At 64.2% G+C, this 57,671-nt stretch carries 48 protein-coding genes and 2 pseudogenes (2 of these 50 cut by a window edge); 18 read left to right on the top strand and 32 right to left on the bottom strand.

Features of this window, described 5'->3' with window-relative positions; all coding sequences use genetic code 11:
• The 7 genes in view from LB535_RS09415 to LB535_RS09385 are tightly spaced (at most 60 nt apart) and all read right to left on the bottom strand, a layout consistent with a single transcriptional unit that may run on beyond the window.
• Positions 1 to 943: the 5' portion of an ABC transporter ATP-binding protein gene (locus LB535_RS09415; protein ID WP_224631971.1), read on the bottom strand. Its footprint begins 47 nt before the window's first position; 943 of the gene's 990 nt are visible here — the first part of the coding sequence; the start codon lies at positions 941 to 943; its stop codon lies off the left edge, out of view.
• Positions 944 to 951: 8 nt separating this feature from the next.
• On the bottom strand, positions 952 to 1,911 hold the full coding sequence (locus tag LB535_RS09410; protein WP_224631970.1) for an ABC transporter ATP-binding protein: 960 nt from the start codon (positions 1,909 to 1,911) through the stop codon (positions 952 to 954).
• Complete coding sequence (locus LB535_RS09405; protein ID WP_095765266.1) at positions 1,908 to 2,879, bottom strand: ABC transporter permease; 972 nt, start codon at positions 2,877 to 2,879, stop codon at positions 1,908 to 1,910. The genes LB535_RS09410 and LB535_RS09405 overlap by 4 nt, the downstream gene beginning before the upstream one ends.
• Positions 2,879 to 3,874 (bottom strand): ABC transporter permease, encoded by a 996-nt coding sequence (locus LB535_RS09400; protein ID WP_224532057.1) that lies wholly within the window; start codon positions 3,872 to 3,874, stop codon positions 2,879 to 2,881. The genes LB535_RS09405 and LB535_RS09400 overlap by 1 nt, the downstream gene beginning before the upstream one ends.
• 60 nt (positions 3,875 to 3,934) lie before the next feature.
• Complete coding sequence (locus LB535_RS09395; RefSeq protein WP_224631969.1) at positions 3,935 to 5,596, bottom strand: ABC transporter substrate-binding protein; 1,662 nt, start codon at positions 5,594 to 5,596, stop codon at positions 3,935 to 3,937.
• A gap of 4 nt (positions 5,597 to 5,600) precedes the next feature.
• A complete protein-coding gene (locus tag LB535_RS09390) occupies positions 5,601 to 6,518 on the bottom strand; it encodes a proline iminopeptidase-family hydrolase (RefSeq protein WP_224631968.1) in 918 nt (305 codons plus the stop codon).
• A 38-nt stretch (positions 6,519 to 6,556) separates the two neighbouring features.
• A complete protein-coding gene (locus LB535_RS09385; RefSeq protein ID WP_224631967.1) occupies positions 6,557 to 8,071 on the bottom strand; it encodes a leucyl aminopeptidase in 1,515 nt (504 codons plus the stop codon).
• 260 nt (positions 8,072 to 8,331) lie between these two features.
• Here LB535_RS09385 and LB535_RS09380 point away from each other — a divergent pair, with 260 nt between their 5' ends.
• Entirely contained in the window at positions 8,332 to 9,228 is an 897-nt protein-coding gene (locus tag LB535_RS09380) for a LysR substrate-binding domain-containing protein (protein ID WP_095765261.1), read from the top strand.
• A 78-nt stretch (positions 9,229 to 9,306) separates the two neighbouring features.
• On the opposite strand, the gene LB535_RS09375 is transcribed toward LB535_RS09380, so the two are convergent.
• The 3 genes from LB535_RS09375 to LB535_RS09365 all read right to left on the bottom strand — a co-directional run bounded on the left by LB535_RS09375 (position 9,307) and on the right by LB535_RS09365 (position 12,198).
• Positions 9,307 to 9,573 carry a hypothetical protein gene (locus tag LB535_RS09375; RefSeq protein ID WP_040982305.1) on the bottom strand — a complete coding sequence of 89 codons (267 nt, stop codon included), beginning with the start codon at positions 9,571 to 9,573 and terminating at the stop codon, positions 9,307 to 9,309.
• 372 nt (positions 9,574 to 9,945) lie between these two features.
• Complete coding sequence (locus tag LB535_RS09370; RefSeq protein ID WP_224631966.1) at positions 9,946 to 11,154, bottom strand: MFS transporter; 1,209 nt, start codon at positions 11,152 to 11,154, stop codon at positions 9,946 to 9,948.
• A gap of 60 nt (positions 11,155 to 11,214) precedes the next feature.
• Complete coding sequence (locus LB535_RS09365; protein WP_095765259.1) at positions 11,215 to 12,198, bottom strand: AraC family transcriptional regulator; 984 nt, start codon at positions 12,196 to 12,198, stop codon at positions 11,215 to 11,217.
• Between the two features lie 140 nt (positions 12,199 to 12,338).
• Between LB535_RS09365 and LB535_RS09360 the strand changes: the two genes are divergently transcribed.
• Positions 12,339 to 14,174: a monovalent cation:proton antiporter-2 (CPA2) family protein gene (locus LB535_RS09360; protein ID WP_224631965.1), complete on the top strand. Its 1,836-nt coding sequence runs from the start codon at positions 12,339 to 12,341 to the stop codon at positions 14,172 to 14,174.
• Positions 14,175 to 14,183: 9 nt separating this feature from the next.
• A complete protein-coding gene (locus LB535_RS09355) occupies positions 14,184 to 14,732 on the top strand; it encodes a DUF924 family protein (protein ID WP_224631964.1) in 549 nt (182 codons plus the stop codon).
• Between the two features lie 13 nt (positions 14,733 to 14,745).
• Here LB535_RS09355 and folK read toward each other — a convergent pair whose 3' ends face one another.
• The 3 genes from folK to folP are packed head-to-tail and all read right to left on the bottom strand — an operon-like array spanning position 14,746 to position 16,458.
• Positions 14,746 to 15,258: a 2-amino-4-hydroxy-6-hydroxymethyldihydropteridine diphosphokinase gene (gene folK / locus LB535_RS09350; protein ID WP_224631963.1), complete on the bottom strand. Its 513-nt coding sequence runs from the start codon at positions 15,256 to 15,258 to the stop codon at positions 14,746 to 14,748.
• Positions 15,242 to 15,601, bottom strand: coding sequence for a dihydroneopterin aldolase (gene folB, locus LB535_RS09345; RefSeq protein ID WP_095765255.1), 360 nt, complete (start codon positions 15,599 to 15,601; stop codon positions 15,242 to 15,244). The genes folK and folB overlap by 17 nt, the downstream gene beginning before the upstream one ends.
• 2 nt (positions 15,602 to 15,603) lie before the next feature.
• Positions 15,604 to 16,458, bottom strand: a complete 855-nt coding sequence (gene folP / locus LB535_RS09340; protein WP_224532040.1) for a dihydropteroate synthase — start codon at positions 16,456 to 16,458, stop codon at positions 15,604 to 15,606.
• Positions 16,459 to 16,542: 84 nt separating this feature from the next.
• Here folP and LB535_RS09335 point away from each other — a divergent pair, with 84 nt between their 5' ends.
• Both LB535_RS09335 and LB535_RS09330 read left to right on the top strand, forming a co-directional pair.
• Positions 16,543 to 17,163, top strand: coding sequence for a DUF922 domain-containing Zn-dependent protease (locus LB535_RS09335; protein WP_224631962.1), 621 nt, complete (start codon positions 16,543 to 16,545; stop codon positions 17,161 to 17,163).
• Between the two features lie 209 nt (positions 17,164 to 17,372).
• Entirely contained in the window at positions 17,373 to 18,857 is a 1,485-nt protein-coding gene (locus LB535_RS09330; RefSeq protein ID WP_224631961.1) for an MDR family MFS transporter, read from the top strand.
• Positions 18,858 to 19,007: 150 nt separating this feature from the next.
• Here the strand turns inward: LB535_RS09330 and LB535_RS09325 are convergent, their stop codons facing one another.
• The 3 genes from LB535_RS09325 to LB535_RS09315 form a co-directional block, all read right to left on the bottom strand.
• Positions 19,008 to 20,039 carry an NAD(P)/FAD-dependent oxidoreductase gene (locus LB535_RS09325; RefSeq protein WP_224631960.1) on the bottom strand — a complete coding sequence of 344 codons (1,032 nt, stop codon included), beginning with the start codon at positions 20,037 to 20,039 and terminating at the stop codon, positions 19,008 to 19,010.
• Positions 20,040 to 20,332: 293 nt separating this feature from the next.
• Positions 20,333 to 20,653 carry a 2Fe-2S iron-sulfur cluster-binding protein gene (locus LB535_RS09320; RefSeq protein ID WP_095765250.1) on the bottom strand — a complete coding sequence of 107 codons (321 nt, stop codon included), beginning with the start codon at positions 20,651 to 20,653 and terminating at the stop codon, positions 20,333 to 20,335.
• A gap of 101 nt (positions 20,654 to 20,754) precedes the next feature.
• Positions 20,755 to 21,123 (bottom strand): Hpt domain-containing protein, encoded by a 369-nt coding sequence (locus LB535_RS09315; RefSeq protein ID WP_140542794.1) that lies wholly within the window; start codon positions 21,121 to 21,123, stop codon positions 20,755 to 20,757.
• 300 nt (positions 21,124 to 21,423) lie between these two features.
• Here LB535_RS09315 and LB535_RS09310 point away from each other — a divergent pair, with 300 nt between their 5' ends.
• Entirely contained in the window at positions 21,424 to 27,537 is a 6,114-nt protein-coding gene (locus tag LB535_RS09310) for a kinesin (protein WP_224631959.1), read from the top strand.
• A gap of 100 nt (positions 27,538 to 27,637) precedes the next feature.
• Here LB535_RS09310 and LB535_RS09305 read toward each other — a convergent pair whose 3' ends face one another.
• From LB535_RS09305 to LB535_RS09290, 4 genes are read right to left on the bottom strand one after another with little or no spacing between them, the layout of a single operon-like run.
• Positions 27,638 to 28,291, bottom strand: a complete 654-nt coding sequence (locus tag LB535_RS09305; RefSeq protein ID WP_224532044.1) for an ABC-type transport auxiliary lipoprotein family protein — start codon at positions 28,289 to 28,291, stop codon at positions 27,638 to 27,640.
• A gap of 36 nt (positions 28,292 to 28,327) precedes the next feature.
• Positions 28,328 to 29,701, bottom strand: a complete 1,374-nt coding sequence (locus tag LB535_RS09300; RefSeq protein WP_224631958.1) for an MCE family protein — start codon at positions 29,699 to 29,701, stop codon at positions 28,328 to 28,330.
• A gap of 14 nt (positions 29,702 to 29,715) precedes the next feature.
• A complete protein-coding gene (locus LB535_RS09295) occupies positions 29,716 to 30,528 on the bottom strand; it encodes an ABC transporter ATP-binding protein (RefSeq protein WP_140694926.1) in 813 nt (270 codons plus the stop codon).
• Between the two features lies 1 nt (position 30,529).
• A complete protein-coding gene (locus LB535_RS09290; RefSeq protein WP_224532047.1) occupies positions 30,530 to 31,714 on the bottom strand; it encodes an ABC transporter permease in 1,185 nt (394 codons plus the stop codon).
• Positions 31,715 to 31,791: 77 nt separating this feature from the next.
• On the opposite strand from LB535_RS09290, the gene dgcA reads away from it, so the two are divergent.
• Positions 31,792 to 32,775: an N-acetyl-D-Glu racemase DgcA gene (gene dgcA / locus LB535_RS09285; protein ID WP_224631957.1), complete on the top strand. Its 984-nt coding sequence runs from the start codon at positions 31,792 to 31,794 to the stop codon at positions 32,773 to 32,775.
• Here dgcA and LB535_RS09280 read toward each other — a convergent pair.
• The gene (locus LB535_RS09280; RefSeq protein WP_224631956.1) at positions 32,746 to 33,960 is read right to left on the bottom strand and encodes an MFS transporter; all 1,215 of its coding nucleotides are present in this window, start codon (positions 33,958 to 33,960) and stop codon (positions 32,746 to 32,748) included. The genes dgcA and LB535_RS09280 overlap by 30 nt on opposite strands.
• A 185-nt stretch (positions 33,961 to 34,145) precedes the next feature.
• Positions 34,146 to 34,976 (bottom strand): UDP-2,3-diacylglucosamine diphosphatase, encoded by an 831-nt coding sequence (locus tag LB535_RS09275; protein WP_224631955.1) that lies wholly within the window; start codon positions 34,974 to 34,976, stop codon positions 34,146 to 34,148.
• A 121-nt stretch (positions 34,977 to 35,097) separates the two neighbouring features.
• Here LB535_RS09275 and LB535_RS09270 point away from each other — a divergent pair, with 121 nt between their 5' ends.
• From LB535_RS09270 to LB535_RS09260, 3 genes are all read left to right on the top strand, one after another.
• A complete protein-coding gene (locus tag LB535_RS09270; protein WP_224631954.1) occupies positions 35,098 to 35,877 on the top strand; it encodes an SDR family oxidoreductase in 780 nt (259 codons plus the stop codon).
• 162 nt (positions 35,878 to 36,039) lie between these two features.
• The gene (locus LB535_RS09265) at positions 36,040 to 38,364 is read left to right on the top strand and encodes an NADP-dependent malic enzyme (protein ID WP_224631953.1); all 2,325 of its coding nucleotides are present in this window, start codon (positions 36,040 to 36,042) and stop codon (positions 38,362 to 38,364) included.
• Positions 38,365 to 38,564: 200 nt separating this feature from the next.
• Entirely contained in the window at positions 38,565 to 39,788 is a 1,224-nt protein-coding gene (locus LB535_RS09260; protein WP_411969550.1) for a DUF2865 domain-containing protein, read from the top strand.
• On the opposite strand, the gene gltX is transcribed toward LB535_RS09260, so the two are convergent.
• Positions 39,706 to 41,079, bottom strand: a complete 1,374-nt coding sequence (gltX, locus tag LB535_RS09255; RefSeq protein WP_224631952.1) for a glutamate--tRNA ligase — start codon at positions 41,077 to 41,079, stop codon at positions 39,706 to 39,708. The genes LB535_RS09260 and gltX overlap by 83 nt on opposite strands.
• Positions 41,080 to 41,791: 712 nt before the next feature.
• On the opposite strand from gltX, the gene LB535_RS09250 reads away from it, so the two are divergent.
• From LB535_RS09250 to LB535_RS09235, 4 genes are all read left to right on the top strand, one after another.
• Positions 41,792 to 45,568 (top strand): vitamin B12-dependent ribonucleotide reductase, encoded by a 3,777-nt coding sequence (locus LB535_RS09250; protein ID WP_224631951.1) that lies wholly within the window; start codon positions 41,792 to 41,794, stop codon positions 45,566 to 45,568.
• Positions 45,569 to 45,576: 8 nt separating this feature from the next.
• Positions 45,577 to 45,777, top strand: coding sequence for a type II toxin-antitoxin system HicA family toxin (locus tag LB535_RS09245; protein WP_127863793.1), 201 nt, complete (start codon positions 45,577 to 45,579; stop codon positions 45,775 to 45,777).
• Between the two features lie 4 nt (positions 45,778 to 45,781).
• Positions 45,782 to 45,988: a type II toxin-antitoxin system HicB family antitoxin gene (locus tag LB535_RS09240; protein WP_013532022.1), complete on the top strand. Its 207-nt coding sequence runs from the start codon at positions 45,782 to 45,784 to the stop codon at positions 45,986 to 45,988.
• Positions 45,989 to 46,049: 61 nt separating this feature from the next.
• Positions 46,050 to 46,421 carry a VOC family protein gene (locus LB535_RS09235; protein ID WP_224631950.1) on the top strand — a complete coding sequence of 124 codons (372 nt, stop codon included), beginning with the start codon at positions 46,050 to 46,052 and terminating at the stop codon, positions 46,419 to 46,421.
• 401 nt (positions 46,422 to 46,822) lie between these two features.
• Here LB535_RS09235 and LB535_RS09230 read toward each other — a convergent pair whose 3' ends face one another.
• The 5 genes and pseudogenes from LB535_RS09230 to LB535_RS09215 form a co-directional block, all read right to left on the bottom strand.
• Positions 46,823 to 47,305, bottom strand: coding sequence for a DUF2314 domain-containing protein (locus LB535_RS09230; protein ID WP_095765235.1), 483 nt, complete (start codon positions 47,303 to 47,305; stop codon positions 46,823 to 46,825).
• A gap of 332 nt (positions 47,306 to 47,637) precedes the next feature.
• A pseudogene (locus LB535_RS09225) lies at positions 47,638 to 48,498 on the bottom strand (GH25 family lysozyme); the annotation flags it as partial.
• A gap of 140 nt (positions 48,499 to 48,638) precedes the next feature.
• Positions 48,639 to 48,777, bottom strand: a pseudogene (locus tag LB535_RS29045) (muramidase); the annotation flags it as partial.
• A gap of 152 nt (positions 48,778 to 48,929) precedes the next feature.
• Positions 48,930 to 49,715, bottom strand: a complete 786-nt coding sequence (locus LB535_RS09220; RefSeq protein ID WP_224631948.1) for a phosphodiester glycosidase family protein — start codon at positions 49,713 to 49,715, stop codon at positions 48,930 to 48,932.
• Between the two features lie 48 nt (positions 49,716 to 49,763).
• Positions 49,764 to 50,636 carry an undecaprenyl-diphosphate phosphatase gene (locus LB535_RS09215; RefSeq protein WP_224631947.1) on the bottom strand — a complete coding sequence of 291 codons (873 nt, stop codon included), beginning with the start codon at positions 50,634 to 50,636 and terminating at the stop codon, positions 49,764 to 49,766.
• 205 nt (positions 50,637 to 50,841) lie between these two features.
• Here LB535_RS09215 and LB535_RS09210 point away from each other — a divergent pair, with 205 nt between their 5' ends.
• Positions 50,842 to 51,771, top strand: coding sequence for a hypothetical protein (locus LB535_RS09210; protein WP_224631946.1), 930 nt, complete (start codon positions 50,842 to 50,844; stop codon positions 51,769 to 51,771).
• 20 nt (positions 51,772 to 51,791) lie between these two features.
• On the opposite strand, the gene LB535_RS09205 is transcribed toward LB535_RS09210, so the two are convergent.
• The 4 genes from LB535_RS09205 to LB535_RS09190 all read right to left on the bottom strand — a co-directional run bounded on the left by LB535_RS09205 (position 51,792) and on the right by LB535_RS09190 (position 54,132).
• Positions 51,792 to 52,004 (bottom strand): hypothetical protein, encoded by a 213-nt coding sequence (locus LB535_RS09205; protein ID WP_095765230.1) that lies wholly within the window; start codon positions 52,002 to 52,004, stop codon positions 51,792 to 51,794.
• A gap of 275 nt (positions 52,005 to 52,279) precedes the next feature.
• The gene (locus LB535_RS09200) at positions 52,280 to 52,675 is read right to left on the bottom strand and encodes a GFA family protein (RefSeq protein ID WP_095765229.1); all 396 of its coding nucleotides are present in this window, start codon (positions 52,673 to 52,675) and stop codon (positions 52,280 to 52,282) included.
• A gap of 137 nt (positions 52,676 to 52,812) precedes the next feature.
• Positions 52,813 to 53,760: an alpha/beta fold hydrolase gene (locus LB535_RS09195; protein ID WP_224631945.1), complete on the bottom strand. Its 948-nt coding sequence runs from the start codon at positions 53,758 to 53,760 to the stop codon at positions 52,813 to 52,815.
• Positions 53,761 to 53,883: 123 nt separating this feature from the next.
• A complete protein-coding gene (locus LB535_RS09190; protein WP_042644583.1) occupies positions 53,884 to 54,132 on the bottom strand; it encodes a ParB N-terminal domain-containing protein in 249 nt (82 codons plus the stop codon).
• A gap of 146 nt (positions 54,133 to 54,278) precedes the next feature.
• On the opposite strand from LB535_RS09190, the gene LB535_RS09185 reads away from it, so the two are divergent.
• The 3 genes from LB535_RS09185 to LB535_RS09175 all read left to right on the top strand — a co-directional run.
• Complete coding sequence (locus tag LB535_RS09185; RefSeq protein WP_224631944.1) at positions 54,279 to 55,919, top strand: N,N-dimethylformamidase beta subunit family domain-containing protein; 1,641 nt, start codon at positions 54,279 to 54,281, stop codon at positions 55,917 to 55,919.
• Between the two features lies 1 nt (position 55,920).
• A complete protein-coding gene (locus LB535_RS09180) occupies positions 55,921 to 57,303 on the top strand; it encodes an aspartate aminotransferase family protein (RefSeq protein WP_224631943.1) in 1,383 nt (460 codons plus the stop codon).
• Positions 57,304 to 57,525: 222 nt separating this feature from the next.
• Positions 57,526 to 57,671 carry the 5' end (the start) of a GNAT family N-acetyltransferase gene (locus LB535_RS09175; RefSeq protein WP_224631942.1) on the top strand. It continues 358 nt past the right edge of the window, so the window shows 146 of its 504 coding nt (coding positions 1-146); the start codon lies at positions 57,526 to 57,528; its stop codon lies off the right edge, out of view.

Here is a 57,671-nt window from a genome sequence, read left to right as displayed (position 1 = left end):
ATTCTTTCAGTTCCGGCCGCTCGGAACGGCACCGGTCCGCCGCGATCGGGCATCGCGGATGGAAGCGGCATCCGGACGGAGGCTTTAGCGGGCTCGGCACGTCGCCGGTGAGGATGATGCGCTTGCGCGCGCCCGCAGGCGTCGTCTCGACGATGGGAACCGCCGAGATCAACGCCTGGCTGTAGGGATGGGCGGGTTTCGCAAAGACCTCTTCCGCCGGGCCCTCCTCGACGATCGAGCCCAGATACATGACCGCGATGCGGGTCGAGACCTGGCGCACCACGGAGAGATCGTGGGCGATGAAGATATAGGTGAGCTTCAGCTTCTCCTGCAGATCGGCGAGCAGATTGACGATCTGGGCCTGCACCGACACGTCGAGCGCGGAGACCGGCTCGTCCAGCACGACAAGGTCGGGGTTCAACGCGATCGCCCGCGCGATGCCGACGCGCTGGCGCTGCCCGCCGGAGAACTCGTGCGGATAGCGCATCATATGGTCCGGCAACAGCCCGACCAGCTCGAACAGCTCCGCCACCCGCGCGGTGATCTCACGCGCCGAAACCTTGCCATGGATACGCAGCGGCTCGGCGACGAGATCGCCGACGCGCCGGCGCGGATTGAGCGAAGCCGAGGGATCCTGGAAGACCATTTGCAAGCGCCGCCGCAGCGGCCTGAGCTCGGACAGCGATTTCGAGGTGATGTCGTCGCCTTCGAACAGAAGCTTGCCGTCGGTGATGTCGTAGAGCCGAACCAGGCAGCGCGCCAGCGTGGACTTGCCGCATCCGGATTCGCCGACAAGGCCGACAGTCTCGCCGCGCCGCACGCTCAGCGAGACGTTGTCCACCGCATGGACCGTCCGCCTGCCTTCGGCGGAAAAGCGAGTGCCGATCCAAAAGCGTTTTGTCAGCGAACGCGTCTCGATGATCGGCCGATCTGCATCTGTCATCGCTTCGCTCATGCCTGCGCCACCCGAAAGCACGCGGCGGCATGCGCGCTCGCGCCGAGATCCGGCTTGCCGGCCTCGCAGGGCTCGTAGCGGACCGGACAGCGCGGGCCGAAGGCGCAGCCTTCCGGCAGCCGCAGCAAGGAAGGCGGCGAGCCGGGGATCGCCGGCAGGCGGCGCGGTTTGTCGCCGGTCAGCGGCGGGATCGAGCCGAGCAGCGCGCGCGTATAAGGATGTCGCGGATCGGAAAACAGCTCAGTGCGGGTGCCACGCTCGACAACGCGGCCGGCATACATGACCATCACCCGGTCGGCGAGCTCGGAGACCACGCCCATGTCATGCGTGATGAAGACCACCGCCGACTTGTGCTTCGCCCGCAATCTGCGCACGAGGTCGAGAATGCCGGCCTGCACGGTGACGTCGAGCGCGGTGGTCGGCTCGTCGGCCACCAGCAGCGCCGGATCGCAGGACAAGGCCATCGCGATCACCGCGCGCTGCCGCATGCCGCCGGAAAGCTGGTGCGGATAGCGCGACATCGCCTCGTGCGGGTTGGGGAAATTCACCTCCGCCAACAGCTCTTCGACGCGCTCCATCGCCTTGGACTTGCTGACACCACGATGCGCCCGGATCTGCTCGGCGATCTGCCAGCCGATCGTGTAGACCGGCGTGAGCGCCGTCATCGGGTCCTGGAAGATCATCGCGATCTCGTTGCCGCGCAGGCGCCTCAGCTCGCGCGGCGGCAGTCCCACCAGTTCGCGACCCTTGTAGCGGATCGAACCTTCGATGGTGGCGTTCGGGTCGGTAATGAGCCCCATCACGGCGAGCAGCGACACCGTCTTGCCGGAGCCGGATTCGCCGACGACGCCGAGGATCTCGCTTTCCTCGAGATCGAAGGAAATGCCGTCGATGGCCCGTACCGGCCCGTCATGGGTGCGGAAGGACACTTTGAGATCGCGCACCGACAATATCATGATGCCCTCAGGCGCGGATCGAGAAGGATGTAGACGAAATCGACGACCGCGTTGGCGATCACCACGAACATGGACGCATACATGACCGTCGCCATGATCATCGGCAGATCGAGATTCTGCAGCGCGTCATAGGTGAGCTTGCCGATGCCATGCAGGCCGAACACGACTTCGGTCAGCAAGGCCGAGCCGCCCACCAGCGCGCCGAAGTCGAGGCCGAACAGGGTGACGAAGGCGATGAGCGAGGTGCGCAGCGCATGGCGAAACAGGATGCGGGTCTCCGACAGGCCCTTGGCCCGGGCGGTGCGGATATAATCTTCCTGCATGGATTCGATGATGGCCGCGCGCAGCACGCGCCCGTAAATGCCGATATAGAGGATGGCCAGCGTGATCCATGGGATGACCAGCGTCAGGAACCAGCCCTTGGGATCGTCGGAAAAATTCTTATAGCCAAGCGGCGGCACCCAGGAGAATGCCCAGCTGTCGTGATAGCGGCTCTGGGTCATCAGGTTCATCACCTCGCCCAGCCAGTAGACCGGCATGGAAATGCCGAGCAGGCCCAGCGCCATCAAAAGCTTGTCCAGCCAGCTGTCTCGGGTGGCCGCGGCGACGATGCCGATGATGATGGAGACGACCACCCACAGGACCGCGGCGCCGAACACCAGCGAAAGCGTGACGGGGATGGAATCCATGACGGCAGGCACGACCTTCCAGCCGCGGTTGACGAAGGAGGTCAGGTCGCCGGTGACGAAGATCTTCTCCATCATGCGCGTGTATTGCACGTAGAGCGGCTGGTCGAAGCCGAAGCTGTGGCGAACCGCGGCCAGCACTTCCGGCGAAGCGTTGCGGCCGGCGATGCGCGCGGCGGGATCGGCGCCGGGCGTGGCGAAGAAGATCAGGAAGACGATGACCGAGATGCCGAACATCACGAACAGCATCTGACCGAAACGGCGAAGGATCGCATAAAACATCAGTCGCGCCCCAGCCGGACCTTGGAGCGCGGGTCGAGCGCATCGCGCAGGCCGTCGCCGAAGACGTTGAGCGCCATGACGGAAACGGCGATCGCCAGACCGGGCACCAGCGCCACCAGTGGCCTTGTGTAGAGCAGCGCCTGCCCGTCCTGGATGATGGTGCCCCAGCTCGCGGCCGGCGGCTGCACGCCGATCGACAGGAACGACAGCGCCGATTCCGTCAGCATGTTCAGCGCCATCATCAGCGGCACGAACACGATGAGGGTGGTGGTGATGTTGGGCAGGATGTCGCGCCATAGGATGCGCCAGCCCGGCACGCCCAGATTGATCGCGGCGAACACGAACTCGCTGTGGCGCAGCGCCAGGACCTGGCCGCGTATCGGCCGCGCCACATAGGGTATATAGACGATGCCTATGATGATGATGGGCAGCCATAGACTGCCAGATTGGATCTCGATCGGTCCGATCGCGATGCCTTGCGCGATGGTGACGATGGAAAGCGAGATCGCCAGCAGATAGATCGGAAACGCCCAGAGCACGTCGAGCAAGCGCGACAGCACCGTGTCGGTGATGCCGCCGAAATAGCCCGCGATCAGTCCTGCCATCGTGCCGACGATCAGCGTGAAGATGGTGGCTGCACCGGAGATCAAAAGCGAGTTCAGGCCGCCATAGAGCAACCTTGCCATGACGTCGCGCCCCTGGCTGTCGGCGCCTAGGAAATAATTGCCGAGCCGCCAGGTCGGACCGATCGGCGTGTAGCCAAGCCCCAGTCCCTCGGTCGACTGTTCCATCACCGGAACGTCGGCGCCGTCGATCTGGATGACGGCGTCGAGCGTCGAGGCGAACGGGTCCGTGCCCGCCCATTTTGCATAAAGCGGCGCGCTGAAACAGGCGAGAACGATGATGAGGAACACAGCCAGGGACGCCATGGCGGCCCTGTCCGTTGCCAGCCTCGCAAACGCGACGGCCCAAGGCCCTCGCGTCTTGCGCGGCATGGCGGCGACTTGGCTGGACACGATATGTGATTCCGCGATTCGTTACTGGACCCAGGCCCCTTACTGCACCCAGGACTGGGTGATAATCCAGTTGAACTGCGGGTTGAACTTGAAATTGCCGATGCGCTTGCTGACGAAATCAAGCCGCTTCGGCGTGAACAGCCCGACCGCCGGCGCCTTGTCGGTGACCTGCTTGTCGATCGCCGCCCACAATTTGTCGGCCGCCTTCTGATCGGTCACGCCGAGGTCCAGCGCCTTCTGCATCTGGGCGTCGATATCCTTGTCGCAGAAGCCGGAAATGTTGATCGAGGCGTCCGAACCTTCGCGATAGGAAGCGCAGCTGAACAGGATGTTCAGGAAGTCCGACGCCGCCGGATAGTCCTTGTACCATTGGGTGACGGACATCTGCACTTTGTTGTTGGTGTTCTGGATATAGGTGAACTGCAGGTTGGACGAGATCGGCTTGACGTCGGCGACGTAGCCGATGTTGGTCAGCACGCTCTGCAGATAGACCCCGATCGACCGCGAGATGGCGGTGTCCTCGACAATGATGGTCACCTTCTGGCCCTTGGTGCCCGATTGCTCGACGAGTTGCTTGGCCTTCTCGACATCAGGAGCCGACCATTTGGCGCCAGGGTTCTTGGTGAAGGGGCAATAGTCCTCATGTCCGGGGAAATCCGGCGGCAGGACCTGGCAGACCGGCGAAGCCAGCACCTTGCCGCCGAACAGTTTGACCAGCGTGTTGCGATCGACCGCATAAGCGACGGCCTGGCGGGCCTTTTCATTGTCGAATGGCGCCATGCGGGTGTTAAGCGGTGCGTACCACCAGGCCGAAAGCGGCGAGATGTGCAGCTGGTCCATGGACTTGCTGCCGAGCTCGCCGAGGCGGTCGCTGGGCAGCGCGTCGAACATCCAGTCGGCTTCGCCATTCTGGATCGCCGTCACGGCCGCCTCTTCCGACAGGCCGAAATCATACTGCACGACGTCCGGATAGCCGTCCGGCTGGGCTTCCTCGCTCCACTGCTTGAAATTGGGGTTGCGGGAAACCGTCATGCCCTTGTTCGGATCGAAGGCCGAGATCATGTACGGGCCGGTGCTGGGGATCGGCTTGGAGCCCATATCCTCCGCCGGCGTGTCCGCGGGCAGGATCACAGCATGCGGCAAGGCGAGCTTGTAGAGGATCTCGGCGTCCGGCTTGGTGAGATTGAGGGTGATCGTGCCGGCCGCCTCGTCGGCGACGACGCCGCCTTCCAGCGTGCAGCTCTTGGTGTCGGCCAGGCATTTGTCGGCGCCGACGATGCCGGCATAGAAGGTGCCCGACGTCGGCCCGGAAATCTTGAAGATGCGCTGGAAGGAGGCGACGACGTCCTTCACGCCAAGATCCTGGCCGTTGGAGAACTTGATGCCCTTGCGCAGCTTGAAGGTGAAGGTCTTGCCGTCATTGCTGACCGTGGGCAGCGCCTCGGCCAGGTCGGGAACGATGGAAAAGCCGTCGACGCCCTCGGCTTTGCGGAAGGCGACTAGGCCGTCATAGATCGGCTGGTACATCTGCCAGCCCTGGTCCGTGTAGTTGATGTGCGGATCGAGCGTTCCGGCCGCCGATCGGGCGAGAAGGCGAATGGTGCCGCCGCGGTGCTCCTTGAGATATTCGGCCTGTGCCGGAGCGAGCCACGAGCCGGCCAGCAATGCGGCGGCCGACGCCGCCAAAAGCAGTTTCTTCATGTCGTCATTCCCCTTTTCTGTTGTCGTTGTCGTCCAGGAAGTCTCCCACCACACGCATGCAGAGTTCCTGCTCCTCGACATGCGGCATGTGGCTGGAATGCTCGAATATCTGCCAGCGCGATCCCTTGATGCCGTCCTTGAAGGGCTGCACGGTCGCGGGTGTGGCTTCGTCGTGCCGGCCGGAGATGAGGAGTGTCGGAACCTCGATGGCCGGCAGGCGGTCGATGACGCTCCAGCTCTTCAGCGTGCCGATAACGTGGAATTCGTTCGGGCCGTTCATCACATTGTAGACGGTCGGATTGCGCACGATCTGGGCGAAGGTTTCCGTCACCTCGGGCGGGAACGGCACGACCCGGCAGACATGCCGTTCGTAGAACCGCATCGTCGCTTCCTGGTAGGCCGGATCGTCCGTCGTGCCGGCCTGCTCGTGCTTCGTCAGCGTCTCCTGCACGTCCCTGGGCAGGTCGGCGCGCAGCCGGTTGGCCTCCTCGACCCAAAGCTTCATGGATGCCGGCGAGTTGGCGATGGTCAGCGACTTCAGGCCCTTCGGCCTGGTCACGCCATATTCGGCGCCCAGCATGCCGCCCCAGCTTTGACCCAGCACATGGAAGCCGCCACGGATGCCGAGATGGTCGACGAGGTTTTCCAGCTCGTCGATGAAGAGTTGGGGCGTCCAGAAGTCGGCGCCCTTTTCCGGCAGCAAGGTGGAATTGCCGCAGCCCAACTGATCGTAGTGGATGACGGCGCGGCCGCCTCGGGCAAGAAGCTTATAGGCATTGACGTAATTATGGGCAGCACCCGGCCCGCCATGCAGGATCACGACTGGGGCCTTGCCGGCATCGAGCGCGCCGCTGACCCGGTACCAGGTTTCATAGGCGCCGAACCCGGCTCGCCCTTCCTTGCTGACGATCTCGGACGGCATCCCGGCTCCCTGCGTGGTTGAAGACATCTCGCTGTCGCCTAGTTCGCTACCCGGCCGGACTGCACCCACTCTTCCAGCATCTGCACGCCGAAGGCCGTGGCGCCTTCCCGGCCCAACGGCCGATCCTTGTCGGCCATTTCCTTGCCGGCTATGTCGAGATGCACCCAAGGGCGGTCTTCGGTGAAATTGCGCAGGAAGGCCGCGGCATAGGGCGCGTCGCCATCTTCCATGTCCTTGGCGTGGTGACGGATGTCGGCGAAGGGCGATTGCAGCCCCTCGTCATAGGCCCGGTCGAGCGGCAGTTGCCAGAACCGCTCGCCGACCTTTTCCCCCGCCGCGATCATGCGCGAGGCGATGGTGTCGTCGGTACTGAAAAGTCCGGCGAAGACCGAGCCGAGGCCCCGCATCACCGAATAGGTCAGCGTCGCCAGATCGACGATCACCGAGGGATTGAAGCGCGAAGCGGTATAATAGAGGCAGTCGGCCAGGATCAGCCGGCCTTCCGCATCCGTGTCGAACACTTCCACGGTCTGGCCCGACGCCGTCGTGATGATGTCGCGCGGCTTGAGCGCGGTGCCGGACGGCATGTTCTCGGCAATGCCGAGCACGCCGACGGCATGCACCGGGCTGCCTTGCCGGGCGAGCGCGATCAGCAGGCCGACCACGGCGGCGGCACCGCCCATGTCGGCCTTCATGTCGAACATCTGCTCGCCGCGCTTTATGCATAGACCACCAGAATCGAAGCAGACGCCCTTGCCGACGAAGGCCAGCGGCTGCGCGGGAGCGCCCTTGCCGCGATAGCGCAGGACGCAGACGCGCGGCGGTCGCGCCGAGCCGGAGCCGACGGCCAGGATTGCGTTCATGCCGAGTTCCTTCAGCCGTGCCGCATCGAGGATCTCGACATCGATGCCGGCCTCGCGCAGCGGCTCCAGGTGGTCGTGGAAATTGTCTGGGTGGAGATGGTTCGGCGGCAGGTTGACCAGCGTACGCGCATATTCGACGCCGTCCGCGATGGCATTGACCCGTGTCAGCGCCGCCTTCAGCTCCGGACCGGCCGCGCCGATCAATTGCACCCGCAAAGTGCGGTCGGCGCCTGCTCCCTGACGCCGGTTGCGCATGTCGAAACGATAGCGCCGCAGCCGCATGCCGAGCGCGACCCGCGCCAGTATTTCCGCTGCGGGCAGGTCGACACCTGCGAGCGGGTCCAGCATCAGGGTGGCCGCGCATTCGCCCTTGCCTTCCAGATGCGCTGCAAGCAGACCGCCGGCGCGCGCCAGCGAAAGCGGGGTTACGGCCTCGGCCTTGCCCAAGGCCAGCACCACCACGCGGCGGGTCGACATCGCCTTCGGCGCGATGACATCGACGCAAGCGCCGGACTCCTCAAGCGCGGCCGGCTCGGAACACGCTCGGGACAAGATCCCGTCCATTTCAGCATCGAGCGCCGCTGCCCGGAGCCCAAAACCGTTTTGAGCGGTTTGCAGGATCACGACGACCGAGGTTTCCGCGGAAATCTCCTCCGCCGCTTCAAAGACCGGCGCCGGCGACTGAGGCATAGAAGCTCATTCTCCCATTCTGGGGCGCCCCGCCGAGGCTCAGCTGGCGTCATACGCAAAGCTTCGCCGGTCCCCGGCGGAAGCCGGTCATACCGGTTTCCGCCGCTGGTGGAATGGCATCGGAGTGCCCAAACAATCGTTTTCGGATGGCGACTTGGTCGCTCTTGCCTTTTGGGTATCCCCGAACCGGCCAAGCGATCAAACGCCAATTTTGCCCAAGTCGATTGACAAAAACTCAACTGACATTTCATGATCGGCCAATGGCCCTGCCCTCACTCAATGGCATGCGCGCTTTCGAGGCCGCCGCGCGTCTCGGCAGCATCAAGGATGCAGCGGAAGAGTTGCATTTGACGCCCTCGGCCGTCAGCCGCCACATCCGCGCGCTCGAGAAGAACCTTGGCCAGGAGCTGTTCGAACGCGGCTTTCGCCAGATCACACCGACCATCAGGGGCTCATATTATGCGCGCGGCCTCTCCGAAGCATTCGAGGCTATCTGGCGCGCCACCGACGATGTCAGCTTCGTCCATGGTCACGGCAGGACCCAGCGGGTCAGGGTTCTCTGCGTGCCGGCGGTTTTGAACCTTTGGCTGGCGGACCGGCTGCCGAATTTCCGCAAGCTGCATCCGTCCGTGAACCTGGAGATCTCGACGTCGGGCAAGCGCGCCAACTTCGATTTGGCCATTGTCGACGAGTTCGTCTACAAGGCCGGCCCGGCCCTGACGCTGCTGATCCCGCTCGTTCTGACGCCGGTCTGCGCGCCGTCGCTGCTTGAGGGACCGGTGCCGCTCAGAACGCCCGCCGATCTGGTCAATCATCACCTCATCCACGAATGCGAGAGCATGCGCTGGCGGCGCTGGCTGGAACAGGAAGGCGTTCTGGACGCCACGCCGAAATCCAGCACGACGCTCGATGACTGCACCTTGATCATGCGCGAGGTGATAAACGGCGCGGGGATCGCTTTGGCCGACACCATGATGGCCCAAGACCTTTTGCAGCAAGGCAAGCTTGTCGCCCCGTTCAGCGCCCGCCACACCTATCCCGCCGGAATCTACCTGCACCAGCGCCGCAGCATCGGAAACAAGCCAGGCACCGGCCTGTTCCAGGATTGGCTGCTCGCCGAGATCGCCGACCATAAGCGCACGATGGGTATCGCATAGCGCGTCTCCTCCGAAGCGCCGCGCAAGAAAAAGGCGGCGACCGACCGGCCACCGCCTTCGCATTGTCGACGGCTGGGCTCAACCCTTGATGGTGGCGGTCAGCTCGTCATAGGCCTTGCAGGCTTCGTCGAGCGTCGTGGCGCCCTGATACTTCGTCGTCACAGCCTGCACCTTGGCGGTCAAATCAGCCGCCTTGCTCGGATCCTTGGTGATGGCTTCCTGGAGCGCGGCAGCCATGTCCTGCGCCTTCTTGGCGGCGATTTCCTGCGTGCATTCCGGCCCCTTGGAGCAAGCCGAACCGGCCAACGCCGCAACACCCACGGCAACGAGCAAAAACTTCTTCATGTCAATCATCTCCTCAAAAAAGGCAGCCGCCCATCGCCGCTGCCTCCACTGGCCGAAGCCGAACGTGCCATAACCTCCGATTGTGGCGTGAAGCAACGACCGGACCGCATAAACTTGTGTAATCAGGCTGCAACGTCGCGGCGTCCGTATTGAGGCCGCCCGATGCATGTCGCCCAAAGCGCGCAGCGGTTTTGGGTCGACGACAGGCATAAAGCAACAAGCTAAAGCGCGTCGTACGAGGCCATTCAGACGCGACGGCTTTAGAGCAATCCCAGGAAATGTGCGAAACGGTTTTCAGCCCCGAAAACAAAGATAGTGCGTCTCACCGTTTTCGTGAAACGATGAGACGCTCCATGTCAGCTGGAGCAAAGTTCACCCGCGAGGCTGTAGCAGCGCCAGCACGACGGTCAATGCGGCAAGGACGGCGGTAAGGGTCAAAGGTCCCGTGGCGCCATGGGTATCCACGACATAGCCGCCGACAACCGCGCCGATGGTGATGGCAACCTGGAAGGAGACGACCATCAGGCTACCCGCAGCTTCCAGCGCATCAGGTGCCGCGCGGGACAGATTGGTCGGCAGCACGACCGGCGCCATGCCGAAGGCCAAGCCCCAAAGCGGGACGAATGTGAACGCGACGCCAATGTGCACGCCCCAAAGCACCAATGCCAGCGCCGCAAACGCCATCAATGCGGCGTTGCCCGCGAGCGCCATGCGGATATTGGCGTCGGCCATACGGCCGCCGGCGACGTTGCCGATCACAGCCGCGATGCCAAATCCGAGCAGGGCCAGGGCAATTGGCCCGGTGGCGAGGAGCGTCACGTGTTCGAGGAAGGGGCGCACATAAACAGAGCCGGCAAAATGCCCCGTCATCAGCAAAAGAATGGCAAGCATACCGAGTTGGATGCCGCGCCGCCGTGTCAGCCGAAATACATCCGCAAGACTATTGCTGGCCGTGGCAGGCAGGGTCGGCAGGCTAACCAACTGCAGCAGCATGGCAATCACTGCCAACCCCGCCGTCAAGGCCATGGCGCTGCGCCATCCCAGCCAGTCGCTGATCAACGCCCCCATTGACGGGGCGGCGATGGTGGCGAGCGAGACGCCGAGGGTGACGATGCCCATGCCCCGACCTGTCGCATTGGCGCCGACCAGCCTGGCCACGACGGCAACCGAGAGTGCCCAGAATGCGCTGAGAGCGATTCCGAGCCCGGCCCTGCCCAGCAGCAACAGCCAGAAATTGGGCGCTAGCGCGGCAAGGAGGTTGGAACCGACCGCCAAGGCGCTGAGGCCAACCAGCACCGTCTTGCGGTTCAATCGTCCGATGAGAACATTGCTCAACATGGCCGTCACGGCGCCGACCGAAGCCGTGGCGGTGACGACCTGTCCGGCGGTTCCTTCGCTGATGCCGAGGTCCCGCGCCATCGGCGTCAGCAGGCCTGCCGGCAGGAATTCGGCTGATACCAGGGCAAAGCTGGTGGCCGCCAATGAAATGACCGCAAACCAGGTGGCTGCGTTCCACGGGGCTGGCGCGGCGTCATCGAGGTCTATCGCCGCGTCTTCAAGCTGTAATGTTGTGTCTGTCACTGAAAGATCTCCAAGGTCTGGAGGTCTTCAATAGACGAGTCTTCTCGGATGATATGTACCTTATAATCCGAAATTCATGTCCGTTCGTCCGGGAATTGTGCGGCGCACAACGCCTGGCGAGACATTGGTGATGCGTTTGAACGCGCGCGCGAAGGATGCTTCGCTATCATAGCCCAAACGGGTAGCGACCTCGGCAACCGACAGGCCGTTTTGCCCGAGCAACTCGCGGGCAAGCTGCATCCGCAGACGGGCGAGATAGTGGGCAGCGCCCTCCCCTAACACAGCGCTGAAGCGCTCGGCGAAAATCGAGCGCGATTGGCCTGCCAGGGCGGCAAGGCTTTCCAGGGTCCAGTTATGGCCGGGGTCTCGATGCATGGCTGCCAGAGCGCGGCCTATATGGGGGTCGCGGATGGCTGCAAGCCAGCCGGTGGTCGAAGCTCCAGTGCAATTGACCCAGCAGCGGATAAGCCGGGCGGTCAGCAAGTCGGCCATGCGCGACAGAATCGTGGCGCTGCCCATCTGCGGTTGCGCGGCCTCCGCCGTCATAGCCGCCAGCAAAGGACGGACGACCGGATCGTTGCCGGCCACATCGCACCCCTTGATAATAGATGGCATCAACGTGATCAGTGGATTGAGCGCACAGACGCCCAGGGCCATGGAGCCGCAGAAAAGGGTACTTGTCGCGCCCGTCCCTTCCCGCACCACCTCACAGACATTGCTCCCCAACTTGGTAACCTGGCAACTCTCGAGCGAGTCGTCGACAACGTCCGGCGCACTAGCCAGCCGATGGGCGATGCCTTGCGGCAACAGCACCAGATCGCCATCGCGCAACTCCTGCCAGCCTTCCGCCTCGGTATAAATCCAGCACGGACCCTGGCCGACAAAGTGAAAGCGAAGCAGCTTCTGTTGCGGAAAGGCGATGCTCCATGGATGCCGCAGCTCGCAGCGGCCATAGTTGACCCCACTCAAGCGAAAGTCCTGTAGGACTTCGCTGAGCGCATCCATCGGGATATGCAGAGGCGGGCGGGACGAATAGTCAGGCATTCGGTTACTGTACATGCCGAACGTCCGGCAGGCAAGCTGAGGCCGCTTCAACGGCACCCTACCCTTCAAGTCAGTCCGCCCGCCCTTGCCTCTCGCTCCCGGGGCATGCAAGGAGTGCTTCGAGCAACGGGACGACAGGCATGGCAGTTGAAGCGTCGAGCAGCGATCTGGTGCAGGTGGTGGCGCTGCTCGCCGCGGGCGTCGTCGCCGTGCCGATCTTCAAGCGCATGGGGCTGGGCTCGATCCTGGGCTACCTCGCCGCCGGCGTGGTCATCGGCCCGTTCGGCCTGCGCATCTTTTCTGAATCGGAAGCGATCCTCCACGTCGCCGAGCTCGGCGTCGTTATGTTCCTGTTCATCATCGGGCTGGAGATGCAGCCGTCGCGGCTCTGGGGCCTGCGTCGCGAGATTTTTGGCCTGGGTGCCTTGCAGGTTGGCGTCTGCGCAATCCTGCTCACTCTCGTCGGACTGGCCGGAGGCTTTCCCATCGCGCAGTCCTTCGTCGCCGGGGCCGGCTTCGTCCTGACCTCGACGGCGATCGTCATGCAGTTGCTCGAAGAGCGCGGTGAGATCGCCACGCCGAAAGGCCAGCGCATCGTCTCCATCCTGCTGCTCGAAGACCTGATGATCGTGCCGCTGCTCGCGCTTATCGCATTCCTAGCGCCCGGGGGCGCCGAAACCAGCCTTTCGGAGCGGCTGACCGAAGTCGGGATCGGCATCGCCGCGATCGTGGGACTGGTCCTGGCCGGCCGTTACTTGCTCAATCCGCTCTTCCGCATCCTGGCCGATGCCCGCGCCCGCGAGGTCATGACCGCCGCGGCGCTGCTGGTGGTGCTGGGATCGGCCCTGGCCATGCAGCTCTCCGGCCTGTCGATGGCGATGGGCGCCTTCCTGGCTGGCGTGCTGTTGTCGGAATCGACCTTCCGCCACCAGCTCGAAGCCGATATCGAGCCGTTCCGCGGCATCCTGCTCGGCCTGTTCTTCCTTGCCGTCGGCATGTCGCTCGACCTTGGCGTCGTAGCCCAGAACTGGCGGCTCATCGCCATCTATGTCGTCGCCTACATGGTCATGAAGGCATTCGGCATCTACGTCGTCGCGCGCATTCTGAAAAGCGGCCATCGCGAGGCGCTCGAACGCGCCGTCTTCATGGCGCAGGGCGGCGAGTTCGCCTTCGTGCTCTATTCGTCCGCTGCCGCGGTCGGCATCATCGACGGCCAGGCCAACGCCACGCTGACTGCCATCGTCATCATCTCGATGGTGCTGACGCCGCTCGCGATCGTGGCGCTGCGTTACCTCACCCCGCGCGACGAGCAGTCCCTCGACGGCGTCGACATCGCCGACGGCCTCACCGGCAGCGTGCTGATCATCGGCTTCGGCCGCTTCGGCCAGATCGCCAGCCAGCCGCTTTTGCTGCGCGGGATGGACGTCTCGATCATCGACAACGAGGTGGAGATGATCCAGGCGGCGGCCGATTTCGGCTTCAAGGTCTATTACGGCGACGGCACGAGGCTGGACATCCTGCATGCGGCTGGCGCCGGGCGCGCCCGCGCGGTGCTGATCTGCGTCGACAAGCCCGACGCCGCCGTGCGCATCGCGCAGCTTATCAAGGCCGAATTTCCACTGGTCACCATCCTGGCGCGCGCCTTCGACCGCGGCACCGCGCTGCAGCTCGTGCGCGCCGGCGTCGACTATCAGCTGCGCGAGACCTTCGAATCGGCGCTGGTCTTCGGCGGCTCCGCGCTGGAGGCGCTTGGCGTCGATCCCGAGGAGGTCGCCGAAGTCATTGAGGATGTGCGACGCCGCGACGAAGCGCGCTTCGAGACGCAATTGGCCGAGGGCGTGCGCGCCGGCCAGCGTTTCCTCAAGGGCAATATCGGCACGCCGATCCCGACGCCGCTCACGCAGCCACGCCGCGCCGGCCGCGCGCTGAACCAGGAAACCGCCGTGGTGCTGAATCAGGCAGAGACCAAGAACTGAGAGGCAAATATGGCAGAGCTTGATCCGCGAGCGCTTTCGGTCATCGCATTCTGGCGCGACGCCGGCGAGGACGCCTGGTTCGAAAAGAGCGACGCCTTCGATGCCGATTTCCGCGGCCGCTTTCTCGAGCTGCATTACGCCGCTGCGCGGCGCGAATGCGACGACTGGAATGCGCATGCCGAAGGGTCGCTGGCGTTGATGATCCTGCTCGATCAGTTCCCGCGCAACTGCTTCCGCGGCACCGGCCACATGTACGCGACCGATCCGCTCGCCAGATACTTCGCCGACAGGGCAATCGCCGCCGGTCAGGACCTCAAGCTGGAAGAACCGGTTCGCGTCTTCCTCTATTTGCCCTTCGAGCATTCCGAATTGCTGGCGGATCAGGAACGGTCGGTGGAACTCACCGCCAAGCGAGCGCCGGACTATCTTAAATACGTCAATGAGCATCTGGAGATCATCCAGCGCTTCGGTCGCTTTCCGCACCGCAACCGCATGCTCGGCCGCGCGACGACGGCCGAGGAGCAGGCCTTTCTGGACGGCGGCGGGTTTTCCGGCTAACCGGCCGGCTGACCTAAGCGAGCCACCATTCGCGGCCCGAAGCCAGCCGCTCGATGCCGGACGTATCGACGGCTTCGAGCCGCTCCGATACGCTTCTGCCGCCGACGGAAAGCCCTGGCGCGATCTCGGCCAGCGGCGCCAGCACGAAGGCGCGTTCTAGCATGCGCGGATGCGGCACTTCGAGGCCGGTCTCGTGGATCACCCGGTCGCCGAACACCAGGATGTCTATATCGATGAGGCGCGGCCCCCAGCGCTCCTCGCGCACGCGCTTCAGCCGCTTCTCGACATCGAGGCAAAGCTCAAGCAGCGCGCGTGGCGAAAGCGCCGTCTCGATCGCGGCGGCGGCATTGAGGAAATCGGGCTGGTCGAGCTTGCCCCAAGGAGGCGTGCGGTAGAGCGACGAGACGGCGGTGACGCGCGTCGCGTCGTCGCCGTCCAGCATGCGCAATGCCGCGCCCATGGACTTCGCCGGCTCGCCGAGATTGCCGCCGAGACTGAGGTAGACGGCGCTATTCTGGCCAGACAACGGTCACCTCGACATGATCGAGCACGCCCGGCACCGGGGCGTTCGGCTTGCGCACGGTGATCGCGGCTTTCCTGATCTGCGAGAATCGCGCTGTCAGCGCCTTCGCCACCTCCAGCGCCAGCGCCTCGATCAGGAAGCGGCGATGTCCGGTCACGATCTTTTCGATAACCGAGAAGGCGACGCCATAATTGACGGTGTCTTCGATGGAATCCTCAGTCAGCGGCCGGCTGGGCTCGACCGTCAGCTCGGCATCGACGTAGAAACGCTGGCCAAGCGTCTCCTCCTCGTCCAGCACGCCGTGGCGGGCGAAGAAGGCGCAGTTCTTCATGCGGATGAGGTACATGATCAGTGTCCGGGAGGAAGCTCGGTTTCGCGTTGAAGCATAGCATCGGTGACCGCCAGCGCATCCACGTTGATTGCGACATCGTGGACGCGAAACAGGTCGGCTCCCTTCAAGCGCAGGATGACACTGGTGGCCGCCGTGCCGGCAGCCCGTTCCGCGGGATCGCGCCCGGTGGCGGTGCCGATGAAGCGCTTGCGCGAGGTTCCGGCCATCAACGGGTAGCCGAGCGCCTGAAGCTCGGAAAAACGCGCCATCAGGTCGAGGTTTTCCTCCGCCGTTTCCTTGGCGAAGCCGAAGCCGGCATCGAGCACGATCTGGCTGTCGGCGACATTGCCGGCGCGCGCGATCTCCAGCGATTTGCGCAGGAACAGGAACTGGTCCTCGATCACGTCGGGCAGCTTCTGCCGTTCGCGCCCGGTATGCATGATGACGAGCCCGGCGCCGGTCTCGGCCGCGACGCGCGCGATGCCCGGCTCACGCTGCAGCCCCCAGACGTCGTTGACGATGTGGGCGCCGGCGGCGACGCCAAGCCGCGCGGTGTCCTCGCGATAGGTGTCGACCGAGATCAGCGCCTCGCCGGAAGCGGCGAGCGCCGCGATGACCGGCAGCACGCGCGCCTGTTCTTCCTCGGCGGAGATCGGGGCAAAACCGGGCCGCGTCGATTCCCCGCCGACGTCGATAATCGCCGCGCCCTGCTTCACCATGCGGTGCGCCTGCTCCAGCGCCTTCTCGGGCGCGATGAACAGGCCGCCGTCCGAAAAGCTGTCGGGCGTCACGTTGAGGATGCCCGCGACGACCGCCTTCGGGCCGAGGTCGAGATAGCGTCCATGCGCCAGCTGCCATCGCCTTGTCGTCATTGTCCATCAACCATGCGTGATCCGCGCGAAATCAATTCCGTTGCGCTGGCGACGGCCCTAAAGCAAGGTGCGTGAAGAGGCAATATGATGAACCGCTCCCTGCCCTGCGCCCTGATGCTCTCGCTCACTGCCCTGCCGGCGGGCGCGGCCAGTCTGGTCAAGACCTATAGCTATTTCAGCGTCGGCGGCCGCACGCTCGACGATATCCAGAACCAGCTGTCGAGAAACGGCCCCGAGGTGAAGAGCACCGGCTCGCGGCATCCCGGCGCCACGCAAATGGCCTTCACCACCCGCATCAGCTACGCGCAGAGCGCCGGGTCCTGCCGCATCGCCGACGCGGCCGTCACCTTGAAGGTCAAGGTAATCCTCCCCGAATGGCGGCGCCCGCGCAAATCCGATCCCGGCGTCAGGCTGGTCTGGGATACGCTCTCGGCCGACATCAAGCGGCATGAGGAGCGCCATGTCGAGATCGCCAAGAACCATGCGCGCCTACTCGAGGATGCGCTGAAGGCACTCCCGCCGCAAAAGACCTGCGAGCAGGCGAAGCTCAACGCCGCCGCGGTCCAGGCAGCCGAGCTCGCCAGGCACGATCAGGACCAGGTCCGCTTCGACCGGGTCGAGAGCGTCAATTTCGAAAGCCGTATCCTTCGGCTGATGCGCTACCGGATGGAGCGTGTCGAAGCCGGCCAGCTGCCGCCGCCTTGACTTGAGAGCCGAGCCCTGTCCGGGGCCAATTTCGCCCAAGCATGGTGCCAGACCGGGAAAACTTTCGAAGGACGGTCGAAATCGGTCTATATCGAACGACATATAGCGGGTTCCAAACGCTCGAGCCGCTATCCACGATGAGAAATGACAGGTGCGACCGGCCAAAGCCGTCTTGGCGCACCAAGCACCAGCCTTTGAAAGAATGACGCATGGACCAGTCCGTCGAGAACCAGGCGATGGCGCCGAAAGCCGCGCCCCTGATGAGCGAGAGCGAGAAGAATACCATCATCGGCGGCGTGCTGTTGTCGATGCTGCTGGCGGCCCTCGATCAGACCATCGTAGCCCCTGCCCTGCCGACGATCGCCGGCGCGCTCGGCCATGCCGAATATCTGCCGTGGATCGTCACCGGCTATCTTCTGACCGCGACCGCGATGGCGCCGCTCTACGGCAAGATTTCCGATGTCTACGGGCGCCGCCCTGTCATCTACGCCGCCATCCTCGTCTTCCTGTTCGGGTCGCTGGTCAGCGCGCTCGCTCCCAACATGCTGGTGCTGGTCATCGGCCGCGCCATCCAGGGCGCCGGCGGCGGCGGTCTCTTCGCGCTGGCCCAGACGGTCATCGGCGACCTCGTGCCGCCGCGCGAGCGCGCCCGCTATGCGGCCTGGATCGCAGGCACATGGGCGGTCGCCAGCGTCGCCGGCCCGCTGCTCGGCGGCGTGTTTGCCGAGCATCTGCACTGGTCGCTGATCTTCTGGATCAACCTGCCGATCGGCTTCCTGGCCATGGCCATCATCAACAACCCGTTGAAGAAGCTGCCGGTCGCGGCCAAGAACCATCGCATCGACGGCTTGGGCGCCGTGCTGCTGGTAATCGCCACAACGCTTCTGCTCCTGGCGCTCAGTTGGGGCGGCAGTGCCTATCCGTGGTTTTCCCGCGAAATCCTTGGGCTGGTTGCCTGCTCGGTGGTGTTCTGGGCCTTCTTCGCGCTCAGGCTGCTCAAGGCGGCCGAGCCTTTGATCTCGCTCGAAGTCTTGGGCAACCCGATCGTGCTCGCCGGCACACTGTCGATGTTCCTCCTGCAGGCCGCAAATATCGGCGCGTCGGTATACCTGCCGGTCTATCTGCAATCGGTCGTTGGGCTTTCGGTCAGCGAATCCGGCACCGCGATGCTCGGCCTCCTGCTCGGCACGGTCGCCGGCGCGACCTTCAGCGGCCGCACGATCCCGCGCTTTGTCCATTACAAGCGCATCGCCATGATCGGCGTCGGCCTGGCCATCGTCTGCATTGGCGTGCTCAGTGCCATTGCAGAACACGCCTCGCTGCTCGAGGTGGAAATCCTGACCACTCTGATCGGCCTGGGCAGCGGAACGACATTCCCGGTTGCCACCGTCTCGGTCCAGAATGCCGTCGATCGCGCGCATCTCGGTGTCGCGACGGGCGTTCTGACCTTCCTGCGCACGCTGGGCGGCGCGCTCGGCGTGGCCATGCTCGGCGCCGTCGCGCTCGGCTACGGCCTGCCATTGTCCTCAGAAGGCTCGCACACGCATATCCAACCGGCATCGGCGTTGCCGTTCGTGATGATCTTCGTCGCCGCCGGAGCAACGCTCATTCTGGCCCTGATCACGCTGGCCCTGATGCCCGAAAAGGAACTGCGCGGCCACGACGAGCAAACCGCGCCCGCGCTTGCGGAGTAGATCGCTTGAAGGTGTGTTGAGATTCAGGTCAAGCCGAGTCGAGAAGGGCAGTTTCCGAGAACCGGAGCGGAGGGTACTTGAAGTACGTGAGCACCGGAAGCGCAGGAAGCTGCCGTTCGCAGTCCGGCATCACCTGAATATCAATACGCCTTAATCATGCACGCCGAGCTTCTTCTGCAGGCTGGTCGACGAGGTCGTGTACTGAAAGACGATGCGCTCGCCCGGGCTGACGATCCGCTTGGCGGCCTGCGCCATCAGCGCCACCTCATGGAAGCCTGACAGGATCAGCTTGAGCTTGCCTGGATACCAGTTGATGTCGCCGACGGCAAAGATGCCCGGGATCGACGTCTGGAACTTCTCGGTGTCGACCGGGATCAGGTTCTCGTTGAGGTTAAGGCCCCATTCGGCGATCGGCCCGAGCTTCATGGTGAGGCCGAAGAATGGCAGCATGCGGGTGCACGGCACCTCGATGTCGCCATCCGGGCCGCCCTTGATGGTCGCCGACGACAGCTGACCGCCGGCGCCGGCAAGGCCGCTGACCTGGCCGACCAGGAATTCGAGCTGCTTCATCTCATGCATGGCATACATCTTGTTGACACTGTCGGGCGCGGCCCGGAATTCCGGGCGGCGATGCACCAGCGTCACGCTCTTGGCGATCGGCTGCAGGTTGAGCGTCCAGTCGAGCGCCGAATCGCCGCCGCCGACGATGACGAGATCGTGGCCGCGAAATTCCTCCATGCGTCGGACCGAATAGAAGACGCTCTTGCCTTCGTACTCCTCAATGCCCGGAATGGGCGGACGCTTGGGCTGGAACGAGCCGCCGCCGGCGGCGATCACCACCACCCTGGTCTCGAACAATTCACCTTCGTCGGTGGCGACGCGGAAACTGCCGTCCTCCAGCTTTTCAAGGCTCGACACCATGCGGTTGAAGGTGAAGTCCGGCTTGAACGGATGGATCTGCTCCATGAGCTTGTCGACCAGGCCTTGCGCGGAGATCGTCGGCCAGCCGGGAATGTCGTAGATCGGCTTTTCAGGATAGAGCTCGGCGCATTGGCCGCCGGGACGATCGAGAATGTCGATCAGATGGCATTTCATATCGAGCAGACCGAGCTCGAACACGGCGAACAGGCCGATCGGCCCTGCCCCGACAATGAGAACGTCCGTTTTGATGGTATCGGTCATGCGCTGCGCCCTGATTGGGAATGCGGCGAGACTGCATGAGCTATCGGCCGCTGCCAAGCTGCCGGGGCGAAAGAATATTGGGAAGCAGCCAAGGTGTGTCGAGATTCAGGTCAGGCCGAGTCGGAGTCGAAGACGGGCGCGAAGCGACCAAACTGGTGACGTCCGAGAGCCGGCCTACGCCGGCCGTAGCTTATTTTAACCGCCACGCCATTCGTGAGTGCTTCGGCCGGCAAAGGCCGGAAGCGCAGGAAGTCGCCATTTGCAGGCCGGCCTCACCTGAATATCGACGCGCCTTAACCCTGGCGCGCGGGGACCCGAACCACCAGCCCGTCCAGCGCGTCGCGCACCTTGATCTGGCATGAGAGGCGCGAGTTCGGCTGGACCTCGTAGGCGAAGTCCAACATGTCCTCCTCCATCGCCTCCGGCTCGCCGACCTCCGCCGTCCATGCTTCGTCGACATAGACATGGCAGGTCGCGCAGGCACAGGCGCCGCCGCATTCGGCTTCGATGCCCGGAACCGCATTGCGGATCGCGTTTTCCATGACCGTCGAGCCGTTTTCGGCTTCCACGTCAAATCGGGTCCCGTCATGGGCGATGTAAGTCAGCTTGGTCATTAAGTCACCTGAGGAGTCGCAGCCGAGATAATCACTCTGCCGGACAAGTCAACTGCGGCGCGAAAGCGCCACGAAATGACGTTTTTCAGAAAGGCGGGATACTAGCGGCTGATGCCGGCGATGAAGTCGCGCACTTCCTCGATCAGCGTGCTGAGCCGCTTGAGCGCCCGGACGTCTTCCGGCTGGGTTTCGATGATCGCCGCGCAGTCGGCCACCGCAAAGGCGCCGATGCCGCGCGCCGAGCCCTTCAGGCCATGCGCCAGAAGCACCCTTTGCCTCGCGTCGGCATCCGCGATCTGGTCACGGACCGACAGCGACTGGTGCACGAACAGCGCCAGCACCTCGCGTTCGAGGTCGCGGTCGCCCATTGTCTGGCGTGCCAGATGACCGAGATCCACCGGTCGGGCTCCAGCCGTTCCGGAGGCGTCGCCTCCCGGCATGGAAAACGCAATACCACTTTCGCCACGCATACGCACTGCAACTCCATCAAGCGGGCAGACGGGCCCACGAAAATAGGCGCTCCCGGTCGCCAACGGGTTAACGACTGCAGAGGAAAAATGTTGTCACGGAGGCAGCCGGATCACGTCTCCGTTAACCTTATATTTAAAGTTTTACGTATCGCCCGGAATGCATGTTTTCTTTACCCCTGTGTGTCATTACGATACGAAGTCCATTTTTCAGCCTCCTGCGCGGGATAGACAAGCCAGAATCGGGCCAGAATCAGGCCAAAATCATAAGTCCCGCGGCAGCTAGTACAGGGTAGCGAAGGCATGGCTAAGAAACCAACGACGACGAAGTCTCTCGAGAATGACGTGGCCGCGGAACTGGAAAAGGCGCTTGACCTTGACCTTAACGGCGACGAAGGCGGCCTCGACATGGCGGCGTCGATGGAGGATCTCGAAGCGCAGATTTCGGCGGCGGCCGACGAGCTGGCGCGCGAAGGGCGCAGCCACAGGACGGAGCCGGCAAACAATCCCCAGCCTGCCAACCCCCAGCCTCCGAGGGCGCCCGCTGCCAAGCCGGCCGAGTTGCGCCCGGTCGAGCCGCGCAATGGGCAGCCGTCCGGCTTTACGCCTCCAGCCGGCTTCACGCCCGCCAATGATGACCGCCAGAAGGACTACAAGACGCTGCTGCACAGCCTCAACCGCCGTGCGTCCAGCACCGTCTACTGGGTGATCGCCTTTATCTCGCTGGCCTGGATCGCCGGCGCCGGCGGCCTGGCCAACCTGTTGTTCGGTCCCGGCATCTGGAAGATCCGTACCGTCGACCAGTTCTTCGCCCGTCCCGAGTTGATCGGCCTGGCGGTTGCCGCGATCGTTCCAGTCATCCTGTTCTGGGCTTTCGCCGCCATGATCCGGCGCGCGCAGGAAATGCGCCTCGCCGCGCAATCCATGACCGAGGTCGCCTTCCGCCTGGCGGAGCCCGAAAACCTCGCCCAGGACCGTGTCATGATGATCGGCCAGGCCGTTCGCCGCGAGGTGGCGGCCATGGGCGAAGGCATCGAGCGCACCCTGGCCCGCGCGGTCGAGCTCGAAACGCTCGTCCACGGCGAAGTCAGCCAGCTCGAACGCTCCTATTCCGAGAACGAGGCCCGCATCCGTTCGCTGGTCGACGGTCTCGGCAGCGAGCGCGAGGCGGTCGTCACCCATGCCGAGCGCGTGCGCGCCTCCATCGCCAGCGCTCACGAGACGCTGCGCGACGAGATCGGCTCGGCCAGCGACATCATCCGCGACTCGATCCTCAACGCGTCGACCAAGCTGTCGATGACGATCAACAATTCCGGCGACACGCTGATCGACCGCATTAATGAAAGCTCGACGTCGATCTTCGATTCGGTGGAATCGCGCCTTGACAACATCACGGACCGTCTTTCGACCTCCGGCGAGGCCTTCGCGAGCCTCCTCGACACCCGTATCGCCAAGCTCACCGACACCACGGACGGCCTGACACGCTCGCTGACCGACCTGCTCGACGACCGCACCAACGGCATGGTCTCGCTGCTCGGCGGCGCGGCGCGTACCTTGAGTTCGGAGTTCGAGACGAGCCTCAGCGGCATCGAGCGGACGCTGGCCGAGCGCGGTCAGGCGCTGATCAGCGAATTCCAGACCCGCGCCGAGGCGCTCGACACCGGCACGCAGAAACTCAACGCCGCCCTCGAAGCCCGCGCCCGCCAGATCAACGAGACGCTGGTCGAGCGCGCCCGCGAGATCGCGCACACCTTCGCCGAGAGCAAGGACCAGCTGTCGTCGATGATCGACCAGGGCAAGACGCAGATCGGCGCCGACATGGCGGACATCATCTCGTCGACCTCCTCCATGCTCGAAGCCCGCGCCACCGACTTCGCCGGACGCATGGAAGCGGCCCGGCATGTCGTGTCGCGCTCATTCGATTCCGACATCCAGCGGCTGGCCGATGCCCGTGTCGGCATCGAGGAAGCCGTCGAGAACCACAGCCGCGCGCTTTCGGAGAGCCGCGAGCGCATGGCGGCCGCCATGCAGGAGGACCTGGCGAAATTCGCCGAAGGCCGCGTGGCAATCGATGCCGCCGTCACCAACCAGGTGCAGAAGCTGGCAGAAGGCCGCAGCCTGATCTCGCGCGCGCTGGAAGAAGACCTGCGCAAGGTCAACGAGTCGCGCGCTGCCATCGATGCGTCGCTGGGCAGCCATCTGGAGCAGCTCGAAGAAGGCCGCAACCGCCTGTCCCAGGTCTTGAACGAAGACTCCGGCAGGCTCGTCCAAGCCCGTACTATGATTGACGAAATGGTCGCCGGCCATGTCGGGAAGCTGGCCGAAGGCCGCAACATCCTGGCGCGCGCCCTGGAGGCCGATCTCAACAAGCTGCAGGACAGCCGCGCCTCCATCGACGGCCTTGTCGCCGGTCAGGTCGAGAAGATCGCCGAGGGCCGCGCGGTGCTCGCCAAAGCGCTCGAGACCGACATCATCGGCATCCGTGGCCTGATCGAGACCCACTCGACCAAGCTCGCCGAGGACCGCGGCGAGCTCAGCCGCGCCCTTGAAAGCGATCTGAGCGGCATCCGCGGCCTGATCGACAGCCACGCCGGCAAGCTCGCCGAGGACCGCAGCCTGCTGTCGCACACGCTGGAAGCCGACCTCGCCAAGCTTGCCGAAAGCCGCGCCTCGATCGACGGCCTTGTCGCCGGCCAGGTCGAGAAGCTCGCCGAAGGCCGCGACATTCTCAAGCGTGCCCTGGAAGCCGACCTCAACGCCATCAAGGGTGCCATCGCGGGACATTCGGACAAGGTTCTGGAAGATCGCTCACAGCTTTCGAAAGCGCTTGAAACCGACCTGCAGGCCGTCAGCGGCGCCATCGCCGACCATCAAAACAGGCTCGTTCAGGACCGTTCCGTGCTGTCGAAGTCGCTGGAGGATGATCTCGCCAAGCTGGCGGAGAGCCGCTCCAGCATCGATGGGCTGGTCGCCGGCCAGGTCGAGAAGCTCGCCGAAGGCCGCGACATCCTCAAGCGCGCGCTGGAGGCCGACCTCAACACAATCCAGGGCGCGATCGTCGATCATTCGCAGAAGATCACCGACCACCGCGCCGAGCTTTCGCGTGCGCTGGAGACCGATATGGCTAATGCCAGCGGCCTCATGCAGACCCATGCCGACCAACTGTCGCAGAACCGGGCGACGCTGTCCAAGGCGCTCGAGGACGATCTTGCCAAGCTCGCCGAGAGCCGCGCCGGCATCGATGGCCTGGTCTCCGGCCAGGTCGAGAAGCTCGCGGAAGGCCGCGACATCCTCAAGCGTGCGCTGGAAGCCGATCTCGCCAAGCTCGCCGAAAGCCGTTCCTCGATCGACGGCCTGGTCGCCGGCCAAGTCGAGAAGCTTGCCGAAGGCCGCGATATCCTTAGGCGCGCCCTCGAAGCGGACCTTCAGAAGCTGACGGAAAGCCGCTCGGAGATCGACGACGTCATCGCCGGCCATGTCGGCAAGCTGTCCGAGGGCCGCAACATGCTAGCCAAGGCCCTTGAGGACGATCTCGTCAAGCTTGCCGATGCGCGCAAGGACGTCGACCGTTCGGTTTCCGGCCATATCGACCAGATCGCTGCCCGAAGCAGCGATATCTCGGCGGCGATTGCCGCCGATGTCGAGAAGATCGAGCAGGCCTTCAGCCGGCAGACCGGTGTCATCGAGGAGCGCGCCGGCACCATGGAGCGTGCGCTGTCGACCGGCGTCGACAATGTCCGCGGCGTGCTGGAAAAGACCGCTGTGTTCGTGGCGGGCGCGCTGCGCGACAAGGTCATGGAGATCACCAGCACCCTGCACGAGCAGGCCGGTGCGGCTTTCAGCGACGCCGACCGCAAGATCGCCGAACGCGCCGAGCAGACTTCCGCCGCGTTGCTTGCCAGGGCCGAGGACATCGCGCAGGCTTTCGAGGCGGCGGACCGCCGCCTGCACGAGCGCGCCCAGGATACGTCCAACATGCTTATGGCGCGAGCCGACGACGCCTCCAACTCGCTCATGGCCCGCGCCGAGGAAACCGCCGACAAGCTGGCAGCACGCGCCGGCGACATCGCCAACACCTTCGATGCGGCCGACCAGAAGCTGGTTGCCCGCGCCGTCGAGACGGCGCAGTCGCTGGCCGCCCGTGCCGGCGACATCCTGCGCAACTTCGAGGGCGCCGACGAGCGGCTTTCGATGCGCATCAGCGAATCGGCCGAAGCGCTGGCCGCCCGCGCCTCGGACCTCGGCCGCATCTTCGACAGCGCCGACCAGCATCTGATCTCGCGTATTGCCGAGGGCTCGGAAGCACTGTCGTCGCGGGCGTCCGAAATTGCCCGCATCTTCGACGACGCCGACAGCCGTCTGGTGTCGCGTATCGCCTCGAGCACCTCGACCATCGGCGAGCATGCCGACACGATCGTCGGCGCCTTCGCGGCGACCGAACAGCGCGTCGCCGACCGTGCCCGCCAGACCGGGCAGGAGCTTGCCGTGCATGCCCGCGAGATCGAGCAGGCGCTGGCCGGAGCCGACGAGCGGCTGGCCGCAAGCGCCTCGGCCGCGGCCGCACGTGTTGAGGACCAGGTGGCGAGCGTGGAAAACCGCCTCGCCTCCAGCGCCGAGACCATGGGCCAGAAGCTCAACGAGCAGGTCTCCAGCGCCGAGGCCCAGCTCATCTCGCGCGCCAATGTCATCGCCGAGACCTTCACGGCGGTCGGCCAGCATATCGGCCAGAGCACCAACGAGGCCGCGCGCACGATCGGCGCCAACACCCGCGAGCTCAACACCATGCTCGCGGCGCGTTCGGCAGAGATGGCGAAAATCCTCGACGAGACGGCCAAACCGCTGGTCGAGCGCTTCGCCCAGGGCGGCTCCGAGCTGCAGCGCAGCATGGAAGAGGTCACCGAACGGGCGGCCGAGAAGCTGCGCAGCGAGAACACGAACCTCGTCAACGCTCTCGCCAGCCGCACAGCCGAGACGCTGTCGGCCGTCGAAGGCGCCCGCTCGTCGCTTGCCGACAGCGTGGCCGATCTTATCGGCCGCATGACGACCTCCAGCGCGCAGCTCGGCCAATTGATCGACCAGGCTGCCGTCAATCTCGGCCAGGTCGAGGAGCGGCTCTCCGGCAGCACGCAGAGCTTCGCCACGACCACGGAGAAGGCCGCCCAGACTTTCGCCAGTTCGGCGCGTCTGGTCGATTCCAACACGACACGGCTCACCGAGCTGTCCTCGGCGACGCTGCGCGAGGTGGCCTCGATCGCGACCAAGTTCGACGAACACAGCCGGCTGCTCTCCAGCGCCTCGAATTTGCTCAGCTCCGCGCAAAGCAATCTCGAGCACACGCTGGAGCGTCAGTCCTCGCTGGAAGACCTCGCCGTCGGCCTGGTCAAGAAGTCGGAAGATCTCGAGAAGGTGATGCGCTCCTTCGAAAACCTCGTCGGCCAGACGATGCAGACCGCGGAGGGCCGCACGATGGAATCGGCGGAAAAGATCCGCACCGCCATCGCCGACGTCGTCGATTCGGCGACACGCCGCTTTGCCGATGCGACCGAAGAGATGCGTCGCACCGCAGGCTCGATCAAGAGCGAGCTCGACCTTACCCGCGCCGAGCTGAAGAAGGGCGTGATCGAGATGCCGGAAGAGGCTAAGGAATCGACCTCGGCCATTCGTCGCGCTGTCGCAGAGCAGATCAATGCGCTCAAGGAACTGTCGGATATCGTTGCGAAATCCGGCCGCAGCGGCAGCAGCGAACAGGGCGAGCCACGCGGTCTGCGCCCTGCTCCGCAGGCGCCGGCCCGAGCCGCCGAACCGCCGCTGCGCCGTCCCCCGGCCCCGCAGCCACAGCAGCAACCGCAACCAACGGCCCGCGCTCCGCAGGCGCCGCTCGCCGAGACCACGCTGCGCGGCACGCTCGACCTGGAACGCACCGCCGAGGCGCCGCGCCGCGATCCGAACGGCAAGCCCGCGCAGGGCGGCTGGGTGCGCGACCTCCTGACCAATGCCTCGCGTGAGGAAGAGCTGCGGCCGGCAGCGCCGGCGGAAGCGCCGCGCGCGACGCCTGCCCAGCGCTCGCCGCTGCATGTCATGGAGTCGCTCAACTCGCTCTCCGTCGACATCGCTCGCGCCATCGACCATGACGCCTCCATCGAGCTCTGGAACCGCTACCGGCGGGGCGAGCGCGACGTCTTCACCCGTCGCCTCTACACCCTGAAGGGCCAGCAGACCTTCGACGAGATCCGCCGCAAGTATCAGGCCGAGGCGGAATTCCGCGCCGCGGTCGACCGTTACTGCGAGGATTTCGAGAAGCTGCTCAAGGATGTCTCGCGCAACGACCGCGACAACATCATGGCGCAGACCTATCTGACGTCCGACACAGGCAAGGTCTACACGATGCTGGCCCATGCCAGCGGCCGGCTCCAGTGAGCGGCCGACAAGTCCTGACAAAAAAGGCGGGCCTCGGCCCGCCTTTTTCTTTTGTCCGTCGATCAATGGAATTGGTTTCCCGGCGCCTTGGCAACCGCTGTCAGATCGTCGAATCCGTCCAGCGGACGATGTCTGCCGCCGCCTGGCCAAAGGCGCTGTCCAGCGCGCCGACGTAAGCCGCATTTCCGCCGCCCGAGACCGGGGCGCTCGCGGTGAAGTTCTTCGAGGCGCGCACCTCGCCGTTGCGGTCGTTCAGGATGCGCACGAACAGATCGACATCGGCATGCTCGCCGCCATTGACGCGCACCTCGAAGGAGCGCACCTCGACGATGATCTGGTAGTCGATGGCCAGCCCCTCGCCCGGCTTTCCGACACCGGCAAAGCTGCCGGAGCGCTGGAAGGTTTCGGCCAGCCTCGCCTGCACGATCAGCGGCAGCCGGTCCGCCCATTGCGCGCCCTTGAGGAACTGGATCGACCGGTCGGAAGGCCTGATGACGATGTTCTGGCTGTCCAGCGCCTTGAGCGCCGACGGCTGGGCGATCAGGATCTGGCGACGGCTGTGGGCACGCACATCGAGCGACGGCGCGGACAATTCAAACGTGTCGAGCGGCGCCGGCTTGCCGCCCAGTGCCGCGCAGCCGGCAACCGCAAGCACCAGCAACGCTGCGGCGGACGATCTCAAACTACCCGCAACCACCCCGATCGACTTCACGCGTGATCCCCGCTGTCCCCGGATCTTACGATCAACCCGCATTTGCGGTTCATTTCTTGACGGTCACGACGGCCGAAGTCAACGCCGTGCCCTTCCATCGAATTGCCGGACCTCGCCGGCGCCGCCGGACAGAATGCGCTGCGGGTTGCGGCTGAGATCGGTCACCGCTTCCTCGATGCGGTTGATCGAGCGCCGGCTGTCCTGCACCAGCCCCTCGACGTTCTGCAGGCCCTGGCCGGAGAAGCGCGACAGGTTGTCGACAATTGTGCCGAGGCGGGAATTCAGCGTGTCGGCCACCTGCTTGAAGGATTTCAATGTCGCCCTGGCATCGGCCATGACGCCGTTGGCCTCGCCGGAGCCGAGGAGCTTGTCGACCTTGACCAGGATGCCGTCGACGCGCACCGAAGCGTCGTTGAGCCGCTGCGCGAGCTGGCGGGCGTCCTTGATGGTCTCGTTGATGTCGTCGGAACGGTTGGCGATCTTGTCGGTGACCTTGGCGATGTCGGACGCCGCCTTGTCGGCGTTGGCGCTGGCCTTCTGGATATTGGCCAAAGCGGCCTTGACGTCGGCCGGATCGATGCCGTCGAGCACGCTGTTGACCTTGGCCAATGTCCCTTGCGTCTGCTTGGCGAAATCGTTGATCGAGCCGACCGCCGTGTTGACGTTGTCGATGACGGTATCGAACTGCTTCGAGGTCTCTTTCAGGTTCGTCGTCACCGTGTCGACATTGGCCACGATGCTCTTGATCTGGTCCTTGTCGACGGAATTGAGCAGGCCTTCGGCGGCCTTCAGCGTGCTGTCGAGCCGGCCCGAGACATTCTTCAGCTGATCCGAAAGCGAGCTCACCGCCGACAGGAACTTGTCGATGCCGTCGGAATTCTTGGCCAGCGCGTCCGAGAAGGTCTCGACGTTCTTGACCGTCTGCGTCAGCGGACCGCGAACGTCCTTGGTGAAGCCTTCGAGCTCGCCAAGCACCTTGTCGGCGCGGGTAAAGATGTTCTGCGCCGTCTGCAAAAGGTTGGTGACCGCGGACGGATTGGCGACGATTTCGGCGACATTGCCTTCCTTCTCCGCTTCGTCGAGCAGCCTGGTCTCCTTCGGATCGGCGCCCTTGAGCTCGATATTGGCCTGGCCGCTGAGGCCGGTCAGTCCGATATCGGCCTGCGTCGATTTGGTGATCGGCGTCCAACGGGCGATTTCGGTGTCGGCGATGGCGACGGTCGGATCGTCGCCGTCGATATAGACGTTCTTCACGTCACCCACCCTGACGCCGTTGAACAGCACCAGGCTGCCGCGGCTGAGGCCGGAGGCCGAGCCCGGGATGCGCACGCGCAGCATCGCCGTTTCGCCCCTGTCGCCGATGGCGGCCGTCCAATAGACGAAGGCGAAGGCCGCCAGGATCGCGCCAAGCGTGAAGATGCCGACAATTACGTAGTTGGCTCTTGTTTCCATCGCCCCACTTATGGCTATGCGCGCGCCGCAAGATCAAGTTGCCGGGCGCGTTTTCCGCGGAAATAGGATTTCACCCACGGCTCGTCGCTCTTCAGCATGTCGTCGATCGTGCCTTCGACCAGCACCTTCTTCTTGCCGAGTACCGCGACGTGATCGCAAGCGGTGAACAGCGTGTCGAGATCATGCGTAACCATGTAGACGGTCAGATCCATCGTGTCGCGCAGCTTGACGACAAGCTCGTCGAACTCGGCGGCGCTGATCGGGTCGAGCCCCGAGGTCGGCTCGTCGAGAAAGACGATGTCGGGATCGAGCGCCAGGGCGCGCGCCAGCGCCGCGCGCTTGATCATGCCGCCGGACAGTTCGGACGGGAATTTCAGGGCCGCGTCGGGCGGCAACCCGACCAGCTCGATCTTGAGCAAGGCCAGCTCGTCCATCAGCGCCTTGGGCAGGTCGAGATATTCGCGCATCGGCACCTGCACGTTTTCCATCACCGTCAGCGCTGAAAACAGCGCGCCATGCTGGAAAAGAACGCCAAGCCGCATGTCGATGCGCAGGCGATCGGCGTCGCTGGCCTTGTCGACGTCGACGCCGAACAGGCTGATCGTCCCCGATTGCTTCGGCATCAGCCCCAATATGGTGCGCAACAGCACCGACTTGCCGGCGCCCGAAGCGCCGACGAAGCCAAGAATTTCCCCGCGCTTGATATCGAGCGAGAGCTTGTCGAGAATCACCTTGTCGCCGATGGCGACGGTTACGTCGCGGACCGAAAGTACGATCTCGTCGTCATTCGTGTCCTGCGCCGCCGTGGCGCCGTTGCCGTTCGCCATCTCAGAACCCGATCGCTGCGTAGAACATGGCGAAAAGCCCGTCGAGGATGATGACGACGAAGATCGACTTCACAACCGACGCGGTCACGTGCAGGCCGAGCGATTCGGCGCTGCCGCCGACCTTCATGCCCTCGACCGACGCGATGATGCCGATGATGAGGGCCATGAACGGCGCCTTGATCAGACCGGCAAAGATGGTGCTGAGGTCAATAGCGACGCGCAGCCTGTCGATGAACGCGGCCGGCGGGATGTCGGAATAGAGCCAGGCGGCGACGATGCCGCCGCCAAGCGCGGCAAAATTGGCGATGATCGTGAGGCATGGCAGCCCGATCACCAGCGCGACGAGCCGCGGAAAGACCAGCACGCCGATCGGATTGAGGCCGATCACCTTCAGCGCGTCGACCTCCTCGCGCATTTTCATCGAGCCGATCTCGGCGGTGATGGCGCTGCCCGAACGGCCGGCGAGCATGATCGCCGTCATCAGCACGCCGAGCTCGCGCAGGATCAGCACGCCGACGAGGTCGACGACGAAGATGTTGGCGCCGAAATAGCTGAGCTGGTAGGCGCCCTGCTGGGCGACGATGGCGCCGACAATGGCCGACATCAGCACCACCACCGGTATCGCGCCGACGCCCATGCGATCGATCTGGTTGAAGATCGCGGCAGGGTTGACCGCGTGGCCGCGGCCGAGCTTCATCTGCGCGCCGCGGATCGTGGCGCCGAGAATGTTCATGGAGGCGAAGAAATCGTCGCGCATCTCGTAGACACGCCGGCCAACCAGCTCCAGCGCGCGCAGGATGATGTTGGGCGGCCCGGACGGACCCGATTCGGGCTCCCGGCGAACCGCATCGCCGACCGCGCCGAGCAGGATCGAAGCGATCTCGCTCTGCCCCTGCAAATGGACCTCGACGCCTTTCTTCTCGAAGGCGCTGGCCAACCGGTCGATGAGCCATGCGCCGGCGGTATCCATCTTTTCGATGTGGGAAAGGTCGAGCATCAGCTGTTTTGCGCCGCTTCTCTGCTCGATCTTGCGCATGTCGGCATCGACCAGCGCCACGGTGCGCGTCGTCCACACGCCGGAAAAGGCGCAGCCCAGCACGCCCCCTTCCTCGCCCACGGCAATGCGAGGCCGGTGCTCGGCGTCCTTGGCCTCGCCGCTTGCGTCGCGTTTGCGGATGGTCAACATGGCGTCCTGTTTAGCGTGACCGGACTGGCGTGTCGATTTGCCGGCAGACCGGTGTGGCACAGCCGGAGAAGAAAATTATGGCGCGTGTCATTTCGGTCGAAATGGAGCGGTTCCCGATCGCCGGCACCTTCACCATCTCACGCGGATCCAAAACAGAGGCCGAAGTCATCACCGTAACGATCGCTGACGGGGGACGTTCCGGGCGCGGCGAGTGCGTGCCGTACAGGCGCTACGGCGAGACCATGGAGGGGGTGCGCGCGGCCATCGAGGCCATGCGCGATCCGGTCGTCTCCGGCATCGACCGGACCGCCTTGCTCTCAGCCATGCCCGCGGGCGCCGCACGAAACGCCATCGACTGCGCCCTTTGGGACCTGGAAGCCAAGCTGACCGGAACGCCGGTGTCGGCGGCAATCGGGGCCCTTCCGACGAGGCCACTGGAAACCGCCTACACGCTGTCGCTCGCCGAACCGGACGCTATGGCGGCGCAAGCGCGCGCCAATGCCGCGCGGCCTTTGCTCAAGGTCAAGATCGGCGGCGACGGCGACATGGCAAGGATCCGCGCGGTGACGGAAGCCGCTCCCGAAAGCCGCATCATCCTGGATGCCAACGAGGGCTGGACCGACGAAAATGTCGAGGCGAACCTCAGCTTCGCCGCGCAGCACGGCGTCGCGCTTGTCGAACAGCCGCTGCCGGCGGGCCACGACGAGATCCTGCGCCGGATCGCGCACCCGGTGCCGGTCTGCGCCGACGAAAGCGTGCATGCGGCAAAGGACCTCGATGCGCTGGCCGGGCTCTATGACGCCGTCAACATCAAGCTCGACAAATCCGGCGGCCTGACCGAGGCGTTGAAGTTGCGCGACCGCGCGCGCGAACTCGGCTTCGGCATCATGGTGGGCTGCATGGTCGGTACCTCGCTCGCCATGGCCCCGGCGGTGCTACTCGCGCAGGACGCCGACTTCGTCGACCTCGACGGTCCGCTGCTGCTGGCACGAGATCGCGAGCCCGGTCTCGTCTACCGGGGATCGCTGGTTTCACCCCCCGACAGGGTGCTTTGGGGCTGAACGGGAAGCTAGGCCTATCAGCACCATGCCGACGACCGCGATCGGGATCATCGCCCAGAAACCGTCGACGCCCAAACGGTCATAGAGCGGGCCTGAAGCGAGCGTCACCGCCGCCATGAAGAAGCCGTTGAAGAAATAGGCGATGCCTTGCGCGGCGCCCGTGCGCTCTTCGGAGACCGTTCCGCCGATCATCTTCTGCAGGCCGATCAACACCATCGCCACCGATACCGAATGCAGCGTCTGGACGCCGAAGAAGCCGGCGACGCCCAGACCGAGCGGCCAGACCAGCGGAAAGGCGATCCAGCGCACGATCGAACCGATGCCGGCGATCACCATCACCCTGGCGACCGAGATGGAAGCAAAAATACGATTGAAAAACAGAAACATGCAGACTTCCGACACCACGCCCCAGGCCCATAGCAGGCCAACGACGGAATCGCCGATTCCGATCGATTTCCAGTAGATCGAGACGAAGCCGTAGAGGAAGGCATGGCTGGCGGTGATGATGCCGACGCCAAGCGTGAAATAGAGGAAATAGGCGTTGAACAGGCTCGGCGCCTTGTGCTGGATTTCGGTCGCCGATAGCGGCGAGGCCTTGCGCGGCCGCCCCATGCGCGGCGACAACAGCGCCGCGACGAGGGCCGCGCCGAGCGCAATGAAGATGATGACCGGAACCGCCTGCGGACCCGTGGCCGCCAGGATGAACCCGCCCACGACATTGGCGCACAGATACGAGATCGAGCCCCATTTGCGCATTGCCGTGTAGTTCGAGCCGAAACGGCGCACGCCCGAAAGCGCCAGCGAATCGGCCATCGGCGAATGCGGCGTCCAGACGATCGTCAAAAGCAGCGACACGGCGAGCACGACGGCATAGGTGGCCGGCAGGAAATAACCGGCAGAGATGACCATGGAGGCTGCAACCACCGCGATATAGACATCGGCGCGATCCCGGGCCCGGTCGGCAAGCGCGGTCAGCATCGGCGTCGTCAACACGCGCAGGAACATCGGCGCGGCCAGGATGACCGCAATCTGCTCGGCATGAAAACCTTTCGCCTGCAGCCAGAGCGGAAAGTAAGGCAGATGCGTGCCTTGCGAGACGAACAAGGTCGCGAAGATCAGGCTCATGCGCAGTTCGAAATGGCTCGGCTTGACAAGCTGTTCGGGCGATAGCGGCGGCAGCGACATGAATCGATCCAATTTCGCTGCATTCGACTCCCATGCAACGTCTCTCGATCCCTAACATGCGGCAAAGCGCGACGGAACCGGCTGGACCAATCGATCGAGAGCTAGGCTGTTGAAGGACGGGGCCTTCGAGCGAGCGCTGCGCGAGCGCGAAGGCAGCAGGCTGAACCGGGGAAAGGCGGCCGGGCTCAAGCCGCCTGAGCCGCCCTGCCCTCCAGGTCGATGATATCGATCGGCACCAGCGCTTCATTGCCGGCCGACGCCTCAGGGAGCACATGCGCCCAGGTCAGGATTTCCATGCGGCCGTCGAAATGCTCGACCACCGCCGTGCAGCTTTCCACCCAGTCGCCGGTGTTGATGTACTGCACGTCGCCGTAGCTCTCGATTGCGGCGTGATGGATGTGGCCGCAGATCACGCCGTCGACATGCGAGCGCCGCGCCTCTTCCGAAAGCACGGTCTGGAACGAGCCGATGAAGTTCACCGCCTTCTTCACCTTGACCTTGGCCCATGACGAGAACGACCAGTAAGGCAAGCCGAGCAGGTGGCGCAGCTTGGTCACGACACGGTTGACCAGCATCGCCGCGTCATAGGCATAGTCGCCGAGATAGGCCAGCCAGCGCTGGTTGTGCACCACCGTGTCGAACTGGTCGCCATGGATGACCAGCAGGCGCCGGCCGTCGGCGCTCTCGTGAATGGCGCGGTCGGCGACGACAATGCCGCCGAAATGCACGCCCTGGAACTGGCGGGCGAATTCGTCGTGATTGCCGGCGATATAGGTGATCGAGGCGCCCTTGCGCGCCTTGCGCAGCAGCTTCTGCACCACGTCATTGTGGCTCTGCGGCCAATGCCAGTTGCGCCGCAGCCGCCAGCCGTCGACGATATCGCCGACCAGATAGATGATCTCGGCGTCGTGATGACGCAGGAAGTCGATCAGGAAATCGGCCTTGGCCGCTTTCGAGCCGAGATGCACGTCGGAAATAAATAGCGCGCGAAAAGTGCGGGGCTCTGGGTCTGACATCACGGTTTTACCCTTTGCTTTCGCGTGCCTATGCCCCGATTCATGCAACAACCGTATGACGGTTGCGGTTGGTCCAGCCCAGGCGCTAGCTTGCGCGCGACACAATCAGGAGAAAAACGTCATGGATCTCGGCATTCGCGGCAAGAAGGCCATCGTCTGCGCCTCGAGCAAGGGACTGGGGCGAGGCTGCGCCATGGCGCTGGCCGAAGCCGGCGTCGATCTCGTCGTCAACGGCCGCAACGCCGAACTCGTGGCCAAGACCGCCAAGGAGATCCGCGACCGGTTCGGCGTCGATGTCATCGAAGTTGTCGGCGACGTGTCGAAGCCCGAGGTGCAGAAAGCGATGCTCGCCGCCTGCCCCGATCCCGACATTCTGGTCAACAACAATGGCGGCCCGCCGCTGCGCGATTTCCGCGAGCTCGACCGCGCCAAGATCCTCGAGGGCGTGACGCAGAACATGGTCACGCCGATCGAGCTCATCCAGGCGGTGATCGACGGCATGGCCAAGCGCGGCTTCGGCCGCATCGTCAACATCACCTCGCTGTCGGTCTATGTTCCGATCCCCGGTCTCGACCTGTCGTCCGGCGCTCGCGCCGGCCTGACCTCGTTCCTCGCCGGCGTGGCGCGCACGGTCATCGACCGCAACGTCACCATCAACAGCCTGCTGCCCGGCAAGCTCGACACCGACCGGCTGCGCGGCCCGCATGAGGCCGGCACTCCGGAAGACCCGGCCGCGGCGGCTGCGCGCAAGGCCCGCATAAGCGCCGACGTGCCGGCAAAACGTCTCGGCACGCCGGAGGAATTCGGCCAGATATGCGCCTTCCTGTGCTCGGTCCATGCCGGCTATCTCACCGGCCAGAACATCCCGGTCGACGGCGGCCTCTACGTCAGCGCGTTCTGACGAGCCGCTACTCATCCGCCCGAAACTTTCATGCCAATCAACTGGAATCGTTTGATTATTTCCGCTCCGGCATTGTGAAGGCCGGAGTCCGAGATTTTGGCGTCGCGAAATCGTCGACGCATGCTAAAAGGCTCCAAACCAGTATCGCAGGGAGGGGCCGCAATGGACGGCGAGAACAAGAAAACGGCCCGGTCGGACCTCGACGAGGCCGCCCTCTTCTTCCACAAGCACCCGACGCCGGGAAAGCTTGAGATCCAGGCGACGAAGCCGCTCGGCAACCAGCGCGACCTGGCGCTTGCCTATTCGCCGGGCGTGGCGGCGCCCTGCCTCGAGATCCGCGACGATCCAGCCACCGCCGCCGACTACACCGGCCGCGCCAACCTCGTCGGCGTCGTCTCCAACGGCTCCGCCGTGCTGGGGCTGGGCAATATCGGTCCGCTCGCCTCCAAGCCGGTCATGGAAGGCAAGGCGGTGCTGTTCAAGAAGTTCGCCGGCATCGACGTCTTCGACATCGAGATCGACGCGCCCGAGATCGAGCGGATGGTCGAAACGGTGGCGGCGCTCGAGCCGACCTTCGGCGGCATCAACCTCGAGGACATCAAGGCGCCTGAATGTTTCGAGGTCGAAGAGCGGCTGAAAGCCCGCATGGGCATCCCGGTCTTCCACGACGACCAGCACGGCACCGCGATCATCGTTGCGGCCGCGGTGCTCAACGGGCTCGAATTGGCCAGCAAGGCGATTTCCGACATCAAGATCGTCACGTCCGGCGCGGGTGCGGCAGCACTTGCCTGCCTCAATCTTTTGGTCTCGCTCGGCGCCAAGGTGGAAAACATCTGGGTCACCGACCGTTTCGGCGTCGCCCACAAGGGTCGCGTCGAAGAGATGGATCGCTGGAAAGACCCCTATGTGAAGGATACCGAGGCGCGCACGCTGGCCGACGTCATCTCCGGCGCCGACGTCTTTCTCGGCCTTTCCGCCGCCGGCGTGCTGAAGCCGGAGCTTTTGCAGCACATGGCGCCGAAACCGCTGATCCTGGCCTTGGCCAACCCCAATCCCGAGATCATGCCGGAAGTGGCGCGTGCCGCGCGGCCGGACGCCATGATCTGCACCGGGCGCTCGGATTTTCCCAATCAAGTCAACAACGTGCTGTGCTTTCCTTACATCTTCCGCGGCGCGCTCGATTGCGGCGCCAGCGCCATCAACGAGGAGATGAAGATGGCGGCCGTGCGGGCGATCGCCGCCCTTGCCCGCGAGGAGCCTTCGGATGTCGCGGCGCGCGCCTATTCCAGCGAGACGCCGATTTTCGGCCCCGATTTCCTGATCCCCTCGCCCTTCGATCCGCGCCTGATCCTGCGCATCGCGCCGGCGGTGGCGAAGGCTGCCTGCGACACCGGCGTCGCGACGCGGCCGATCGCCGACTTCACCGCCTATATCGACAAGCTCAACCGCTTCGTCTTCCGCTCCGGCCTGGTGATGAAGCCGGTGTTCTCCTCTGCCAAAACCTCGAGCGCCAAGCGTGTCATCTATGCCGACGGCGAGGACGAGCGTGTGCTGCGTGCCGCGCAGGTGGTGCTGGAGGAAGGCATCGCCGAGCCGATCCTGATCGGCCGTCCGCATGTCGTGGAGGTCCGCCTGAAGCGTTACGGCCTGCGCATCCGTCCGGGCGTCGATTTCGGCCTGATCAATCCGGAGGACGATCCGCGTTACCGGCACTATGTCGACCTCCTGATCGAGCTTGCCGGCCGCCGCGGCATCACGACGGAAGCCGCCCGCACCATGGTGCGTACCAACAATACGGTGATCGCCGCTCTTGCGCTGAAGCGCGGCGACGCGGATGCCATGATTTGCGGGCTCGAAGGCCGCTTTGAGCGGCATCTGCGCAATGTCACGCTGATCATCGGGCCTCGCGCCGGCATCAAGGACCGCGACCTGTCGACATTGTCGATGCTGATCTCGCAGCGCGGCATCATCTTCCTCACCGACACGCATGTCTCGGTCGATCCCACAGCGGAAGAAATCGCAGAGATGACTGTGCTCGCGGCCGAGGAAATCCAGCGCTTCGGCATCGAGCCGAAAGCAGCGCTTCTGTCGCATTCGGATTTCGGCTCACGCGATTCACCCGGCGCGCTGAAGATGCGCCAGGCCGCGGCGATCCTGGCTCGCATCGCCCCGGAACTCCAGTGCGATGGCGAGATGCATGCCGACTCCGCTCTTTCAGAACATCTGCGCCAGCGCGTCTACCCGCATTCGCGGCTGAAAGGCGAAGCCAATCTGCTGGTTTTCCCGAACCTCGATTCGGCCAACATCACGCTGACGGCGCTGCGCGCCATGATGGACGCGCTGCATGTCGGACCGATTCTGCTCGGCACCGACAAGCCCGCGCATATATTGACGCCGTCCGTAACTTCGCGCGGCGTCGTCAACATGACCGCGCTTGCGGTGGTCGAGGCGGCGCACAAGGCGCAGGCCCTCGTCGACTTGAACTGAGGTGGCGCGACGAGCGCAATTGTGCCGGGTTGCAGACAAGAGCAATTCCAGGAAAAGTGTGAGCGGTTTTCCGTCTGGAATCGCGTAAAAACAAAGAACTAGGGCGTTTCGCCGTTTCCGTGAAACGGTGAAACGCATAGCGAACAGTTAACCACGAACGCGATAGTCTTCCGGCCACGGGCAATCGGGATTCCAGGCGAATGAAGGGGCTGAAGCTGATGCATCTTGCGACGCTGCTTGCAGCGCTTGCAGGTTCAGCTGTCGCCGTCGCTGAATCCCAGGCGGCTTCTCGCATATGCCGGCAACTCGAAGCCGAACTCGCCGCGACGCGCGGTGGCGGCGGAGGGCCGGGTCTCGTCCGCAAATATGACGACGCGATCGCCAGGCAGCGCGAGCAGCTTGCCAAGGCCCGCGGCCGGGCAAGCGACGCCGGTTGCGGCTTCACGCTGTTTTCGCGTAATGTCAGCCAATGCGCCGCGATCAACGCCTCGATAGAGCGCATGAACGCTAATCTCGACACCTTGCAGGCAAAGCGCGAGCGGCTGGCCGCCGGCGGCACGCGGCGCGACCGCAGCCGCATCCTGGCGGCGCTCGATGCCAATGGCTGCCGTGACGACGAGAGCGCACCGCGTCGCGCCCCGCTGCGGGAGGCGGCCCGCGACAATGGCGGCGGCAATCTATTCGAGCAGCTTTTCGGCCGCCAGGACCAGCAGCTCGAAACGCCCGATGCCCCCGATATCCCGGACTCGGCGGACGTGCCGCCCGATGATCCGAGCGTGCGCAACATTCGCCGCGTCATCAACCAACCGGACGGCATGGACCTGCCCCGGCTGGGCGGCGAGTTCCATACGATGTGCGTGCGCACCTGCGACGGCTATTTCTTCCCGATGTCGAATGCCGCTTCCATCGGTGACTTCGAGCGCGACCAGAAGAATTGCGAGTCGAGCTGCCCAGGTACCGAGATGCAGGTCTTCTATTCGCGCGGAATGGACGACGATTCTGGCTCGATGACCTCGTCGGCGACAGGTCAACCCTACAGCGAGCTGCCGACCGCCTATCTCTACAAACAGGCCAATTACTCGCGCCCGCCCACCTGCGGCTGCAATGCGCAGGCCGGCAATTTCACGATCATCGGCGGCAACCCGCCTGATCCTGAACAATCGCAGCCGAACGGCGAGGCAGCGCGCTTCATACCGATGCCGGCGTCCAAGCCCGATCCGGGCGCCGATCCGGAAACGCTCGCCAATGCCGAAGGCGGGCTCGACCTTGATGTGATCAGGCGGCTGACCACCAAGGTGCCGGTGTCGCCGGTCTCAGCGCTGCCGCCCGATCAGCGCAAGGTCAGGGTCGTCGGGCCAGCGTTCCTTCCCGACCCATCAGCGGCAATAGATCTGAAAGCTCCGGCCCCGAAGTCCGCCCGGTAAGGGCCAGCCTCAGCGGCATGAACAACGGCTTGCCCTTGCGCCCGGTGGTTTCCTTGATCTTGCCGGTCCAGTCCTTCCACACCGTGCCGTTCCACGGCTCCTCGGGGAGAACGTCGAACGCCTGATTGAGGAAATCGCGGTCTTCGCCGGAAAATTCCGCCGGCTCCTGCGGACCCTCGCTCAGGATACGCCACCAAGCGACCGCGTCCGACAGGCGGTCGAGATTGCCGCGCACCGCCATCCAGAACGGCTCGGCCTTGTCGCCGGAAATGCCCAGCACCATCAGCCGGTCGCGCGCTTCCTCGAACGACATGCGATGCATCAGCGTGCGGTTGAGCACGAAGAGCTCGTCCGGGTCGAATTTGGAGGCGGACTTGGACGTCGCAGCCGGGTCAAAATGGCCGGCGAGCTCGTTGAGATCATGCGCGGCGGTGACATTTTCCGACGTGCCGACAAGCACCGCCAGCGAAGCGACGGCCATCGGCTCGATGCCGTCCTCGCGCAGGCTTTCGATCGACAGCGCGCCGGTGCGCTTCGACAACCCCTCGCCCGACACGGTGGTGAGCAAATTGTGGTGGCCGAAGACCGGCGGCTCGGCGCCCAGCGCCTTGAAGATGGCGATCTGCACGCCGGTGTTGGTGACATGGTCGTCGCCGCGGATGACATGGCTGACACCCATCTCGATGTCGTCGACCACCGAGGGCAGCGTGTAGAGATAGGTGCCGTCCTCTCGCACCAGGACAGGATCCGACAGCGAGGCGAGGTCGACCGTCTCCTCGCCGCGCACCAGGTCGTTCCAGCGCACCTCGGTGCGCTCCGGCTGCAGCGGGTCGTTGGTGTAGTTGGGCAGCAGGAAACGCCAATGCGGCCGGCGGCCATCCGACTGGTACTCCGCCACCTGCTCCGGCGTCAGCGTCAGCGCTTCGCGGCCATAGACCGGCGGCAGGCCGCGCGTGCGGCGCACCTTGCGGCGCAGGTCGAGCTCTTCCGGCGTCTCGTAGCAGGCGTAAAGCACCCGCGCCGCCTTCAGCCGCTCGACCGCCGCGTCATAAATCTCGAAGCGGCGCGACTGGTATTCGGTGACATCCGGGAAGATGCCCAGCCAATGCAGGTCGTAAAGGATGGAATCGGCGTATTCCTGCGTCGAGCGGGCAATGTCGGTGTCGTCGAAGCGCTGGATGAAACGGCCTTTGTTGTTCATGGCGAAAAGCCAGTTGAACAGCGCGGTGCGCGCATTGCCGATATGGATGCGGCCGGTCGGCGATGGGGCAAAACGTACGGTAACTGTCATGAGCGGGGCGTAGCGGATGCTTTTGGTGTTGACAAGGCGCGCCCCCGCGCGAACGCAACAGATAGTGCAAGCCAGCTAAAATGAAAAGCCATCGGCCCGACACGGCTTCCGGCCTGGCCGGTCGCCGCGTCAAGCGCCTGCAAAGCCGGGCTTCTTATGTCCCCGTTATCCACATATGTGACACACAACATGTTGGGGTCATAAAAGCTACGCAAACGAATCCTTGACGGGTCGGAACGAGTCGCTTTTTATAGGCCATGCGCTCCTGTAGCGGGCGCGACCGGAGAGTTCTGAGGCCGGTCTTTTTTCCCGGATTTTGTGCGTTTTGCCCGGATTTCCGCCTGTTCACGAGGCCGGCGGAAGCGTTGGGATCGTTAGGGCTTGGGTGGGCGAAAGGGAGAATTGTCGGCCTGGAAAAAATGTTCTGTTAACACTATATTTAGTGTTTGCAGACAGGCTCGACGCTAGATAGTGTGAACCTCCCTCTCCGGAGGGAATCGACAAAAAGTTTCAGTTCGAGGGACCCGCGGGTCGGCCGGCAACCTGGGTAAGCGCCTGGAAAGGCGTTTGCTTGTCTGCATGGCAGCGCCCGCGACGAGGAGAGTGTCGGCGTCGCCCGCGATGCCGGCAAACGGCGGACTGCGCTTTTCGCCATGTGGGGCAGCAATCCCTTGGGAAAGGCGCTATATATAGACACAAAGGAACGGGACCAATGCGCATCGAGCGTCGCTTCACCAAGCCAGATCAGTCCGCCTATGCGGAGATCGAATTTCGCAAGGCTTTGTCGGAGATCAAGAATCCCGACGGCTCGGTGGTGTTCCGCCTGGACAATATCGATGTGCCGGCGCAGTTCAGCCAGGTCGCGGCCGACATCCTGGCCCAAAAGTATTTCCGCAAGGCCGGCGTGCCGGCGCGCCTGAAGAAGGTTGAGGAGAACGACGTTCCCTCCTTTCTGTGGCGTTCGGTTGCCGACGAGGCCGAACTCGCCAAGCTGCCCGAGGCCGAGCGCTATGGTTCGGAAACCGACGCCCGCCAGGTCTTCGATCGCCTCGCCGGCACATGGACCTACTGGGGATACAAGGGCGGCTACTTCAAATCCGAGGATGATGCGCGCGCCTTCCGCGACGAGCTCGCCTATATGCTCGCCACCCAGCGCGTCGCGCCGAACTCGCCGCAATGGTTCAACACCGGCCTGCACTGGGCCTATGGCATTGACGGCCCGAGCCAGGGCCACTTCTATGTCGATCCCTTCACCGGCAAGCTGACCAAGTCGAAGTCCTCCTACGAGCACCCGCAGCCGCATGCCTGCTTCATCCAGGGCGTGCAGGACGACCTCGTCAACGAGGGCGGCATCATGGACCTGTGGGTGCGCGAGGCGCGCCTGTTCAAATACGGCTCCGGCACCGGCTCGAACTTCTCGATGCTGCGCGGTGAGGGCGAAAAGCTTTCCGGCGGCGGCCGCTCGTCCGGCCTGATGAGCTTCCTCAAGATCGGCGACCGCGCGGCGGGCGCCATCAAGTCGGGCGGCACGACGCGCCGCGCGGCGAAAATGGTCATCGTCGACGCCGACCACCCGGATATCGAGGACTTCATCGACTGGAAGGTCAATGAGGAGCAGAAGGTCGCCTCGCTGGTGACCGGTTCCAAGATCGTCAAGAAGCATCTCGAAGCCATCATGAAGGCCTGCGTCAATTGCGAAGGCCATGGCGACGACTGCTTCGACCCGGCGCTGAACACCGCGCTGAAGCGCGAGATCAAGGCGGCCAAGAAGGACGCCGTGCCGGAGAACTATATCTACCGCGTCATCCAGTTCGCCCGCCAGGGCTACACCTCGATGTCGTTCAAGACCTACGACACCGACTGGGATTCGGACGCCTATCTCACCGTCTCCGGCCAGAACTCCAACAATTCGGTGTCGCTGAAGGACAATTTCCTGCGCGCCGTCGAGGCCGATGGCGACTGGCAGCTCACCGCCCGCAAGGACGGCAAGGTGCTGAAGACGCTGAAGGCGCGCGACCTGTGGGAAAAGATCGGCTACGCCGCCTGGGCTTCCGCCGATCCGGGCCTGCACTTCAACACGACGATGAACGACTGGCACACCTGCGCCTCCGCCGGTGCGATCCGGGCTTCCAACCCGTGCTCGGAATACATGTTCCTCGACGACACGGCCTGCAACCTCGCCTCGATCAACCTTTTGCCCTACCGCCGCGAAGACGGCACGATCGACATCGCCGCTTACGAGCATACCGTTCGGCTGTGGACCATCGTGCTCGAAATCTCGGTGATGATGGCGCAGTTCCCGTCCAAGGAGATCGCCAAGCTCTCTTACGAATACCGCACGCTCGGCCTCGGCTACGCCAATATCGGCGGCCTGCTGATGACCTCGGGCATTCCCTACGATTCCGACGAGGGCCGCGCCATCTGCGCCGCGCTCACCGCCATCATGACCGGCGTCGCCTACTCGACCTCGGCCGAAATGGCCGCCGAGCTCGGCGCCTTCCCGGACTATGACCGCAACGCCCAGAACATGCTGCGCGTCATGCGCAATCATCGCCGCGCCGCTTACGGCGACAAGGACGGCTACGAGAAACTCGCCGTCAACCCGGTGCCGCTGGTCGCCTCCGACCTGAAGCAGCGGGCGCTGGCCGAGCATGCCCGCGCCGCATGGGACCGCGCCATCGAGCTCGGCGAGGAGCATGGCTACCGCAATGCGCAGGCAACCGTCATCGCGCCGACCGGCACGATCGGCCTCGTCATGGATTGCGACACAACCGGCATCGAGCCCGATTTCGCGCTGGTGAAGTTCAAGAAGCTCGCCGGCGGCGGCTATTTCAAGATCATCAACCGCGCCGTGCCGGAAGCGCTGCGCACGCTGGGCTATTCCGAGAGCCAGATCGCCGAGATCGAGGCCTATGCGGTCGGCCACGGCAACCTCAACCAGGCGCCCGGCATCAACCCCTCCTCGCTGAAGGCCAAGGGTTTTAGCGATGAGAAGATCGCGGCGCTGAATGCGGCGCTGAAGTCGGCCTTCGACATCAAGTTCGTGTTCAACCAGTGGACGCTCGGCGCCGACTGGGTGAAGGAGACGCTCGGCTTCACCGACGAGCAGCTCGGCGACATCTCCTTCGAGATGCTGCCGGCTCTCGGCTTCTCGAAGAAGGACATCGACGCAGCCAACATCCATGTCTGCGGTGCGATGACCTTGGAAGGCGCGCCCTTCCTCAAGGCCGAGCACCTGCCGGTGTTCGACTGCGCCAGCCCCTGCGGCAAGATCGGCAAGCGCTCGCTCTCGATCAACAGCCACATCCTGATGATGGCGGCAGCGCAGCCCTTCATCTCGGGCGCCATCTCCAAGACCATCAACATGCCGAACGAGGCGACGGTCGAGGACGCCAAGAACGCCTACATGCTGTCGTGGAAGCTGGCGCTGAAGGCCAACGCGCTCTACCGCGACGGCTCCAAGCTGTCGCAGCCGCTCAATGCCTCGCTGCTCGTCGATGACGACGAGGATGAGGACGAGGCGGTCGAGCAGCTGATCGCGGCGCCCGCCGCGCAGCGCGCCGTGCAGGTGACGGAAAAGATCGTCGAGCGCGTGATCGAGCGGCTTTACCGCGACCGCGAGAAACTGCCGAACCGCCGCAAGGGCTACACCCAGAAGGCCGTCGTCGGCGGCCACAAGGTGTATCTCCGCACCGGCGAGTTCGACGACGGCCGCCTGGGCGAGATCTTCATCGACATGCACAAGGAGGGCGCCGCCTTCCGCGCGATGATGAACAACTTCGCCATCGCCATCTCGCTCGGCCTGCAATACGGCGTGCCGCTCGACGAATATGTCGAGGCCTTCACCTTCACCAAATTCGAGCCGGCCGGCATGGTGCAGGGCAACGATGCGATCAAGAACGCGACGTCGATCCTCGACTATGTGTTCCGCGAGCTCGCGGTCTCCTATCTCGGCCGCCACGACCTCGCCCATGTCGACCAGTCGGACTTCGACAAGACCGCGCTCGGCCGCGGCATCACCGAAGGCAAGGCGACGCCCTTCTCCAAGGGCCTCTATCGCGGCGCCTCGCCGGTGAAGCTGGTGTCCGCTGCTGGTTCAGACCCGAAGGGTTTCGGCGGCTCTGGGCCGTCGACCGCCCCTGCCCGCGCTGCGCCGACGGCCTTCTCAGGCTCCAACGTGCTGGCGCTGAAGCCGGCAAGCGACGAGGCTATCGCCTACAAGCGCGACTATGAGGAGCGCGCCAGGGAACTGGCCGAGGATATGGTGGAAGAAGAAGCCGAAGCCGCCGGCGGCGCCGAGGCTTTATTCACTGACGCCGCCGCCAACGAGGCGGCCGAAGCGAAAAAGCTCGCCGCGACAAGGCGCCAGCAATCGCTTCTCCAGGGCTACACCGGCAACGAATGCTCCGAGTGTCACAACTTCACCATGGTGCGGAACGGCACCTGCGAGAAGTGCGACACATGTGGAAGCACGAGTGGGTGCAGTTGAGAGCTTAGATGCCGCCTCGGCTTACAGTCCGCGAAGTTATTCGCATGCTGGAGGCCGACGGCTGGTATTTGGTTGCAACCAAAGGCAGCCATCGCCAATATAAGCATAAGACCAAAGCCGGCCGCGTCACCGTGGCCGGCAAGCCGTCTGAAGAGGTTGCACCAGGAACGTTGAACAGCATCCTAAAGCAGTCCGGCCTGAAGGAGTGATGGTATGCGCTACGCCGTGGTGATCGAAAAAGCCGGAAATAACTTTTCTGCATATGTGCCCGACCTGCCAGGCTGCATCGCCACCGGAGCGACGGTAGCTGAAGTGGAAACCGAAATCCGTGATGCGATCCGCTTCCACATCGAAGGCTTACGTGCGGACGGGCTGGATGTGCCGAAAGGCGTCAGCCTGGCGGAGTATGTAGAGGCATAGCTGCCGCCAGCTACGCCTACCGTGCCTAAGGCCTCGCTGCCAAACATATCCATCGACGACAATGATCGACCACATCACCATCGAAGTGAGCGACCTCGCCAAGAGCAAGCTCTTCTACGAGCAGGCTTTCGCGCCTCTGGACTATCGCCTCTCCTTCGGCAAGGAAGGCGTGTTCTGGGCGTTCGATGTCGGCAACAGCTGCCTGTTCGAGATCCAGAGCACGGGCGAAACGCCGCCGCTCACCCATCTGCATGTCGCCTTCCGGGCAAAGAGCAAGGCCGAGGTCGATGCGTTCCATCGCGCGGCGCTCGAAGCTGGCGCCGTCGACAACGGCGCACCCGGTCCACGTCCGGAATACGCGGAGCATTACTACGCCTGCTTCGTACTCGATCTGGATGGTTATAATATCGAGGCGATGATCGACGAGGCATAGTGTGGCGATGCCCCTTCTGCTTCGTCATTCCAGGGCGGAGCAAGGAGCGAAGCGACGCGCGCAGACCCTGGAATCCATTCCGTTACATTGACGCGTTGCAACGGTCCAGAATTCTGCTCCGTTTGCACACTTCACCGTGGTCACGGAATGGATTCTCGGGTCAAGCCCGAGAATGACGACCGCGCGGGGCCGAGGCATGAGCGCTCTTCTCCTTCTCCCCTTGTGGGAGAAGGTGGATCGGCGCGCAGCGCCGAGACGGATGAGGGGTGTTCCAGCGAAGTGAGAGGCTGGCGATCTTGCTGCGGCGCCCCCAACCGGCAAGGTGTCCATCAAGCTGGAACACCCCTCATCCGGCCGCTTCGCGGCCACCTTCTCCCCCAGGGGGAGAAGGAGAAGAGCGCTCAATCCTTGAACGCGATCCCGTATTTCGCCGCCTGTTCCTTCGGCATATCCGCCAGCGCCTGGCGCACCGTGTAGCCGCCATAGACGTCGCCGCCGTTGCGGATCATCCAGTCCTCGACGTCGGCCTCGGCCACCGTCATGCGATCGCCCATCTTGTACTGGTTGCCATTGACCGGCTTGTCGGCCAGCAGGCCGACGAAGCGGCCGTCGCTGAAAGCCACAAGCTGCATCCAGATATGCTCGGTGGCGCCGTTCTGGGTCAGCGGAAATTTCACGGTGTAGGTGCCAGGCGTGCGTGCGGCTATCAGTTCATGGAAGCGCGGCAGCGTCGAATGGCCCTTGGCCTTGGCGCCCTGCATCGCCGCGTCGGTGGTGGAGTAGGCGACCACATTGTCCTTGGGCTCGCTGCCCCGCATGTGCGAATTGAAAAATCCGTAGCCGACGGCGGCTACCAAAGCGGCAGTAACAATCAGTTTGCGCATCGAAACCTCTCCGAAATGCGATCACGGACACGTTACCGGAAGCCCGTTGCCGCACCTCTAAGAGACAGGGTGAGCGCATGGTTAGCGAAATGCCGAAATTGCCATCGACCTCACCGGCCGACGCCCGCGCGTGAGGCGCCGGTGCTTCCCCTCCTCCCCTTATGGGAGAATGCGGGTCGGCGCGCAGCGCCGAGACGGATGAGGGGATTCCAGCGGAGTGAGATGCTGGCGATCATCAGTCGTTTGCGAAGGTCTGCATCAAGCTGGAGCACCCCTCATCCGGCCGCTTCGCGGCCACCTTCTCCCGCAAGGGGAGAAGGGAAAACTCCGCCTTAATCCGCGTCGGCTATCATCTGCCCGCCGCCCAGCCAGGCGCGCCATTGGCGCTCGTCGCCATGGAAGACGTTGAGGTCGATGCGGCCGCTGACGCCATGCGACAGGCCGGAGCCGGAATACTGCCAGAACAGCCACCTGCGGCCCGGATAAACCTTTGACGGATGCGCCGCCACGGCGCGCAGCCAAAACGGGTAGTCCTGAAAGGCACCGCGCAGGTTGTCGCGATAGAAGTCGGGGCTGGTGTAGATGATGGGCCGCTGGCCGTAGTGGCGCTCCAGCCTGTCCATGAACACCTGCATCTTCTCCAGCACCTTTTCACGCGAAGGCCGCCGCTTGCAGGAGGACTCGCCGTTCCACTCGACGTCGATAACCGGCGGCAGCGCGCCGTCGACTTTCGGCACGTTGCGGATGAACCAGTCGGCCTGCTCGCTGGCGGTGCGGCACCAGTAGAAGAAATGATAGGCGCCCCGCTTCAGCCCGGCGGCATCGGCGTTGCGCCAGTTCTTCATGAACATCGGGTCGAGATGGTCGCCGCCGTCAGTCGCCTTGATATAGGCGAAATTGGCGCCTTGGGCGCGCAGCTTCCCCCAATTGATGTTGCCCTGCCAGCGCGAGACGTCGACGCCGTGAACGGCAAGGTGGCGCGGTGAGGAGCGGCCGAAATTGATCGGCTTGGCGTCGCGGAACGCATAACGGGTGACCGGACCGGCGAGCATCGCGGGCGCGGCGCGCGACAGCCGCTTCGGCGGCGAGACGAGTGCTGCCTCCTGCACCGGCGGCTCGACGCTGTCCGGCAGATCGGCCGCCGGGAAGTTCACCGTCTCCTCCTCGGCAAGGCCGAAGGGGCGCGAATGCTCGTCGCCGAGGCGCGAGTTCTCGTCGCCGGGGCTCGCGTTACCTTCGCCAAGCAACGGCGCCGGCGGCTTGATGCGCGCGGCGCCCGACATCGATGCGGTCTCGACGGTTCTTTCGGCGACGGCTGTCCTCGCGCCCTTCGACACCGGCGCGCTTGGCCGCACGACCGAGCTCGTCGTCTCGTTGGACGGCATCTGCAGGGCATCGACGCCCGACGTTGACGAGCAGCCGGCAAGGCAAAGCGATGCGAGCACGAAACTGACGACGCCAAAAATCCGCATCTTGACCTGTACGCAAAACAAAACAGACCGAAGGCAGGAACAGCGCCGCCGGAAACGCCATTCCTAATGAGAAATTACCAACAAAGTTTGAATCAAAATTTACTTTTGGCGCGAGCGGATGATTCGGGATGGCGCCGAAGTGAGCTTCTTGGCTAGCGCCTGAACACGCCGATCATCGGCCCCAGATTCCAGAAATCGTCGTTGCGGCCGATCCCGGGCGCATAGAGGCTCGAGATCGAGCCATCGAGGAACAGCGCGTTCGGGCAGCCGAGCCGGTCGCGGAAAAGCCGCGCGAATTCGTGGAAAGTCACGACATCGTTCGAGATCGCGAAGACCGCGACCCCGTCGGCGCTCACGCCGACGCCATCGCGGATCTTGCGCGAGGTGCCGTCGTAACGGAATTTCGGATGCAGCTTGCCGTCGATGACCAGCATCGGCCCGGACTGCGTGGCATAGTCGACGCGCGGCGGGCGCTTCAGATAATCCTTAGTCGCGCGAACACCCGCCTTGCCGGCGCTGAGATAGAAGATGCCGTTGGGCTGCATGGAGAAATTGCCGGTTCCCGATCCGGTCCTGGCTGGCGTGACCTGCTTGCCGCGCTCGACATAGAGGCCGACCGGCGCGAGGTTGGGATGATACATGCCGGCATTGATGCCGAAGAGCATGGTGCGCCCCGCCGCCTGCTGCGCGCTTCGCAGATTGTGCAGCGATCGGTAGAGATCGCCGTCCTTGTTCTTCCAGAACAGCTCGATGGAAAAATGCTTCGGATCGGCCTCGCAAACCAGATAGGTCGCGTTCTCAAAAATCTGGTTGCGGCAGGGCGGCAGCGCCGCCAGCCATTGGCCGAGGCCCATGCCGGCGCCAATAGCCGCCGGCGCCGCCGATTTCACCAGCGTCGCAAGCAAAGGCACGGATTGCAGCAGCGTCACAAGATCCATCAGCGCACCCGGGCGTCGGCGTCGATATAGCGGAGTGGGCCGAGACCTCTAGACCAGCCATCCCGTCGCGACGCCGATCAGCAGCACCACGCCGAGCAGGCCGCGATAGATGACGAACGGCCAGGCGGAGAAGCGCTCGAGCACGCGCATCAGCCCCCAGATCGCGAAGAAAGCCGAGATCGAGGCGACGACAAGGCCGACGGCCAGGATCGACCAGCCATGCGCATCGAGATGCACCTTGTGCAATTCATAGAGCTCCTTGAGGCCGGCCAGTGCGATGGCCGGCAGGCCGAGCAGGAAGGAAAGGCGCGCCGCCTCGGGCCGGGCGAAGCCCAGCCCCATCGCCGCCGTCAGCGTCGAGCCCGAGCGCGAGACGCCGGGGATAAGCGCGCCGACCTGGGCCACACCCACCAGCAGCGCGTCGAGGATCGATGCCTGGCGCAGCACGAGCTTGTGGCTGGCGAAGATCTCGGCGAGCGCCAAAAGGACCGCCATGGCGATGCAGGCCCAGCCGATGACGGCCAGCCCGCGCAGCGGCGAGTTGCAGGCGTTGAGCACGCCGGAAAGCGCGAGGCCCACAATGACGATCGGGACGGTGGCAAGCACGATGCTGATCGCCAGGCGGAAAGAGCGGTCGCCGAAATCGCGGCGCGAGATCGCCGCAACCGAACCGAACAGCACATCCCTGACATCGCTCCAGAAATAGCTGACCACCGCCGCCAGCGCCGCCAGTTGCATGGCGGCGGAGAAGGCCGAGCCGGGGTCCTGCCAGCCGAGAACGGCCGGCACGATGCGCATATGCGCCGTGGACGAGATCGGCAGCAATTCGGTGATGCCTTGCACGATGCCGAGAAATGCCACCTTGGCATAACCCAGGCCGACAAAGCCGGTATCCAGTCCTTGCGTGCAGACGTCGGTCATCCCGGTCCTTTCCCCGTGCCCCTATCGTTCTTGGGGGCAAAAAGTGAATCGTCATTCGAAAAGCCTGGAGGACAGGCTTAGCCTCACGATAGCGTGATTCCAACTCACGGATTTGTAAGGTGCCGCTAATCCTGCTTGACAACTGGCGCCGCCATATTATTCTCCGCTAATCTTACACTGTAAGGCAAATCGGAGGAGCATCACGATGTCGACCGCCGCCCTCTCGGAATTGGAGCCGGTCACGCCGCCGGAAACGCATGCTGCAGAAATCACGATCGAGGAGGTGTCGCGTGATACCAGCCGCGCCATCGAGCGCGCCGAGGTCGCTGCCTGGCTCGACCTCTACGAGGCGGCGCCGGCGGATTTCGCGGCCCGGCAAGGGCTGACGATTGACAAGGACGGCGATCTTGTCTGGACCACCTGCACGACGATCCCGTTCATCCATTTCAACTGCGTGAAGAATATCGGCGTCGATGGTCCGGCGACGGAAGAACAGGTCGACACGTTGCTCGCGCATTACCGCGATGCCGGCATCAGGCGGCCGTGGTTCTATACCAATCCACACACTGAGCCGTCGCGGCTGAGATGCTGGCTGGAAGCGCGCGGGATGCAGCAGCAAGGCGGCTGGGAGCGCATCTATCGCGACGCGACGCCGCTGGCGGACGAACCGCTTTTCCCGAGCGACCCGCTGATCCCGGTTGACGATCTGGTGATCGAGGAGGTCACGCCCAGGACAGCTTCGGAGTGGGCATCTTTCATCGATGCCAAATACAGGCTCCCCACCTCGCCCTGGCTGATGGCGCTTGTCGATCGCAAGGGCTGGCATCATTACATGCTGAAACGCAGGGGCGCGGTCGCCGCCGTGCGCTCGCTCTTCATCTCAGACGGGGCCGCCTGGAGCGGCATCGACGCGCCGGTACCGGGCATCATGGCGCCGAGCTTCGATCTTGACGCCATGCTTGGCGAAAGGCTGGTCCGCGACGGCATAGCCGCCGGCGCGAAATTGTTTGTCGCCGATATCGAGGCGCCGCGCCCCGACCGCGACGGGCCGGCCTATCGCAACTACGACCGGCTCGGCTTCAAGCTCGCCTATTTGCGTAGCCATTACAGTTACTTGCCCGCGAATTCGAGCTGACCAATTTCCCTGGAGTTGCCTCAGCGGTACAACCACTGCTTCAGGCAGCTTCTTGCCACCACATGCGCCGGCGGCACCGAAGCCTGATCGATGCGGGAATCATCGCTTGCCCTGTCGCGAGCCTTTTCCAGAAGCAGGCGAAGCTCGGCCGGGCGCACGCGGTCGCGCGCCATCACGAGTTGGACCATCGGGTCGTTCAAAAGCTCGTCCAGGGTGTTGATGCTCTCGCTCATCCGTCGCCTCCTCGATGCCTTCCCGCATGGCGCGTAGATAGGCAGCCAAAGATGGCCCGCCAATGACGCTTTGCCGGCTATGTCGTGAATCGAAGATGAAATTTTTGTGCAGGCCTTCTTCCTTCTCCCCTTGTGGGAGAAGGTGGATCGGCGCGCAAGCGCCGAGACACTCCGCTGGAATACCCCTCATCCGAGACGCTGGTATTCTCTGGAACACCCCTCATCCGACCGAGCTTCGCTCGGCCACCTTCTCCCACAAGGGGAGAAGGAAGAAGCTACGCTGGCGGCGCGCCTTCATATTGCGGCAGGCCATCGTCGAGCATCACCCAGGGCTGCTTCGACGCGGTCCAGAAATGCATGTCGGGCTTGAACAGCGACGGGTCGTCGAGCGAGCCGGAGGTGATGCCGAGAATGCCCCTGGAATCACGGCGTGAGAACAAAGTCGTGCCGCAAACCGGACAGAAGCCGCGCTTGAGGTCTGGCGTGGAATTGATCGTCGCCACCGGTCCTTCGATGGTCACATCGTCGATGCGAAACAGAAGTCGCGCATTGAAGGCGGCGCCGATCGCTCTCTGGCAGATGCGGCAATGGCAGATGCGTTCGTTGATCGGCTCGGCCTCGGCCCTGTAGCGCACCGCGCCGCAAAGGCATCCGCCCTCATACTTGGTCATCACCAGACACCTGCCTCGAGGAAATGCCGGGCACCGTAGTGGCCGGCATGGCAGGGTCAATCAAAAAACATTGATGGGATACGATCGCTTGAGCTGATGCCACTGGCCGGCTGCATCAGGCGGCCAGCGGCCAGGATTCATTCGCTGACGATCTCGTCCCAGGTCTTCACCTTGGTGACACCGTCGAGGAACGGCAGCGTGGTGGCGACCAGTTCCGGCGCGAAGAACACGTCGTAATGCGTGCGGTTGGGGATGATCGACAGCCGGTTCTGCGACAGGTGCTCGCGCATCCAGCCGGCGTCCTTCAATCCGCCGCCAAGCATCTGGAAGAACTTGATCTCGTGCTCGGGCTTGTACATGTCGCTGTCGCCGTAGACGAGCATGACGGGCATCTTCAGCTTCGGCACGTCGGCCGAGAAATCATAGTCCTTGCGCATGAAGGCGCCGAGCGCATCGAGCAGTTTTGGGAAATCCTCGGGCTTCGGCGCCACGGCGACATAGGATTTGTACATCGGCGTGTCCTTCATGAACTCGGCGGCCGCCGCGCTCACCTGCGCCTGCTGCGGACGCATCTCGTCATAGAAGCCGTTGGCGGCGTAGCCGGTCGACACCATGACCAGCCGACGCACCGCTTCGGGATGCTGGACGGCCATGCGGAAGGCGACGCCGCCGCCAAGCGAATAGCCCATGACGTCGACCTTGTCGTAGCCGAGCGCCTTGACGATGGCCGCCATGTCGTCGCCCATCGCCTCAAGGCCTAAAGGCCGTTCGCCGAGCGCGGTGCGGCCATGTCCCTGCAGGTCGACGGCGATCACCGTGCGATGTTCGGCAAATTTCGGCAGGATCGGCGCGAACATGTCGCTCGAACCCAGGCCGCCATGCAAAAGAAGCAGCGGCTCGCCCTTGCCGTAGACGGCGTAGTAGTAGTTCACGCCGTCGATCGGCAGCAGGCCGGATTTTTCCGGCTTCAAGAGAGCTTTGGCTTCACTGATCATGGCTGGCTTGGTCTCCTCGGATTTTGCGCTCGGCGAGGCTATGAGGGTCATTGCCGAAGCAAGGATGGCGAAAAACAGGGTCTTGGGCATTTCAGTCTCCTCTCCGCTTGCGTTGCCTCAAGGACGCGGTGGGAGAACCCAAGCCGACATGGCCCGCTAAATAATTCGAGGGAGAGTGGAAGCGCCTCGGCAGGCGACTCCAAAGAAGAAGGATCAGTGGCGCTTGGCCTGCACTAGATAAGCGTCGATCATGGTCTCGCCGAGCCACTTCGCGGCTTCGAGCCTATGCAGCCCCTCGACCAGGATGTGGCGCTTGCCGTCGTGTCGCACCTGTATCGGGGTCTTCATGCCGTTTTCGAGAATATCCTCGGCAAGATGGCGCACCGTCTCGGGATGCAGCGTCTTGCGCCGCGCCGTCGGCACGTAGATGTCGTCGACCTTGACCTTTTGCACACGCAGCATGTCGGCTCCTCGGCGAGAATGTCGCCTCAGCATGAATAGTTGGTTTGCCGGCGGCGGCCAAGCGCGAGCGCGCTGGCCCGATGCTTTCCATTTGACGCTTGGCCAGCCGATGGTCTCAATGACGGCCTCGTGATCTCAGGTGTTCCTTGACGCAACTGCCCAGTGAATTCCCCGATTTCGGGCTGACGCCCGAGCAGCGCCGCGAGGCGGTGCGCGGCCACTATTACGAATGGCCGGGAATGGATGGCCCGAGCGGCGAGATCTGGTGCTACAGCGACCGGTTTTCCTATCGCCCCGGCGAGACGGTAACGCTCTTCGTCAGCGCGTCGGCGCCGCAATTCAGCCTCGCCATCATTCGCGACGGCGACAACGAAACAATAGTCTTCGAGGGAGCGGGCCTGTTGGCGCGCTGGCAGGACACGCCCGACCAATGCTCGGTCGAAGGCTGCGGCTGGGAGGCTTCGTTCGAATTCCGTGTCGGCGACGATTGGCCGTCCGGCGCCTATCGCGTGACGCTGTCGGCCGAAGGCCGAAACGGCACGCCGATCCACAGCCATCATCTCTTCATTGTCACACCCCTGCCCGGCCGCAAGCCCGGCCGCCTGCTGCAGGTCGCCGCTACCGGCACCTGGCTCGCTTACAACACCTGGGGCGGCTCGAACCACTATCAGGGCATCACCGGTCCGAACCGCGATCAATACGCCACGACAGTGTCGATTGAGCGCCCTTGGTGCCGCGGCTTTGTCGTGCTGCCCAAGGATGCGCCGCGTGTGCCGCTGGAAGTCGCGGTGCCGGCGAGGACCGTGCCACGCTATCCGCACATGGAGTGGGCCTTCGCCACTGGACATTCGAAGAAATACGCCTCTTCGGGCTGGGCGAGCTATGACAACCATTTCTTCCGCTTCGCCGAGCGCGCCGGCTATCAGGTCGATCTCGCGAGCCAGCACGACCTCCATTTCTCGCCCGAAATCCTCGACGGCTATGACTGTGTCGTCTTCGTCGGCCACGACGAATACTGGACCTGGGAGATGCGCGACGCCGTCGACAATTATATCGAGCGCGGCGGGCATGCGGCGCGCTTCGCCGGCAATTTCATGTGGCAGACGCGGCTGGAGGACCAAGGCCGCCGCCAGATCTGCTACAAATACAAGGCGCGCGCGGAGGACCCCGCCTATCGCGGCGGCGACATCACCCGCGCCACGAATTCCTGGGAAGCGCCCGAGATCGGCCGTCCCGGCAGCGCCACCTTCGGCCTCAACGCCACGAGGGGGGTCTATGCCGGCTGGGGCGGCTGTGCGCCGCGCGGCGTGCGCGGCTTCCCGGTCTACCGGCCGGAGCATTGGGCCTTCGCCGGCACCGGCATCTATTATGGCGACCTGCTCGGCGCCGACAGCCATGTCTATGGCTATGAGGTCGACGGCCTCGATTTCGAGATCCGTGGCGGCCTGCCCTACCCGACCGCGACCAGCGGCGCGCCGGACGGCCTGCAGGTGCTGGCCGTCGGCATGGCAAGCCAGGTCGAGGAAAGCGCAGACATCCCGATCGAGGGCCAGTTCCTCGCCGACGAGGACGGCCGCTTCACCGCCGAAACCTTGTTCGGGGAGGCCAGCGACGCCAATCTCGACAAGGTCAAGCGCGGCAACGGCATGATCGTCAATTTCCCGCGCGGCAAAGGCGAGGTCTTCCACGCCGGAAGCTGCGAATGGGTCGCCGGCCTGCTAAGGCAGGACGCGATGGTCGAACGCGTGACCAAAAATGTTCTCGACCGCTATCTCGGAAAGTCCTGACATGTCGAAACTGGAAGTCCAGCCCGTAGCAGAGGCCGAAGCGCGGCCGCCATCGCACCTGTTCTATTTGTCCAGCCTGCGCCGGCCGGTCGTCGATCGCGCCGAGGGCATCTATTTCTGGACGAAGGACGGCCGCCGCTTCATCGACGGCTCGAGCGGGCCGATGGTCGCCAATATCGGCCATTCCAACCGCAACGTGCTCGACGCCATGAAGCGGCAGATGGACAAGACCACCTTCGCCTACCGGCTGCATTTTGAGAACGAGCCCGCCGAAGAGCTGGCGCGCGCCCTGGCCGGCAAGCTGCCCGAAGGCATGGACCGAATCTTCTTCGTTTCGGGCGGCTCGGAAGCGACCGAATCCTGCATCAAGCTTGCCCGCCAATGGGCGGTCGCCACCGGCCAGCCGAAGCGCTGGAAGGTGATCACCCGCTTCCCGTCCTATCATGGCGGCACGCTGGGCTCGCTTTCCGTCACCGGCGACGATGCGCTGGCCGAAACCTTCACGCCGATGATGAAGGTGATGCCGACAGTGCCTGCGCCCACAGCCTGGCGCGACCGCGACAACCTTTCGTTGGAACAGCGCGGCATCCGCTACGCCGACATGCTGGAGGAGAAGATTCTCGCCGAAGGGCCGGAAAGCGTTTTGGCCTTCATCATGGAGCCGGTCGGCGGTGCCGCGACCGCCGCGCTCGTCGCGCCCGACAGCTACTATCCGCGCATCCGCGAAATCTGCGACCGCTACGGCATCCTGCTCATCCATGACGAGGTGATGAGCGGCGCCGGCAGGACGGGCAAGTTCCTTGGCGGCGACCACTGGAACTGCAGGCCCGACATCGTCGCCCTCTCGAAGGGGCTGGGCTCCGGTTACGCGCCGCTCGGCGCCCTCGCCGCGCCGATGCGCCTGATCGAGCCGCTGCTGGCCTCCGGCGGCTTTCAGCATGGCCACACCTATGCCGGCAATCCGCTCGCCTGCGCCGCCGGCCTCGCCGTGCTCGGCGAGATGGACCGGCTCGATCTCATCGCCAACGCCGCCGCCATGGGCAAGGTGCTGATGGCAGAGTTGAAGGGCTTGCAAAAGCGCTTCCCCTTCATCGCCGACGTGCGCGGCAAGGGTCTGCTCACCGGCGCCGAAATGGTCGCCGATCCCGAGACTTTGAGGCCCATCGATCCGGCCAGCAAGGCGACGCAGCGCTTGCTCGACCACGCCTATGCGCGCGGCCTGATCATCTATGGCCGCAAGGTCAAGGGCGGCGTCGACGGCGACAATTTCATGGTGGCGCCGCCGATGATCATCACCAGAGACCAAATCGGCGAGATGATCTCCATCATCGGAGATTCGCTGGAGGCGCTGGCGGAGGAACTCGATCTGCCGGTGGAGGGCTAGTGGCGTTTTGAGGCAAAGCCAATCTGAGATGCTTGCGATCCTTCGCACCCCCCTCTGGCCTGCCGGCCATCTCCCCCGCAAGGGGGGAGATCAGCTGTGTTTTTCGATTTCGCCAATTTTCAGCGTTGCAGAATTGGCGGCAAGGCCAAAGCTGCACATCTCCCCCCCTGCGGGGGAGATGGCCGGCAGGCCAGAGGGGGGTGCCTTGGCGCTGCACTCTCAATGAGCACCCCCTCGCAAGCCGTCACCCTCCGCCCCGGCACCATCGACGATGTCGAAACCATCTACGCCGCCCTGCTGCGCCTCGGCACCCATACCGGCGCGCATCAGGAAATCACTTCGACGCCCGAGGATCTGCGCCGCTACGG

Source organism: Mesorhizobium sp. CA10 (assembly GCF_020165285.1).
Lineage (GTDB): Bacteria > Pseudomonadota > Alphaproteobacteria > Rhizobiales > Rhizobiaceae > Mesorhizobium.
This window is presented reverse-complemented; position numbering and strand designations above follow the sequence as displayed.

Coding starts and splice junctions, on each gene's coding strand:
- LB535_RS09410 (WP_224631970.1), bottom strand. CDS start 1,911: ATGATATTGTCGGTGCGCGATCTCAAAGTGTCCTTCCGCACCCATGAC.
- LB535_RS09405 (WP_095765266.1), bottom strand. CDS start 2,879: ATGTTTTATGCGATCCTTCGCCGTTTCGGTCAGATGCTGTTCGTGATG.
- LB535_RS09400 (WP_224532057.1), bottom strand. CDS start 3,874: ATGCCGCGCAAGACGCGAGGGCCTTGGGCCGTCGCGTTTGCGAGGCTG.
- LB535_RS09395 (WP_224631969.1), bottom strand. CDS start 5,596: ATGAAGAAACTGCTTTTGGCGGCGTCGGCCGCCGCATTGCTGGCCGGC.
- LB535_RS09390 (WP_224631968.1), bottom strand. CDS start 6,518: ATGCCGTCCGAGATCGTCAGCAAGGAAGGGCGAGCCGGGTTCGGCGCC.
- LB535_RS09385 (WP_224631967.1), bottom strand. CDS start 8,071: ATGCCTCAGTCGCCGGCGCCGGTCTTTGAAGCGGCGGAGGAGATTTCC.
- LB535_RS09380 (WP_095765261.1), top strand. CDS start 8,332: ATGGCCCTGCCCTCACTCAATGGCATGCGCGCTTTCGAGGCCGCCGCG.
- LB535_RS09375 (WP_040982305.1), bottom strand. CDS start 9,573: ATGAAGAAGTTTTTGCTCGTTGCCGTGGGTGTTGCGGCGTTGGCCGGT.
- LB535_RS09365 (WP_095765259.1), bottom strand. CDS start 12,198: ATGCCTGACTATTCGTCCCGCCCGCCTCTGCATATCCCGATGGATGCG.
- LB535_RS09360 (WP_224631965.1), top strand. CDS start 12,339: ATGGCAGTTGAAGCGTCGAGCAGCGATCTGGTGCAGGTGGTGGCGCTG.
- LB535_RS09355 (WP_224631964.1), top strand. CDS start 14,184: ATGGCAGAGCTTGATCCGCGAGCGCTTTCGGTCATCGCATTCTGGCGC.
- folB (WP_095765255.1), bottom strand. CDS start 15,601: ATGTACCTCATCCGCATGAAGAACTGCGCCTTCTTCGCCCGCCACGGC.
- folP (WP_224532040.1), bottom strand. CDS start 16,458: ATGACGACAAGGCGATGGCAGCTGGCGCATGGACGCTATCTCGACCTC.
- LB535_RS09335 (WP_224631962.1), top strand. CDS start 16,543: ATGATGAACCGCTCCCTGCCCTGCGCCCTGATGCTCTCGCTCACTGCC.
- LB535_RS09330 (WP_224631961.1), top strand. CDS start 17,373: ATGGACCAGTCCGTCGAGAACCAGGCGATGGCGCCGAAAGCCGCGCCC.
- LB535_RS09325 (WP_224631960.1), bottom strand. CDS start 20,039: ATGACCGATACCATCAAAACGGACGTTCTCATTGTCGGGGCAGGGCCG.
- LB535_RS09320 (WP_095765250.1), bottom strand. CDS start 20,653: ATGACCAAGCTGACTTACATCGCCCATGACGGGACCCGATTTGACGTG.
- LB535_RS09315 (WP_140542794.1), bottom strand. CDS start 21,123: ATGCGTGGCGAAAGTGGTATTGCGTTTTCCATGCCGGGAGGCGACGCC.
- LB535_RS09310 (WP_224631959.1), top strand. CDS start 21,424: ATGGCTAAGAAACCAACGACGACGAAGTCTCTCGAGAATGACGTGGCC.
- LB535_RS09305 (WP_224532044.1), bottom strand. CDS start 28,291: ATGCGGGTTGATCGTAAGATCCGGGGACAGCGGGGATCACGCGTGAAG.
- LB535_RS09300 (WP_224631958.1), bottom strand. CDS start 29,701: ATGGAAACAAGAGCCAACTACGTAATTGTCGGCATCTTCACGCTTGGC.
- LB535_RS09295 (WP_140694926.1), bottom strand. CDS start 30,528: ATGGCGAACGGCAACGGCGCCACGGCGGCGCAGGACACGAATGACGAC.
- LB535_RS09290 (WP_224532047.1), bottom strand. CDS start 31,714: ATGTTGACCATCCGCAAACGCGACGCAAGCGGCGAGGCCAAGGACGCC.
- dgcA (WP_224631957.1), top strand. CDS start 31,792: ATGGCGCGTGTCATTTCGGTCGAAATGGAGCGGTTCCCGATCGCCGGC.
- LB535_RS09280 (WP_224631956.1), bottom strand. CDS start 33,960: ATGTCGCTGCCGCCGCTATCGCCCGAACAGCTTGTCAAGCCGAGCCAT.
- LB535_RS09275 (WP_224631955.1), bottom strand. CDS start 34,976: ATGTCAGACCCAGAGCCCCGCACTTTTCGCGCGCTATTTATTTCCGAC.
- LB535_RS09270 (WP_224631954.1), top strand. CDS start 35,098: ATGGATCTCGGCATTCGCGGCAAGAAGGCCATCGTCTGCGCCTCGAGC.
- LB535_RS09265 (WP_224631953.1), top strand. CDS start 36,040: ATGGACGGCGAGAACAAGAAAACGGCCCGGTCGGACCTCGACGAGGCC.
- LB535_RS09260 (WP_411969550.1), top strand. CDS start 38,565: ATGAAGGGGCTGAAGCTGATGCATCTTGCGACGCTGCTTGCAGCGCTT.
- gltX (WP_224631952.1), bottom strand. CDS start 41,079: ATGACAGTTACCGTACGTTTTGCCCCATCGCCGACCGGCCGCATCCAT.
- LB535_RS09250 (WP_224631951.1), top strand. CDS start 41,792: ATGCGCATCGAGCGTCGCTTCACCAAGCCAGATCAGTCCGCCTATGCG.
- LB535_RS09245 (WP_127863793.1), top strand. CDS start 45,577: ATGCCGCCTCGGCTTACAGTCCGCGAAGTTATTCGCATGCTGGAGGCC.
- LB535_RS09240 (WP_013532022.1), top strand. CDS start 45,782: ATGCGCTACGCCGTGGTGATCGAAAAAGCCGGAAATAACTTTTCTGCA.
- LB535_RS09235 (WP_224631950.1), top strand. CDS start 46,050: ATGATCGACCACATCACCATCGAAGTGAGCGACCTCGCCAAGAGCAAG.
- LB535_RS09230 (WP_095765235.1), bottom strand. CDS start 47,305: ATGCGCAAACTGATTGTTACTGCCGCTTTGGTAGCCGCCGTCGGCTAC.
- LB535_RS09220 (WP_224631948.1), bottom strand. CDS start 49,715: ATGGATCTTGTGACGCTGCTGCAATCCGTGCCTTTGCTTGCGACGCTG.
- LB535_RS09215 (WP_224631947.1), bottom strand. CDS start 50,636: ATGACCGACGTCTGCACGCAAGGACTGGATACCGGCTTTGTCGGCCTG.
- LB535_RS09210 (WP_224631946.1), top strand. CDS start 50,842: ATGTCGACCGCCGCCCTCTCGGAATTGGAGCCGGTCACGCCGCCGGAA.
- LB535_RS09205 (WP_095765230.1), bottom strand. CDS start 52,004: ATGAGCGAGAGCATCAACACCCTGGACGAGCTTTTGAACGACCCGATG.
- LB535_RS09200 (WP_095765229.1), bottom strand. CDS start 52,675: ATGACCAAGTATGAGGGCGGATGCCTTTGCGGCGCGGTGCGCTACAGG.
- LB535_RS09195 (WP_224631945.1), bottom strand. CDS start 53,760: ATGCCCAAGACCCTGTTTTTCGCCATCCTTGCTTCGGCAATGACCCTC.
- LB535_RS09190 (WP_042644583.1), bottom strand. CDS start 54,132: ATGCTGCGTGTGCAAAAGGTCAAGGTCGACGACATCTACGTGCCGACG.
- LB535_RS09180 (WP_224631943.1), top strand. CDS start 55,921: ATGTCGAAACTGGAAGTCCAGCCCGTAGCAGAGGCCGAAGCGCGGCCG.